Annotated in this window: 50 protein-coding genes and 1 pseudogene (1 of these 51 cut by a window edge); 30 read left to right on the forward strand and 21 right to left on the reverse strand. The window is 62.1% G+C overall.

Going from position 1 to position 56,597, the window contains the following annotated elements:
- Nucleotides 1-405: the 5' portion of a cytochrome c oxidase subunit 3 gene (locus CFBP4996_RS23225; protein WP_080853637.1), read on the reverse strand. It extends 129 nt beyond the left edge of the window; only the first 405 of its 534 coding nucleotides appear in the window; it begins with the start codon at nt 403-405; the stop codon falls past the left edge of the window.
- A gap of 137 nt (nt 406-542) precedes the next feature.
- Here CFBP4996_RS23225 and CFBP4996_RS23230 point away from each other — a divergent pair, with 137 nt between their 5' ends.
- The gene (locus CFBP4996_RS23230; protein WP_003504656.1) at nt 543-698 is read left to right on the forward strand and encodes a hypothetical protein; all 156 of its coding nucleotides are present in this window, start codon (nt 543-545) and stop codon (nt 696-698) included.
- Nucleotides 699-710: 12 nt separating this feature from the next.
- On the forward strand, nt 711-1,388 hold the full coding sequence (locus CFBP4996_RS23235) for an NnrU family protein (protein WP_080853636.1): 678 nt from the start codon (nt 711-713) through the stop codon (nt 1,386-1,388).
- 4 nt (nt 1,389-1,392) lie between these two features.
- On the opposite strand, the gene CFBP4996_RS23240 is transcribed toward CFBP4996_RS23235, so the two are convergent.
- From CFBP4996_RS23240 to CFBP4996_RS23250, 3 genes are read right to left on the reverse strand one after another with little or no spacing between them, the layout of a single operon-like run.
- Complete coding sequence (locus CFBP4996_RS23240; RefSeq protein ID WP_080853635.1) at nt 1,393-1,983, reverse strand: UbiX family flavin prenyltransferase; 591 nt, start codon at nt 1,981-1,983, stop codon at nt 1,393-1,395.
- Nucleotides 1,980-3,494 carry a UbiD family decarboxylase gene (locus CFBP4996_RS23245; protein WP_162936030.1) on the reverse strand — a complete coding sequence of 505 codons (1,515 nt, stop codon included), beginning with the start codon at nt 3,492-3,494 and terminating at the stop codon, nt 1,980-1,982. The genes CFBP4996_RS23240 and CFBP4996_RS23245 overlap by 4 nt, the downstream gene beginning before the upstream one ends.
- Nucleotides 3,495-3,549: 55 nt before the next feature.
- Complete coding sequence (locus CFBP4996_RS23250) at nt 3,550-3,900, reverse strand: DUF488 domain-containing protein (protein ID WP_003520958.1); 351 nt, start codon at nt 3,898-3,900, stop codon at nt 3,550-3,552.
- 149 nt (nt 3,901-4,049) lie between these two features.
- On the opposite strand from CFBP4996_RS23250, the gene ubiT reads away from it, so the two are divergent.
- From ubiT to CFBP4996_RS23320, 14 genes and pseudogenes are all read left to right on the forward strand, one after another.
- Complete coding sequence (ubiT, locus tag CFBP4996_RS23255; RefSeq protein WP_031234044.1) at nt 4,050-4,565, forward strand: ubiquinone anaerobic biosynthesis accessory factor UbiT; 516 nt, start codon at nt 4,050-4,052, stop codon at nt 4,563-4,565.
- Nucleotides 4,556-5,532 (forward strand): annotated as a pseudogene (ubiU, locus tag CFBP4996_RS23260) (ubiquinone anaerobic biosynthesis protein UbiU). The gene ubiT and the pseudogene ubiU overlap by 10 nt, the downstream one beginning before the upstream one ends.
- 5 nt (nt 5,533-5,537) lie before the next feature.
- The gene (gene ubiV / locus CFBP4996_RS23265) at nt 5,538-6,476 is read left to right on the forward strand and encodes a ubiquinone anaerobic biosynthesis protein UbiV (RefSeq protein ID WP_080854800.1); all 939 of its coding nucleotides are present in this window, start codon (nt 5,538-5,540) and stop codon (nt 6,474-6,476) included.
- A complete protein-coding gene (locus CFBP4996_RS23270; protein WP_080853633.1) occupies nt 6,473-6,856 on the forward strand; it encodes a hypothetical protein in 384 nt (127 codons plus the stop codon). The genes ubiV and CFBP4996_RS23270 overlap by 4 nt, the downstream gene beginning before the upstream one ends.
- A 147-nt stretch (nt 6,857-7,003) precedes the next feature.
- Nucleotides 7,004-7,987 carry an ABC transporter substrate-binding protein gene (locus CFBP4996_RS23275; protein WP_080853632.1) on the forward strand — a complete coding sequence of 328 codons (984 nt, stop codon included), beginning with the start codon at nt 7,004-7,006 and terminating at the stop codon, nt 7,985-7,987.
- Between the two features lie 5 nt (nt 7,988-7,992).
- Nucleotides 7,993-8,802 (forward strand): ABC transporter permease, encoded by an 810-nt coding sequence (locus CFBP4996_RS23280; RefSeq protein WP_078053275.1) that lies wholly within the window; start codon nt 7,993-7,995, stop codon nt 8,800-8,802.
- On the forward strand, nt 8,799-9,551 hold the full coding sequence (locus CFBP4996_RS23285) for an ATP-binding cassette domain-containing protein (RefSeq protein ID WP_080853631.1): 753 nt from the start codon (nt 8,799-8,801) through the stop codon (nt 9,549-9,551). The genes CFBP4996_RS23280 and CFBP4996_RS23285 overlap by 4 nt, the downstream gene beginning before the upstream one ends.
- Nucleotides 9,548-10,735 (forward strand): NnrS family protein, encoded by a 1,188-nt coding sequence (locus CFBP4996_RS23290; protein WP_137396294.1) that lies wholly within the window; start codon nt 9,548-9,550, stop codon nt 10,733-10,735. Before CFBP4996_RS23285 ends, CFBP4996_RS23290 begins: the two co-directional genes overlap by 4 nt.
- Before the next feature lie 201 nt (nt 10,736-10,936).
- Nucleotides 10,937-11,122 (forward strand): periplasmic nitrate reductase, NapE protein, encoded by a 186-nt coding sequence (napE, locus tag CFBP4996_RS23295; protein ID WP_031234042.1) that lies wholly within the window; start codon nt 10,937-10,939, stop codon nt 11,120-11,122.
- Between the two features lie 7 nt (nt 11,123-11,129).
- Nucleotides 11,130-11,630 (forward strand): ferredoxin-type protein NapF, encoded by a 501-nt coding sequence (locus CFBP4996_RS23300; protein WP_080853629.1) that lies wholly within the window; start codon nt 11,130-11,132, stop codon nt 11,628-11,630.
- On the forward strand, nt 11,623-11,910 hold the full coding sequence (locus tag CFBP4996_RS23305) for a chaperone NapD (protein ID WP_003520944.1): 288 nt from the start codon (nt 11,623-11,625) through the stop codon (nt 11,908-11,910). The genes CFBP4996_RS23300 and CFBP4996_RS23305 overlap by 8 nt, the downstream gene beginning before the upstream one ends.
- Complete coding sequence (gene napA, locus CFBP4996_RS23310) at nt 11,885-14,389, forward strand: periplasmic nitrate reductase subunit alpha (RefSeq protein ID WP_080853628.1); 2,505 nt, start codon at nt 11,885-11,887, stop codon at nt 14,387-14,389. The genes CFBP4996_RS23305 and napA overlap by 26 nt, the downstream gene beginning before the upstream one ends.
- Nucleotides 14,359-14,850, forward strand: coding sequence for a nitrate reductase cytochrome c-type subunit (locus CFBP4996_RS23315; protein ID WP_065655264.1), 492 nt, complete (start codon nt 14,359-14,361; stop codon nt 14,848-14,850). The genes napA and CFBP4996_RS23315 overlap by 31 nt, the downstream gene beginning before the upstream one ends.
- 2 nt (nt 14,851-14,852) lie before the next feature.
- The gene (locus CFBP4996_RS23320; RefSeq protein WP_031234041.1) at nt 14,853-15,548 is read left to right on the forward strand and encodes a cytochrome c3 family protein; all 696 of its coding nucleotides are present in this window, start codon (nt 14,853-14,855) and stop codon (nt 15,546-15,548) included.
- A gap of 108 nt (nt 15,549-15,656) precedes the next feature.
- Here the strand turns inward: CFBP4996_RS23320 and CFBP4996_RS23325 are convergent, their stop codons facing one another.
- From CFBP4996_RS23325 to CFBP4996_RS23350, 6 genes are all read right to left on the reverse strand, one after another.
- Nucleotides 15,657-17,570: a PhoX family protein gene (locus tag CFBP4996_RS23325; RefSeq protein ID WP_080853627.1), complete on the reverse strand. Its 1,914-nt coding sequence runs from the start codon at nt 17,568-17,570 to the stop codon at nt 15,657-15,659.
- Between the two features lie 127 nt (nt 17,571-17,697).
- Nucleotides 17,698-18,411 carry a 4'-phosphopantetheinyl transferase family protein gene (locus tag CFBP4996_RS23330; RefSeq protein ID WP_080854799.1) on the reverse strand — a complete coding sequence of 238 codons (714 nt, stop codon included), beginning with the start codon at nt 18,409-18,411 and terminating at the stop codon, nt 17,698-17,700.
- A 63-nt stretch (nt 18,412-18,474) separates the two neighbouring features.
- Nucleotides 18,475-19,230 carry a 2,3-dihydro-2,3-dihydroxybenzoate dehydrogenase gene (gene dhbA, locus CFBP4996_RS23335; protein WP_080853626.1) on the reverse strand — a complete coding sequence of 252 codons (756 nt, stop codon included), beginning with the start codon at nt 19,228-19,230 and terminating at the stop codon, nt 18,475-18,477.
- A gap of 13 nt (nt 19,231-19,243) precedes the next feature.
- Nucleotides 19,244-20,113 (reverse strand): isochorismatase, encoded by an 870-nt coding sequence (locus tag CFBP4996_RS23340; protein ID WP_080853625.1) that lies wholly within the window; start codon nt 20,111-20,113, stop codon nt 19,244-19,246.
- 95 nt (nt 20,114-20,208) lie between these two features.
- Nucleotides 20,209-21,834 (reverse strand): (2,3-dihydroxybenzoyl)adenylate synthase, encoded by a 1,626-nt coding sequence (locus CFBP4996_RS23345; protein ID WP_080853624.1) that lies wholly within the window; start codon nt 21,832-21,834, stop codon nt 20,209-20,211.
- A gap of 18 nt (nt 21,835-21,852) precedes the next feature.
- Nucleotides 21,853-23,028, reverse strand: a complete 1,176-nt coding sequence (locus CFBP4996_RS23350; RefSeq protein WP_080853623.1) for an isochorismate synthase — start codon at nt 23,026-23,028, stop codon at nt 21,853-21,855.
- Between the two features lie 81 nt (nt 23,029-23,109).
- Here CFBP4996_RS23350 and CFBP4996_RS23355 point away from each other — a divergent pair, with 81 nt between their 5' ends.
- Nucleotides 23,110-27,558, forward strand: coding sequence for a non-ribosomal peptide synthetase (locus CFBP4996_RS23355; protein ID WP_080853622.1), 4,449 nt, complete (start codon nt 23,110-23,112; stop codon nt 27,556-27,558).
- A gap of 60 nt (nt 27,559-27,618) precedes the next feature.
- The gene (locus tag CFBP4996_RS23360; protein ID WP_080853621.1) at nt 27,619-28,965 is read left to right on the forward strand and encodes a condensation domain-containing protein; all 1,347 of its coding nucleotides are present in this window, start codon (nt 27,619-27,621) and stop codon (nt 28,963-28,965) included.
- 202 nt (nt 28,966-29,167) lie between these two features.
- On the opposite strand, the gene CFBP4996_RS23365 is transcribed toward CFBP4996_RS23360, so the two are convergent.
- From CFBP4996_RS23365 to CFBP4996_RS23395, 7 genes are all read right to left on the reverse strand, one after another.
- Nucleotides 29,168-32,005, reverse strand: coding sequence for a condensation domain-containing protein (locus CFBP4996_RS23365; RefSeq protein WP_080853620.1), 2,838 nt, complete (start codon nt 32,003-32,005; stop codon nt 29,168-29,170).
- Between the two features lie 62 nt (nt 32,006-32,067).
- Nucleotides 32,068-32,346, reverse strand: a complete 279-nt coding sequence (locus tag CFBP4996_RS23370; protein ID WP_080853619.1) for a phosphopantetheine-binding protein — start codon at nt 32,344-32,346, stop codon at nt 32,068-32,070.
- Nucleotides 32,339-33,178 carry a siderophore-interacting protein gene (locus tag CFBP4996_RS23375; protein WP_080853618.1) on the reverse strand — a complete coding sequence of 280 codons (840 nt, stop codon included), beginning with the start codon at nt 33,176-33,178 and terminating at the stop codon, nt 32,339-32,341. The genes CFBP4996_RS23370 and CFBP4996_RS23375 overlap by 8 nt, the downstream gene beginning before the upstream one ends.
- A 234-nt stretch (nt 33,179-33,412) precedes the next feature.
- Nucleotides 33,413-34,366, reverse strand: a complete 954-nt coding sequence (locus CFBP4996_RS23380) for an ABC transporter substrate-binding protein (RefSeq protein ID WP_080853617.1) — start codon at nt 34,364-34,366, stop codon at nt 33,413-33,415.
- Between the two features lie 23 nt (nt 34,367-34,389).
- On the reverse strand, nt 34,390-35,454 hold the full coding sequence (locus CFBP4996_RS23385; RefSeq protein ID WP_080854798.1) for a FecCD family ABC transporter permease: 1,065 nt from the start codon (nt 35,452-35,454) through the stop codon (nt 34,390-34,392).
- An 11-nt stretch (nt 35,455-35,465) separates the two neighbouring features.
- Nucleotides 35,466-36,479: a FecCD family ABC transporter permease gene (locus tag CFBP4996_RS23390; protein WP_080853616.1), complete on the reverse strand. Its 1,014-nt coding sequence runs from the start codon at nt 36,477-36,479 to the stop codon at nt 35,466-35,468.
- Nucleotides 36,476-37,276 (reverse strand): ABC transporter ATP-binding protein, encoded by an 801-nt coding sequence (locus CFBP4996_RS23395; protein ID WP_080853615.1) that lies wholly within the window; start codon nt 37,274-37,276, stop codon nt 36,476-36,478. The genes CFBP4996_RS23390 and CFBP4996_RS23395 overlap by 4 nt, the downstream gene beginning before the upstream one ends.
- A 214-nt stretch (nt 37,277-37,490) precedes the next feature.
- Here CFBP4996_RS23395 and CFBP4996_RS23400 point away from each other — a divergent pair, with 214 nt between their 5' ends.
- Nucleotides 37,491-38,792, forward strand: a complete 1,302-nt coding sequence (locus CFBP4996_RS23400; RefSeq protein ID WP_080853614.1) for an NtaA/DmoA family FMN-dependent monooxygenase — start codon at nt 37,491-37,493, stop codon at nt 38,790-38,792.
- Nucleotides 38,793-38,794: 2 nt separating this feature from the next.
- On the opposite strand, the gene CFBP4996_RS23405 is transcribed toward CFBP4996_RS23400, so the two are convergent.
- The gene (locus tag CFBP4996_RS23405; RefSeq protein ID WP_080854797.1) at nt 38,795-39,571 is read right to left on the reverse strand and encodes an IclR family transcriptional regulator; all 777 of its coding nucleotides are present in this window, start codon (nt 39,569-39,571) and stop codon (nt 38,795-38,797) included.
- A 298-nt stretch (nt 39,572-39,869) separates the two neighbouring features.
- Between CFBP4996_RS23405 and CFBP4996_RS23410 the strand changes: the two genes are divergently transcribed.
- A complete protein-coding gene (locus CFBP4996_RS23410; RefSeq protein ID WP_080853613.1) occupies nt 39,870-41,936 on the forward strand; it encodes a TonB-dependent receptor in 2,067 nt (688 codons plus the stop codon).
- Nucleotides 41,937-42,253: 317 nt separating this feature from the next.
- On the opposite strand, the gene CFBP4996_RS23415 is transcribed toward CFBP4996_RS23410, so the two are convergent.
- Complete coding sequence (locus tag CFBP4996_RS23415; protein ID WP_233283621.1) at nt 42,254-43,369, reverse strand: acyl-CoA dehydrogenase; 1,116 nt, start codon at nt 43,367-43,369, stop codon at nt 42,254-42,256.
- Nucleotides 43,370-43,537: 168 nt separating this feature from the next.
- Between CFBP4996_RS23415 and CFBP4996_RS23420 the strand changes: the two genes are divergently transcribed.
- From CFBP4996_RS23420 to CFBP4996_RS23460, 9 genes are all read left to right on the forward strand, one after another.
- Complete coding sequence (locus CFBP4996_RS23420; protein ID WP_080853611.1) at nt 43,538-44,461, forward strand: LysR family transcriptional regulator; 924 nt, start codon at nt 43,538-43,540, stop codon at nt 44,459-44,461.
- Nucleotides 44,462-44,559: 98 nt separating this feature from the next.
- Nucleotides 44,560-45,192, forward strand: coding sequence for a VOC family protein (locus CFBP4996_RS23425; protein WP_162936029.1), 633 nt, complete (start codon nt 44,560-44,562; stop codon nt 45,190-45,192).
- Nucleotides 45,193-45,339: 147 nt separating this feature from the next.
- Nucleotides 45,340-46,401 carry a LacI family DNA-binding transcriptional regulator gene (locus tag CFBP4996_RS23430; protein WP_080853609.1) on the forward strand — a complete coding sequence of 354 codons (1,062 nt, stop codon included), beginning with the start codon at nt 45,340-45,342 and terminating at the stop codon, nt 46,399-46,401.
- Entirely contained in the window at nt 46,398-47,420 is a 1,023-nt protein-coding gene (locus tag CFBP4996_RS23435; RefSeq protein WP_080853608.1) for an ABC transporter substrate-binding protein, read from the forward strand. The genes CFBP4996_RS23430 and CFBP4996_RS23435 overlap by 4 nt, the downstream gene beginning before the upstream one ends.
- A 166-nt stretch (nt 47,421-47,586) precedes the next feature.
- A complete protein-coding gene (locus CFBP4996_RS23440; protein WP_080853607.1) occupies nt 47,587-48,414 on the forward strand; it encodes an ABC transporter permease in 828 nt (275 codons plus the stop codon).
- Nucleotides 48,411-49,190 (forward strand): ABC transporter permease, encoded by a 780-nt coding sequence (locus tag CFBP4996_RS23445; RefSeq protein ID WP_065655279.1) that lies wholly within the window; start codon nt 48,411-48,413, stop codon nt 49,188-49,190. Before CFBP4996_RS23440 ends, CFBP4996_RS23445 begins: the two co-directional genes overlap by 4 nt.
- The gene (locus CFBP4996_RS23450) at nt 49,183-50,208 is read left to right on the forward strand and encodes an ABC transporter ATP-binding protein (protein WP_080853606.1); all 1,026 of its coding nucleotides are present in this window, start codon (nt 49,183-49,185) and stop codon (nt 50,206-50,208) included. The genes CFBP4996_RS23445 and CFBP4996_RS23450 overlap by 8 nt, the downstream gene beginning before the upstream one ends.
- 2 nt (nt 50,209-50,210) lie before the next feature.
- Nucleotides 50,211-51,131 (forward strand): nucleoside hydrolase, encoded by a 921-nt coding sequence (locus CFBP4996_RS23455; RefSeq protein WP_080853605.1) that lies wholly within the window; start codon nt 50,211-50,213, stop codon nt 51,129-51,131.
- Nucleotides 51,128-52,921, forward strand: a complete 1,794-nt coding sequence (locus tag CFBP4996_RS23460) for an adenine deaminase (RefSeq protein ID WP_080853604.1) — start codon at nt 51,128-51,130, stop codon at nt 52,919-52,921. The genes CFBP4996_RS23455 and CFBP4996_RS23460 overlap by 4 nt, the downstream gene beginning before the upstream one ends.
- Nucleotides 52,922-52,948: 27 nt before the next feature.
- On the opposite strand, the gene CFBP4996_RS23465 is transcribed toward CFBP4996_RS23460, so the two are convergent.
- A complete protein-coding gene (locus tag CFBP4996_RS23465; RefSeq protein ID WP_080853603.1) occupies nt 52,949-53,872 on the reverse strand; it encodes a LysR family transcriptional regulator in 924 nt (307 codons plus the stop codon).
- A gap of 92 nt (nt 53,873-53,964) precedes the next feature.
- On the opposite strand from CFBP4996_RS23465, the gene CFBP4996_RS23470 reads away from it, so the two are divergent.
- Nucleotides 53,965-55,212 carry an MFS transporter gene (locus CFBP4996_RS23470; RefSeq protein ID WP_003520902.1) on the forward strand — a complete coding sequence of 416 codons (1,248 nt, stop codon included), beginning with the start codon at nt 53,965-53,967 and terminating at the stop codon, nt 55,210-55,212.
- A 24-nt stretch (nt 55,213-55,236) separates the two neighbouring features.
- Here CFBP4996_RS23470 and CFBP4996_RS23475 read toward each other — a convergent pair whose 3' ends face one another.
- Entirely contained in the window at nt 55,237-56,409 is a 1,173-nt protein-coding gene (locus tag CFBP4996_RS23475; RefSeq protein WP_162936028.1) for a M20 aminoacylase family protein, read from the reverse strand.
- Nucleotides 56,410-56,597: the final 188 nt, after the last annotated feature.

Below are 56,597 nucleotides of genomic sequence, written 5' to 3' on the forward strand. Positions count from 1 at the left end.
GACGACATGCAGCAGGTGGAAGCCGGTGAGCAGGAAATAAAGCTCGAAGAAAGCGCCATAGGCTGGATCGGACGCGAAGGCGATTTCGGTGGAATATTCATGGAGCTTCACACCGGCGAAAGCGAAACCCAGCAGGCCGGCAAGGACAAGCGCCCGCTTTTTGCCCGCCAGCGCCGTGTAGCGGCTGGCTGCGACGGCCGCCTGCCAGCCGCTTGCCAGCAAAATCAGGGTGTTGAAGCCGGCAAGCTGCGGCTGCAGATGCTGGCGGGCGGCGGCGAAGGCCTCGGGATTGAGGGCGAAGGCGATGATGAAGGCGCCGGTCAAAGCACCGAAGGCGGCAAGTTCGCTCCAGACCAGAATCCACAGGAGCAGATTTCCGCTTTCCTCTTCCGTATTTGTCGCCATGGCCTTGTCCGTAATTGTAAAACAGCAAGCCACGCTTAGGCGTCCTCAAACCCCGCTTCTTTGCGGTCGGTCAAAGAAGGGAGCGCGCAAAGTCCTATTGTCATGACAAAGCGCAACTCTGGAAAATGGAGCTCCCCATGAACGACGCACAGGTCGGGCTGATTGTCGCAACCCCTGTTATCATTGGCTTTGCGGTGCTGTTGTACCGTATGGGAGTGTTGCAGCGCATGGGCGCGGTTTCCGCTGTGCTTGCCTCCGTGGCCATTGCTTCGGTGCTGTTCCTGAACCAGTGAGAAGACAGTCGCATGCTTGAACTTGTCGCCGCTCTTTCGCTTTTCGTGGCGCTGCATTCCATTCCCGCCGTACCTGCCGTGCGCGGCCGGCTGATCGCGGCCATCGGCAGGCCTGCCTATTTCGGGGCTTATTCCGTCGTCTCGCTTCTGACGCTGGGCTGGGTATTTTATGCCGCGCTGTCGGTCGATTATATTCCGCTCTGGGATGTCGCGCCCTGGCAGGCGCATGTCACGTTTCTCGCTGCCCCAATTGGCCTGTTTTTCGTGCTGGCAGGCCTCTTCAGCGTCAATCCGCTCTCCATTTCCGTGCGGCAGGGGCAGGAGCCCGGGGCAATCGTGCGCATTACCCGCCATCCTGTCCTTGTCGGTTTCCTGTTCTGGTCGCTTGGCCATGTCGTGCCGAATGGCGACCTGCGCTCCGTCATCCTGTTCGGCGGCTTTGCACTGTTTTCGATGGGCGGAATGGCCATGACCGAAAAACGTGCGCGGAAAAGACTGGGTAATGCGTGGAACTTGGCGGCTGCCGGAAGCGCTGTGGTTCCCTTCGCAGCGATCCTTTCCGGCAAAACCCGCATCGCCGTGGATGGGCCGATGCTGCTTGCCGCGGCGCTGACGGGGTTGACGGTGTGGTGGCTGCTGGCCGGCGGCCATGCCATGCTTTTCGGCGCGGACCCCATGGCCTATCTCTGATCGCTTAGCGCGCCTTCACCATATGCGGCTGCCATATCGGCGCCTGTGGCGCGGAAGCGATGCCGAGCTGATCGATGGCGCGGGCGGCGAATTGGTCGACAATATCGTCGACGCTTTGCGGCCTGTTGTAAAAGGCCGGCACTGGCGGCATGACGATGGCGCCAGCCTCCGCCACCGTGCACATGTTGCGCAGATGGATGAGATGCAGCGGCGTCTCGCGCGTCATCAGCACAAGTTTCCGGCGCTCCTTCAGATGCACATCGGCGGCGCGGGTGAGGAGATTGTCCGAAAGCCCGGTTGCAATGGCCGCGAGCGTCCGCATGGAGCAGGGGGCGACGATCATGCCGGCCGTCGGGAAAGAGCCGCTGGCAATCGCCGCGCCGATATCGTCGATGGCATGATTGACGCTGGCGAGCGAAAACATCCGCCCTATGGCTTGCGCCCCTTCCTCATGCAACACGGTGCGTCTGGCGGATTGCGACAGGACGAGATGGATTTCGACGCTTTTCATCCCGGCAAGGCGTTCGATGATACGCAGGGCGATGCCGGCACCCGAGGCGCCGGTGACGCCGACCACGACGCGGCACGGTGTCATGGCCGTTCTCCAAGGCCGAGATCGCGCCACATCAGATCCACTTTTGCGATCACGTCAGGCGTCATGGATAGCACGCGGCCCCATTCGCGCTCCGTCTCCGGCGGTAGCTTGCGGGTGGCGTCCAGCCCCATCTTGCCGCCGAGACCGGCTTTAGGAGAGGCGAAGTCGAGATAATCGATGGGCGTATCGTTTATGATCATCGTATCGCGCGAGGCGTCGAAGCGGGTGGAGAGCGCCCAGATGACATCCGCCCAGTTGCGCACATCAATGTCGGGATCGACCAGAATGATGAGCTTCACATAGCTGAACTGCGGCAGCATCGACCAGAGGCCCATCATCACCCGCTTTGCCTGTCCCGGGTAACGCTTGTCGATGGATGCGACCATGACGCGGTAGGAACAGGCCTCCGGCGGCATCCACAGATCGACGATTTCCGCAAACTGCTTTTTCACGAGCGGCAGAAAAATCTCAAGCATGGCTTCGCCCAGAACCGAAGGCTCATCCGGCGGCCGGCCGGTATAGGTGGAAAGATAGATCGGATCGCGACGCATGGTGATTGCCGAGAGCGTCATGATCGGGAAGGATTCGACCGAATTATAATAGCCGGTGTGGTCGCCATAGGGGCCTTCGAGTGCCGTTTCCGTTGCAGATATGGTACCTTCCAGCACGATTTCGGCATTGGCTGGCACCGGCATCGGCACGGTCAAGGCTCTGGCAATGCGGCTTTTCAAGCCGCGCAGCAGGCCGGAGAAGCCAAGCTCGCTGATATGGTCGGGAAGCGGCATCACGGCGGCGAGAATGGTGGCAGGATCGGCCCCAATGGCGACGGTAACGGGCATATCCAGCCCGCGCGCCCGCCACAACCGGTGGTGATGCGCGCCGCCGCGATGCGCCAGCCAGCGCATGATCACCCTGTCCGGGCCAAGCACCTGCATGCGGTAGATGCCGACATTGATATCGTCGGGATCGTCAGGCGAACGGGTGATGACCAGCGGCCAGGTGATGAGCGGGGCCGGCTCGCCCGGCCAGCACCATTGCACCGGCAGGCAGGCAAGATCGACCGCATCACCCGTCAGTACCTTTTCCTGCACCTGCGCGCGCGAGACGTTGCGTGGCCGCATGGATAGTGCGGCCTTCAGCAAAGGCAGCTTACCCCATGCCTCTGCCATGGATTTCGGCGGCTGCGGCTCGCGCAATTCGGCGAGCTTTTGTCCAAGTGCAGGCAGGCCGCCGGTTTCCAGCCTGAGCCCCCATTCGATGCGCTGCCGCGCGCCGAACAGATTGGCAAGTAGCGGTATCTCCCGCACCTTGCCCTCATGGTCGACAGGTCGCTCGAACAGCAGCGCCGGCCCGCCATCGGCGAGCACGCGGCGGTGGATTTCAGTGATTTCGTGCACCAGCGATACCGGCTGGCGGATTCGCCGCAGCTGCCCGCGCTCTTCCAGCAGCCGGATGAAACCGCGCAGATCGGCGATGCGGATGGGTCTCGTTTCTGTTACTTCGTTTCTCATGCCGCCTGTTTGCAGGCGCCAGTGCGGCATGTCCTTGCGCTGCCGCAAATGCGGCTCAGTGCGAACGAAGATAGTCGGCGAGAACCAGGGCGTGGTTGTGTTCGGTATCGTGGGCGGCATAAAGCAGCGTGACCCGGCCCTTCGCCATCAGCTCCTTCATGTGCGCCACGGCATCGGGATTGGCGGAAAGCTCCTCATGATAATGCCGGGTGAATTCCTCAAAGCGAGACGGCATATGGGAGAAGTTCTTGCGCAATTCGTTGCTGGGCGCGATTTCCTTCATCCACAGGGAAAGCTTTGCGTTTTCCTTGCTCATGCCGCGCGGCCACAGCCTGTCCACCAGAATGCGCGCGCCGTCATCGTCGCTGGCGGGTTCGTAAATCCGTTTGACCCTTAAATCGGACACGGGTGACCTCCTTCGCTTGGCAAGTGAATGATTTATAGCGGCTTTTGTGAAGGTGCACCCGAAAATTTCTCTGTCTTTGCGTTCGCTCAAACCGCCATCCTCGCGCTGCGGTTAGGTTGCCGCCCGCAACTGAGCCGACAGGACCTTTCATGAGACCTTTTCCCGCCGCCATCGCCCGCCCCATGAATTTTCTGCCCATTGCCGTGGTGCAGCGAGCGACGGCGGCGATGCTGGCGCAGATCATGAAGCGGCATCCGGATATGTTCGTCCGGCTCGGCGAACATCGTGGCAAGCGCTACGCCTTTCTGCCCGTCGATCTCCCCTTCGCCTTCATGGTCGAGCCGGCAGGTCCCGCCATCACCGTCAGCCGCAAGGCCCGCTTGCCGAAGGCGGACGCGGCGGTCGAGGGACCGCTTTTCATGCTGCTTGCGCTGATGGAGGGGCGGCAGGATGCCGATGCGCTGTTTTTTTCGCGTGACCTGAGCGTGACGGGTGACATGGAGGCGATGCTGGCACTGCGCAATGCGGTTGACGATAGCGGCATCGACCTGCCGCGTGATCTCGGTGCATTTGCCGGGCCTTTCGCGCCAGTGGTAACGAGTCTCGCGAACCGCCTGCGCGGCCATGTTCTATCCGAAACGCGGGGAGGTGAGGCATGGAACTGATCTGTCCTGCGGGAACGCCTGCCGCCTTCCGCGAGGCCGTGGATGCCGGGGCGGATGCGGTCTATTGCGGGTTTCGGGATGAAACCAATGCCCGCAATTTCCCCGGCCTTAATTTTTCCCGCGAGGAACTTGCCGAGGCCATCGTTTACGCGAAAAGGCGCGGCGTGCAGACCTTCGTGGCGCTCAATACCTTCATGCGCGCCGGCATGAGGATATCTGGTATCGCGGCGCGGCCGATGCCGTGAAGGCGGGGGCGGACGCGCTTATCCTTGCCGATTTCGGCCTGATGGCGCATGTGGCGGAACATCATCCGCAGCAGCGCATCCACGTCTCCGTGCAGGCCTCCGCCTCCAATGCGGACGCGGTGAATTTCCTCGTCGATGCCTTCGGCGCGAAACGCGTGGTGCTGCCGCGCACCCTGACTATCCCCGACATCGCCCGGCTGGCGCGGCAAATCCGCTGCGAGATCGAAATCTTCGTGTTCGGCGGTCTCTGCGTCATGGCGGAGGGGCGCTGCTCGCTATCCTCCTACGCCACAGGCAAGTCACCCAACATGAACGGCGTCTGCTCGCCGGCAAGCCACGTCCGCTACCGGCAGGACGGGCAGGCGCTGGTGTCGGAACTTGGCGATTATACCATCAACCGTTTTCCGGCCGGCGAGGCGGCGGGTTACCCGACGCTGTGCAAGGGCCGTTTCGAGATTGCCGATGACAGGTCCTATGCATTCGAAGATCCGGTGTCGCTTGACGTGATGGACCAGATCGATGCCTTGCGCGAGGCGGGGGTCAGCGCGCTGAAGATCGAGGGCCGCCAGCGCGGCAAGGCCTATGTGGCGGAAGTGGTTTCCACCCTGCACCGGGCGCTTGCCGCCGGTGCTGAGGAGCGCGGCAGACTGCTTTCCCGCCTCCGGCTCCTGAGCGAAGGCCAGCGCACCACCGTCGGTGCTTATGAGAAACGCTGGAGATGACGGCGATGGCAAAACCCGCAAAAGCCACATTGGCGCTCGGCCCGGTCCTCTATCTCTGGCAGGGCGAGAAATGGCGCGATTTCTATTTCCGTATCGCCGATGAAGCGCCCGTCAGCCATGTCTATCTCGGTGAAACCGTCTGCTCCAAACGGTTTCATTTCACCGAGCCGCATCTGGCAGAGGTGATCGAGCGGCTGGAGAGTGCGGGGAAACAGGTGATCCTCTCGACGCTTTCACTGGTGACGCTGGAGCGGGAAAGCCGCCACCTGCGCGGCCTGATCGCCGATAGTCCCTATCCGGTCGAGGCGAACGATCTTTCCGCGCTCGGCATGTTGCACGGCACGCCGCATGTCGTCGGCCCGATGGTGAATGTCTATAATGCCGCGACCGCGCGGTTGCTGTCGTCTCGCGGCGCGAGCGCCATATGCCTGCCGCCGGAACTGCCGATGACCTCGGTGGAGCGCATCGTGGCGGAGACGCCTGATGTGGACTTCGAAATCTTCGCCTTCGGCCGCCTGCCGCTCGCCATTTCGGCGCGCTGCGCCCATGCCCGCGCCAAGGGCAATATCAAGGATAATTGCCAGTTCGTCTGCGGCGACGATCCGGATGGATTGCCGGTACGCACGCTCGACCGGCAGTCGTTTCTGGCGCTGAACGGCGTACAGACGGTGTCGCATACCTGCCAGTCGCTGCTTGGCGAATTGCAGGATCTGGCCGCCGCCGGCATTTCCCGCTTTCGGCTGTCGCCGCAGGACTGCGACATGGTTGCGGTGGCGCAAATCCATGACGATGTTCTGGCCGGCAGGCGGGAGGCGGAGGACGGTCTTGCACGTCTCGGGCAAATCTATCCGGACGTGCCCTTTTCCAATGGTTTTCACCACGGGCAGGAAGGGGCGGTCTGGATCGCCCGCGCCCGCAACACGGCGCATGGGGTGAATGCATGACGACGAACGGGCAAAGTGAGCAAATGCTGCCCGCAGCGACGCCGGGCGGAGCGGATATCGCGGCGGCAATCCATCTGGTGCGCGACATTGTCTTGCAGAGCGCGCTTGATTGCGGCTGCCGCGACAGGGTGCACGAGGCGCTGCGCGAACTCGAGGATTTTGAGCGCCAGCGCAATATCGTCAAGCTTCTGGCCGCCGCCCGCGAGGAGCGTCGCAAGATCGCGCTCCTGACCGAGATGCTCTGCGATTTTGCCGAAGACGACACGGTGGATCAAGGCGTGGTTGAAACCGCAAGCCTGATGTTTCTCGATATCGCCGCCGCCGCTCAGGAGGGCTCGCGGCTCCTGCGGGACGCGCTCTCACTCAAGAAGGGCGAATAATCCCTGTTTTCGGCTCTGTTTGATCCTGCGCAAAGAGCGGGCGCTTGCAAAATGTCATTTCCGGGTTGGTGACGCGCCGGGACCGAAAAACGGTCTGAGCGGGCGTCACGCGCATCAGGGCGCTTCCGGCGCGAAAGGATCAGGACCATGGCCCATCTCACCCGTCGTCAGGCTCTTTCTGCCCTTTCGGGATTGACGGTCGCGACACTTGCCGCACCGCATGTTGCGAAGGCGGAAACGCCGCTCACCTTTTATGGCCCTCCGGCCGCGCCCTCCGCCGTGCTGGCCCATGCGGTAAAGGGCGGGTTCCTGAAGGATGTCGCACCCGGAGCAGTCTTCAAAGCCTGGAAAACGCCGGATGAAATGCGCGCCGCCGTCGCCTCCGGCTCCATGGGGGCGGTGGTGATGCCGAGCTACGGCGTCGCCAATCTCCATAATCGCGGTCTCGGCCTCGGGCTGTTGAACGTATTGACCACGGGCCTGCTCTATATCGTTTCGAAAGACGGGACGTTGAACTCCCTGCAGAGCCTTTCCGGCAAGACCCTCGCTTTGCCGTTCAAGAACGACATGCCCGATTTTGTGCTGCGCCGCCTAGTTGCCGAAAACGGCCTGAAGCCCGGCGACATCAAGCTGGAATATGCCGCTTCGCCGCCGGAAGCCGTGCAATTGCTGCTGACGGGACGGGTGGATGCCGCCCTGTTGAGCGAGCCGGCCGCGACCGCCGTGCTCATCAAGGCGAAGTCGTTTTTCATGACCGTCCATCGCACCATCGATATTCAGCGGGAATGGGCGAAGGTGGCCGGCAAGGCTGAAATTCCGCAGGCTGGCCTCGCCTTGACATCGCCGGTCCAGCAAAAACTCGGCAGGGCCGGCATCGAGGCTTTGCAGGACGCCATGGAGACGGCGCTTGCCAGCGCCATGGCCGATCCGAAGACGGCGGCTGATGCGGCCGCTGATGCCTTGGGTTTCCCGCCGGAAATCATCGCCGCTTCCTTTCCGACAAGTCATCTGTGCGCCCTTAAGGCGAGCGCTGCGCGCGCCGATCTCGAGGCGTTTTACGATGAGCTTGCCAGGGCCGACCCGGCAATTATCGGCGGCCGGCGGCCGGATGACGGGTTTTATCTGGTGTAGCAGGCATGAACCGCATTCTCGAAAGTCTTGGCTGGATGGGCCGCTATCTCTGGGCGGGCTGGGCCGGGCTTTCAGGCATTTTCTGTTTTCTCGCCGCCTGGCAGGCCGGGCATGAGATTTATGGCTCCTTCATCCTGCCTTCGCCGGGAGAGACCTTCGCGGCAATGGGGCTTCTGGCGGCGCGGCCGGATTTCTTCGCCATCCTGTCGCAGAGCGCCGTCAGGGCCCTGACCGGTTTCGCCATCGCCGCCGGCATCGGCACGGTGGCGGGCGTGCTGGCGGGTTATTCGTTCGCGGCCATGCGGTTGATGAAGCCTGTCGTCACCGTTCTGCTCGGCGTGCCGCCCATCGGCTGGATCGTCCTTGCGCTCATCTGGTTCGGCTCGTCGGGGGGCACGGCTGTCATGACCGTCATCATCGCCTCGGCTCCCGTGTCTTTCGCCGGTGCGCTGGAAGGTGTCGCCAAGCGGGACCGTCAGCTGGAGGTGATGGCGCAGGCCTTCGGCGCTCCGTGGTTTTACCGGCTGCGCACTGTCACCATGCCGCATGTGCTCTCCTACCTTTTCCCGGCCTGGACGACGACGGCGGGAAGCGCGTGGAAAGTAACCGTCATGGCCGAGCTCCTTTCGAATTCCGGCGGCATTGGCGGCGAACTGGCCACCGCACGCGCGCTGTTCGACATCGCACAGGTCAGCGCCTGGCTCACCATCACCGTCGCGCTGGCGCTGCTGACCGATTACGGCCTGCTGCATCTGCTGCGCGAGGCGCTGGAACGCTGGCGCGCCGCCGGGTTGCCATGGGGTGTCAAACGATGAGCGACCGTTCCATCCTGCGCTTCGAACATGTCGGCCATGCCTTTCTCGGTCGCAGCCTGTTCGAGAATTTCGATCTCGGCATAGCGTCGGGGGAAACCGTGGCGCTGCTTGGCCCCTCCGGCAGCGGCAAGACGACGATTTTGCAGATCGCGGCTGGTATCATCGATCCTGTTCGCGGCCGCGTGCACCGCCATTATCGCCGGCAGGGGCTGGTGTTTCAGGAGCCGAGGCTGCTGCCGTGGATGACGCTTATCGACAACATCGCCTACGGCCTTGCGGCGGCAGGCATGCCGAAACGGGAGCGGCGCGAAAGGGCGGGCCTTTTTGCGCTGGAGGTCGGTCTGGAGACGGCGGATTTTGGCAAATATCCGGTGGAACTCTCTGGCGGCATGCGCCAGCGCGCCGGCGTGGCGCGGGCGCTCGCCGTGGAACCGGACATGCTGTTTCTGGATGAGCCCTTCAGCGCCGTCGATGTCGGCCTGCGCCGTCATTTGCAGGAGCTTCTGGTGGGCGCCGCTCGTCGGCGCGGTTTTTCCACCCTTCTCGTCACCCATGATCTTCATGAGGCGTTGCTGGTTGCCGACAGGCTGATCGTGCTCTCCGGCGTCGATGGCCGAGTCATTGCCGCGCATAAGCCCGCAGGTTCGCCGGGCCGGCGCATGGCGCGTGCGGTTTTCGACGAAGCGGAACGCCTGTCCGGGAGCCCGGCCTTCGCCGAACTGTTTTCAGCAAAGGAGCGGGTGCGATGAGGCAACTCCCCATCCTTTCCGAAGCCCTGCGGCTGTTTTTCCCTCTGGCCGCCCTGCATGGCGCAGGCTGGCCCTTCCTGTGGATCGTCATCGGTGGTTATGCCCTGCCTTTCGCCGATGCAGTGCCTGCATCGCAATGGCACGCCCATGAAATGATCTTCGGCACCTATGGCATGGCGCTTGCCGGTTTTCTTGGCTCGGCGGTGCCGGAATGGACGGATACGAAGCCGGTGCAGGGACGAACGCTGCTTCATCTCGCCGGTCTCTGGCTGCCGGGCCGCCTTATCGGCTTTCTCGGGATGGAGGCAGGGAGCCTGTTTGCCGGGTTTTTCGATCTCGCCTTTCTGCTCGCGCTCTCGATTCTCATCGGCAGGGCGATGCTGGCGCGGCGCACGATGATACACCTGGCGTTCCTTATCTGGCTTCTTCTGTTTACGGCGGCTGAAGCGGGTGTGCGTTATGCCTGGTGGAGCGGCGATCTCGAACTTGCATCCCGCTTTCTGGAAGCGGCGCTGTGCATTTTCACCGTGCTGTTTTCACTTTCCGCCGCGCGTATCAATGTGGTCGTCATCAATCTGGCGCTCGATCCGGGCGGCGAGACCACACGTTACCGGCCGCATCCCGGCCGCCAGCATATGGCAGGCGCCATGGTGACGCTTTACATGGCGGCGAAACTTTTCTTTCCGCAAAGCGATGTCTGCGCCTGGCTTTCGCTTGCGGCCGGTGCCGCCTTTTTCGACCGGCTGGCGGAATGGTTCATCGGGCGCGCCGTCTTCAAGACCGAGGTGCTGTTGCTTGGCCTCGGCAACGCCTTTGCAGGCGCGGGTTTTCTGGCGCTCGGCGCGACACGGCTCGGTTTTCCCGTCACGCCCGCCGCAGGGCTGCATCTGCTGTCGGTCGGGGCGCTGGGATGCGCCATCATGGCCGTCTTCATCATTGCCGGGCTGCGACATACGGGCCGCAATCTGACGCATCTGCCACGGCAGGCGCATGCGGCCGCCCTTCTGATGGTGATGGCCGGTCTGGTCCGCATCCTGCCGGAATTCGATTTTGCCGCAACATTATCACCCTATCACCATGGCCTCAGCGCCGTTTTGTGGGCGGCGAGCTTCGGGGTCTGGTTGCAGGGCTTCCTGCCTTTCATGCGCGCGCCTGGCATCGATGAGGCGGGGGCATGCGGATGAGCGAGACCTTGTCCAGCCGCGGCGACATCACTGTTCCGGCGAATTTGTTTATTTTTTCAGCAAAAGCACAATGTGAAATCAGTGACTTAGAAGAGGGATATTGATGAATGTTAGTTTTGATAAATAATCAATAAAATCAAATGGTTGAACATATTTTCTTTTTGGTCGATTATCACTCCAACCGAATAGGGAAACGCGAATATGCCTAAAATAGTCGCGCCTCAACACGCAGATGAAAAGCCGAGCCGGACAAAGGAACTTGTGACCTTCGCCGTTCTGGCCTTTGGAATCTGGCCCATTCTGGCGGTCGGATTTGTCGGAGCCTATGGCTTTATCGTCTGGATGTTCCAGATCATTTACGGCCCGCCGGGGCCGCCGGGCCATTGAGGGCGAGATGATGATGGAAGTCTCTCTCAGCCGGCGCGATTTTTTGCGCGGCGGACAAAAAAATAGACCGCGCATCTGTCCCCCCGGGGTCGCGTTGAGCGACCTCGCCGCGTGCAGCGGTTGCGCAAAATGCGTCGAGGTCTGTCCCACCGGCATCATTGCCATGGCGGACGGTCTGCCTTCCGTGGATTTCTCCGCCGGGGGATGCACCTTCTGCGGCAAATGTGCGGAGGCCTGTCCCGAGCCTGTCTTTACCGCCCCCGCGGCACAGCGCTTCGATCATGTCATGGCGATCGGTGAGGGGTGTCTCGCCTTCGGCAATATCGATTGTCAGGCCTGCCGCGATGCCTGTCCGACCGAGGCCATCCGGTTTCGGCCCCGCCGTGGCGGCCCCTTCGTTCCGGAACTGCTGGAAGATGCCTGCACCGGTTGCGGGGCCTGCGTGTCCGTCTGTCCCGCCAGTGTGATCGAGATCAAAGAGAGAGCCACGGAGATGCAATATGCCTGAAAATACAGGCCGGTATCATGTTTCAAGTGCCGTGGTGGCGGTGATGCCGCAGATGCGGGACGCCGTGCTGGCAACGCTTTCAACGCTCGACAATGTCGAGGTTCATGGCGAGGGCAACGGCAAGATCGTCATCGTCATAGACGGCACGAGCACCGGCATGCTGGGCGATACGCTCACTTATATTTCGACACTCGACGGTGTGATTGCCGCCAACATGGTTTTCGAACACGTCGATACAGAGGAGACAAGCGGCGATGAGCAGCGAACTGACGCGGCGTGATCTATTGAAGGCCCATGCCGCCGGCATTGCGGCGGCAACGGCGGGCATTGCGCTGCCGGCCGCCGCCCAGCCGGTGCCGGGCGGGGTTTCCGCATTGCAGATCAAGTGGTCCAAGGCGCCCTGTCGTTTCTGCGGTACGGGCTGCGGCGTCATGGTCGGCGTCAAGGAAGGCAAGGTCGTCGCCACCCATGGCGACATGCAGGCGGAGGTCAATCGCGGCCTCAACTGCATCAAAGGCTATTTCCTGTCCAAGATCATGTATGGCAAGGACCGCCTGCAAACCCCGCTTCTGCGCAAAAAAGGCGGCGTCTACGCCAAGGACGGCGAGTTCGAGCCGGTGAGCTGGGATGAGGCCTTCGACATGATGGCGCAGCAGTGCAAGCGGGTGCTGAAGGAGAAGGGACCGACCGCCGTCGGCATGTTCGGCTCCGGCCAATGGACGATCTTCGAGGGCTATGCGGCGACCAAGCTGATGCGCGCCGGCTTCCGCTCCAACAATCTCGATCCCAATGCCCGCCACTGCATGGCGTCCGCCGCTTACGCCTTCATGCGCACCTTCGGCATGGACGAGCCGATGGGCTGTTACGATGATTTCGAACATGCCGATGCCTTCGTGCTCTGGGGTTCGAACATGGCGGAGATGCATCCCATTCTGTGGACGCGCATTGCCGACCGGCGTCTGGGCTTCGATCATGTGAAGGTGGCGGTGCTTTCGACCTTCACCCATCGCAGCATGGACCTTGCCGATATTCCGATGGTCTTTAAGCCGGGCACGGATCTCGTCATCCTCAATTACATTGCCAACCACATCATCAAGACCGGGCGCGTCAACGAAGACTTCGTGAAGAACCACACGAAATTCGTGCGCGGTGTCACCGATATCGGTTATGGCCTGCGGCCCGACAATCCGGCGGAGGTGAATGCCGCCAATTCCGCCGATCCGACCAAGACCGAAGCGATCGATTTCGAGACCTTCAAGGAATTCGTCTCCGAATACACGCTGGAAAAGACCGCCGCCATGACCGGTGTGGAAGCCGGCTTCCTGGAGGAGCTGGCTGAGCTTTATGCGGACCCGAACCGCAAGGTAATGTCGCTCTGGACCATGGGTTTCAACCAGCATGTGCGCGGCGTTTGGGCCAACCAAATGGTCTACAACATCCATCTTTTGACCGGAAAGATTTCCGAGCCGGGCAACAGCCCGTTCTCGCTTACCGGCCAGCCATCGGCCTGCGGCACGGCGCGCGAGGTGGGCACCTTCGCCCATCGCCTGCCGGCCGACATGACGGTGACCAACCCGGAACACCGTAAACATGCCGAGGAAATCTGGCGCATCCCGCACGGCATCATCCCGGAAAAGCCGGGTTACCACGCCGTGCAGCAGGACCGCATGCTGCATGACGGCAAGCTGAATTTCTATTGGGTGCAGGTCAACAACAACGTTCAAGCCGGTCCCAACACCAAGAACGAGACCTATCAGGGCTATCGCAACCCGGAAAACTTCATTGTTGTTTCGGATGCCTATCCAACCATCACGGCCATGAGCGCCGACCTCATCCTGCCCGCCGCCATGTGGGTGGAGAAGGAAGGCGCCTATGGCAATGCCGAGCGGCGCACCCATGTCTGGCACCAGCTTGTCGAAGCCGCGGGTGAGGCGCGTTCCGACCTCTGGCAGCTGGTGGAGTTCTCCAAGCGCTTCACCACGGATGAGGTGTGGCCGGCGGAGATACTGGATGCCAATCCCGCCTATCGCGGCAAGACGCTGTATGAGGTGCTCTTCAAGGACAGCGATGTCGGCAAGTTCCCGTTAAGCGAGATCAACGGCGAATACGAGAACCAGGAAGCAAAACACTTCGGTTTCTATCTGCAAAAGGGTCTCTTCGAGGAATATGCCGCTTTCGGGCGCGGCCACGGCCATGATCTGGCGCCTTACGATGCCTATCACGAGGTGCGCGGCATGCGCTGGCCGGTGGTGGATGGCAAGGAAACGCTGTGGCGTTACCGCGAAGGTTACGACCCCTATGTCAAACCGGGCGAGGGCGTGAAGTTCTACGGCAACAAGGACGGCAAGGCGGTCATCATCGCCGTGCCCTACGAGCCGCCGGCGGAATCCCCGGATGCGGAATTCGATACCTGGCTGGTGACGGGCCGTGTGCTGGAGCACTGGCATTCCGGTTCCATGACCATGCGCGTGCCGGAACTCTACAAGGCTTTCCCGGGCGCCCGCTGTTTCATGAATGCCGACGATGCGCGCAAGCGCGGGCTCAATCAGGGCGCGGAAATCCGCATCGTTTCGCGCCGTGGCGAAATACGCTCCCGCGTGGAAACACGCGGCCGCAACCGCATGCCGCCCGGCGTCATCTTCGTTCCCTGGTTCGATGCCAGTCAGCTCATCAACAAGGTGACGCTCGACGCAACCGATCCCATCTCCAAGCAGACGGATTTCAAGAAATGCGCAGTCAAGATAGAGCCGGTCGCATGATCAGGAAACACGGATGGATGATCGCCGCTTTCGTTGTTGCGACGGTGGCGACGGGGGCCGTTGCGCAGATGGTGCCGGAATTGTCCGGCCCGCGCGGTGACGCCATGCAGACCGAGCCCGCCAAACCCCTGCCGAAATGGGTGATCGACGATTTCAGGCGCATGCGCGCTTATCCCGAACAGCCGCCGGTCATCCCGCATTCGATCGACGGTTACCAGCTTTCGGTCAACGCCAACCGCTGTCTCTCCTGTCACAAGCGCGAATTCACGCAGGATTCCGGCGCGCCGATGATCAGCGTCACCCATTACATGACGCGCGAAGGCCAGATGCTGGCGGATGTTTCACCGCGCCGCTATTTCTGCACCGCCTGCCATGTGCCGCAGGCCGACACTCGGCCGCTCGTGCCCAACACCTTTCAGGACATGAGCGAAATGGGCGTCAAACCGGCGGGTAGCGAATGATGATCGCCCGTGTGAAAAAACTTCTCGTCTGGCTCTGGGCGGTGCTGACGACGCCGGCAGGCACGCTCAGCCTTGCTTTCCTCACACTCGGCGGCTTTGTCGGCGGAGTGATGTTCTGGGGCGCTTTCAACACCGCGCTCGAAATGACCAACAAGGAAGCCTTCTGCATTTCCTGCCACGAGATGCGCGCCAATGTTTATGAGGAACTGACGCGGACGGTGCATTTCTCCAACCGTTCCGGCGTGCGCGCCTCCTGCCCGGATTGCCATGTGCCGCATGAGTGGACGGACAAGATCGCCCGCAAGATGCAGGCCTCGAAGGAGGTCTGGGGCAAGATTTTCGGCACCATCGATACGCGCAAGAAGTTCCTCGACAAGCGGCTGGAGCTTGCCCAGCACGAATGGTCCCGCCTGAAGGCCAATGACAGCCTGGAATGCCGTAACTGCCATTCCTCCGCCGCCATGGACTTTACCAAACAGACGCAGCGCGCCGCCGATATCCATTCCAAATATCTGCTGACGGGCAAGGCCACCTGCATCGATTGCCATAAAGGCATCGCCCATGAATTGCCGAATATGGAAGGCATAGACCCCGGCTGGAAAATGCCGCCTGCGCTCAACGACCAGCCGGGGCCGACGGCCTCTGCCGTCGATGACCTGCGGCGCGCGATGACGGATGTGCACCGGAACGTGTTCTGATCCGCCTGAAAAACCAAACGCCGTGCATCCCTTCGGGCGAACGGCGTTTTCGTCAGTACAACCGGATCGCAGCTGTCGCGGCGATCCGGTTGCCAATATGTCTGTGGCTTAGCCGATCTTCACATTGTCATCGCGCTTGATGGCGATGAGGGCCGAGCGCGGGAGCTTGCCTTCGCCATCCGGGAAGGGGGCATCGGGGTGCTGGATGCCGACGAAGTGGGTGCGCTTGTCGCCGGACCATGTCTGGCCGGTGACTTCGGAACCCTTAGGCGCGGTGAGGAAGCGCTCGATACGGCCGGTGGCCGGGTCGCCAGCCAGCATCTGGTTGTTGCCCTGGCCGGCGAAGTTGCCTTCATTGGTGTCCTCGCCATCGGTCTGGATCCAGAGCAGGCCGGTGCTATCGAACATCATGCCGTCAGGCGAATTGAACATGTTGCCTTCGTTGATGTTCGAAGAACCCGCATAGGCGTCCTTGTGAACGGAAGGGTTGCCGGCCATGCAGAACAGGTCCCACTTGAACTTGCCGTCCGCATGGTCGTCATTTTCCGGATACCAGCGCACGATCTGGCCGTATTCGTTCTTTTCGCGCGGGTTGGCGGCATTGATGGCCATGGCGTCGCCGCCGGCATTGGCGCGCAGCTTGCCGTCCTTCATTTCGCCGCGGCGGCTGTTGTTGGTCAGCGCGCAATAGGCTTCGATGGCGACCGGGTTGATGGCGACCCATTCCGGGCGGTCCATGGTCGTTGCACCGACCTTGGAAGCGGCCTGACGGGTGAAGACGCAGATTTCGTCGATCTTCATGCCGGTGGTTTCAGGCGTCAGGGCGAGCCATTCGCCGGCGCCGTCATCGGAGAATTTCGCGACGTAGAGCGTGCCTTCGTCGAGCAGCTTCGAGGTGTCGCCGCCCGGCACGTAGATGCCGTTGGAGACGAATTTGTAGAGGAATTCGCCACGCTCGTCGTCACCCATGTAAACGACGACACGGCCGTCACGGGCGATCACCACGGCGGCGTTTTCGTGCTTGATGCGGCCAAGCGCGGTGCGCTTGATCGGGGTGGAGGAGGCGTCCGAAGGGTCGATCTCGACCACGTAACCGGCGCGGCGCGGTTCGTTGGGGTTCTTGGCGACGTCGAAACGCGCGTCGAATTTCTCATAGGCGTAGCGGGTTTCGGCGACGATGCCGTAGCGCTTGTAATCGTCAGGCAGCTTGAAGGCGGCATCGGTGGTGCCGAAATAGCCGTTGAAGTTTTCTTCGCAGGTGAGGTAGGTGCCCCAGGGCGTGCGGCCGGCGCCGCAATTGTTGAAGGTCCCGAGACAGTCGACACCCTTCGGGTCGGCGGCGGTCTTGACGAGATCGGAGCCTGCGGCCGGGCCGGAAAGCTTCATCGGCGTATTGTGGTGGATACGGCGGTTGAAGGGGCTGTCGAGAACGATCTTCCAGCCATCCTTGTCTTCCGCGACTTCCATGACGGTGACGCCCTGCATGTTCTGCAGGATCTTCACGTCGTCGGCCGTCTTCGGGTTGCCTTTCTCAGCGTGCGGAAGGTTGATTTCGGGGTTCACATATTCATGGTTGACGGCGATCAGCTGGTGGCTGCCGACCACGAAGAGTTCCATGCCGTCGGTGTTCTCGCCGAAGACCTTGTCGGAGTTTTCAACGCTGACGCCCTTGGCGGGGTCGAGATCGGGAACGTTGGAGAACAGCGGCTGGCCCCATTTCGCCAGCGGCTTCCAGTTATAACCTTCCGGAACATGGATGGTGTTGTCGGTGGCGGCGGCAACCGGCTTGAAGGGGAAACGGCCGACGGCGGCTTCCTGCGCTTCGGCCGAGGTGCTGCTCATCAGGTTGCCGAGCGTGCCCATGGCGGCCGCGGCCGAACCGAAGGCAAGCACGCCGCCGAGAAAGCCGCGGCGGGAAATCGCGGTTTCGACGACGCGGTCGAAATCGGTTTCGGCCGGCGGCGGGTTCTGCAGTTCGTCCCACTCGTCCCAGGACAATTTGCTCGTATCGATGTCGGTCATAGTCTGTCTCCACCGTTGCTTGTTTGGAATCATTCCAGCAAGGTGCCTACCGTCCCAATATTTCATGCGGATGACGGAAAGGGCGGTATCGACGGTCATTTTCCCTGCGCCGGGGCCGCTTTTTTCGTCAGCGCCGGATCAGGATGCGGGTGACGAGAAAGCCGTCGAGGCGGCAGAAACGGAAGGGAATCTCCGTTCCCCTGCGCCATTCGCCGCCTATGTCGGCGGTCAGCCGCAGCGAGGCCGAGCCGTTGTCGTCGAAGCCGGATAATTCCGCCGCCTCGAAAAAGAAAAACCGTTTCACTGTCGGATAAAGCGCCTTGAACAGGCTTTCCTTGGCCGAAAAAATCAGACCGGTCATGAAGGGGTCTATGGCGTTGCCGAGGCTGTGGCGTTCATTCGCCGTCAGGGCCTGCGTGGCGATATCACAGGCCTCCTCTTCATTCAGAAGCCTTTCAATATCGATGCCGATACCGCGGAACCGCTCCGAAGAGCCGGCAATGGCAATCGCCCGCTCATGGCTGTGGGAAATCGCGCCGATCACATCTTCGGGCCAGAGGGGTGCGCGGTCCTCACCCATGCCTGGAAAGGTGGTGCGGCCGGTGAGGCGGCGGATGGCTTCTGCCGCGCATCTGCGCCCGGCGATGAATTCCGCCTTGCGTCTGGGCAGGGCGTGTAAAAGCTGCGGCGGCAAGGGAGGGACCTCGCCGCCGCAACCCTCATCGGCGCTGTAACGAAGGGTGAGGCAATGGCAATCGCAGCTGTCGTCCGGCCAAGGCCAGATGGCCTCCGGTGGATCGCCGGAGACGGCTTCGCGATGAAACGCCGTTGCAATGGCCATTTCCGTCACCTTCATCCAGCGGCCTAGATCATGCGCTCACGCTTTTCGCCCTCCCGCTCCCGTTCAGGCCGCAAGCGTTGCGCCGCCATCGACGACGATCTGCTGCATCGTCACATGGCCGGCCTGATCGGAAGCGAGGAACAGCACCGTATCGGCGATATCGTCCGGCCTCGCGATCTTGCCGAGCGGAATGCCGAGCTTGAACTGCTCGGGCAGGCCGGCGACCAGCCGGTCCTTGCCGGAAGGATCGCTCAACATGCCGGCAAGCATCGGCGTATCGGTGGAGCCAGGTGAAACGACATTGCAGCGCACGCCATAAGGCGCAAGCTCGAGGGCGGCGCAATGGCTGAGGCTGACCAGCGCCGCCTTGGAAGCGCAATAGGCCATCATGCCGATGCGCGGCACGACGGCTGCATTGGAGCCGACATTGACGATGGCGCCTCGCCTCTGCCGCTTGAAGGTGCTGCTCCATTGCCGCAGCATATAGAACGGCCCGGCAGCGTTGACATCCATGCAGGCTTTCCAGTCCGCCGGCGTCAGGCTTTCGCTGTCGCCGAGCCGCAATATGCCGGCGGCATTGACCAGAATATCGAGCCCACCCCATTCGCTCTCGATCGCCTTGCAGGTCGTCTCCACCGCCGCCGCATCGGTGATGTCGAGCGCGATCTGGCGGAAGGGGGCCTCCGCCATGTCGGCCAGAAGGTCGAGGCCGATGACCTCGGCCCCTTCCTCGATGAAACGTTCGGCGATGCGGCGGCCGATGCCCTGGGCCGTGCCCGTTACCAGCACGCGCCGTCCGGTAAATCTCTGTTGCGTCATCTTGTCCGTCCGCTCAGGCTGCGAGCCGCTTTTCGTCGATCAGCGCCCACCAGGCGGAGAGTGTCGGCACACGGGCAAGCTCATCGAAGCCGACGGTGACACCGCGCTCCTTCAGTTCGCCGGCAAGCTTCATCACCTGCAGCGAATCCAGCCCGTAGAAGATCAGGTTTTCATCGGGGTCGATATCGCTTTCATCCTCCACCATCTGCAGGACGCGGGCTTTCAGCCATTCGCGGGTGCCGGTGGCCTCGCCTGCACCGACAAGGCTTGCGGTGTCGATCACCACGCCGCAGCGCGTCGCCACATATTGCAGCGCCATGCGGTGTTCGGCCTCGGAAAAATCGGCGACGCCGTCACCGATCATGAAGGGCTGAATATCCTTCATGAAGGCTTCCACCGCCGTCATCATGCAGCCGATATGAGCGTAAACGCCACCGACGATGATCTGGTCGCGGCCCCAGCCTTTCATGCGCTCAGCTAGGTCGGAACGCTGGAAGGCGCTGTAACGCCATTTGGTCAACACCACGTCGTCGGGCGTCGGCGCGAGCTTGTCGACCACCTTCTGCAATTCCGGATCGACGACGGTGAGACCCGGTCCCCACATGTCGTTCAGGAGCGCGCGGTCGCCCGGCGGCTGGTTATGCGGCTGGGCGGTATAGATGACCGGCACGCCGTTCTGAACGGCCCATGCCTTCACCTTGGCGAGATTGTCGATGAGGGTGGTCATCAGCTTGCCGTCGGCCTCGTAGAACCGCAGGAAATAACGCTGCATGTCGTGAATGAGCAGTACGGCGCGTTTCGCATCGGGCTGCCATTTTGTCTTGTTGGCCGGAAAGCTTGCGGCGACCGGCATCGGATAGTCGGAAATGGTGGGGATCGTCATGATGACCTCGGTTTTTTGCTGCGCCGGCTCGGGCGGCGCGTAATCTTTGGAATGGGGACGCCCTTTCGAGCGTCCCTTTCGGTTGGCGCTGCTTGTCAGGCGCTGATGGCGACGGGGGCTGTCAGCAGGTCGCGAAGGCGCTTCTTGTCGATCTTGCCGACGGCGGTGAGCGGCATGGCCTCGATAAAGCGCACACGGTCCGGCAGCTTGTAATCCGCGACGCCGAGACCGGCGAGATGCTGGCGGATGGCCGGCGCCTTGAGCGCGGGATTGCGGGATACGACGAAGACGCAGCTTTTTTCGCCGAGAAGCTCGTCCTGCATCGCCACCAGCGCCGCGTGCGTCACATCTGGATGCCGAAGGATCAGGTTTTCCACCTCTTCCGAAGCGACCTTTTCGCCGCCACGATTGATCTGGTCCTTCACCCGGCCAACGACCCGCAGATAACCTTCGGGCGTGCGCTGCACAACGTCGCCGGAATAATAGAAGCCGTCCTTGTCGAAGACCCGGGCGCTGTGTTCGGGCGCGCGGTAGTAGCCCCGGAACGTGTAGGGGCCACGGGTCGCCAGCATGCCGGCTTCGCCCTCGGGCACGTCATTGCCGTCCTCATCGACGATGCGGATTTCGTCATCCGGGCTGATCGGCCTGCCTTGCGTGGTGAAGACAATATGGTCGGGGTCACCGAAGCGGGTGTAGTTCACCAGACCTTCCGCCATGCCGAACACCTGCTGCAGGTCGCAGCCCAGCACCTCCGGCACCTGGCGGGCAAGCGCTTCGGCGAAGCTTGCGCCCCCGACTTGCAGGAGCTTGAGGGATTTCAGCCGTTCGCGATGGGCGGGAGCCGCCTGCAGCCACAGCGCCACCGCCGGCGGCACCAGCGGCACAATGTCGACGCCGTGTTTTTCGATCAGATCGAAGCAGGCAAGCGGCTCCGGATTGGCGGCCATGACCACCGCACCGCCGGCGTGGAACACACCGAGCGCGCCGGGCGAACTCATCGGGTAGTTATGCGCCACCGGAATGGCGCATAGGAAGCGGGTCTGCGGCGAAAGTTCGCAAATCTCCGCGCTGGCCCGGGCGCTGTAGTCGTAGTCGTTATGCGTCCGGGGGATCAGTTTCGGCGTTCCGGTGCTGCCGCCGGAAAGCTGGAACAGCGCCACCTCATCGGCGGCGGAAGGGGCGTAAGCCGGTGGATTTTCGGCCGGGGCGGCCAGCTTCTGCTCCAGGCTGCGCTGCGGATCGGTTTCGCCGAGCAGCAGGGTCACGGCAAACTTTGGAGAGGCCGCCTTCAGCGCCCCCACAAATGTGTCATCGGCGAAAAGCTCGTGGCTGCGCGAGGCGATCACCAGCTTCGGCGCGATCTGCTCCGCATAGGAGGTCATTTCCAGCCGGCGATGGCTGAAAAGCGCATTGACGGGGGCGGCGCCGATTTTGATGAGCGCGAAAAAGACGAGATAGAACTCGGCTATGTTCGGCAACTGCACCAGCGCCGTATCACCCCGGCCGATGCCTGCGGCGGAGAGATGTCCGGCCAGATTGGAGGATTGCCGGTCGAGATCGGCATAGCTGAAACGACGGTCGCCGCAGATCAGCGCAGTCGCATCCGGCCGGCGCTCCACCTGTTCGGCGAGAATGCCGCTCAGCGGCCGGTCGATCCAGTAGCCGCGTTCGCGGTATCGGCGAACGAAATCCTCGGGCCAGCGTTGGAATTCGATTGTCATGGTTTGTCCCTGGAAAAATTAGGCCGCAAGACCGCAGGCGTTCAGCATGGTCTTGAGCTTGGTCTGCACCTCGGCCCATTCGGATTCGGGCTCCGAGGCCTCCACGATGCCCGCGCCGGCGAAGAGCCGCACGGTTTCCCGCTGCACGGTGCCGCAACGGATCGTCACCACCCATTCGCCATTCCCTTGCGAATCCGTCCAGCCGACCATGCCGGTGAAGAGGCCGCGCTCGAAAGGTTCGACGAAGCGGATGAGGCGATGGGCGCGCTCGGTCGGGAAGCCGCAGACGGCTGGCGTCGGGTGCAGCAGGCAGGCAAGCTGCAGGGCATTGGTTTCCGGATCGGCGAGACGGCCTTCGATGCGGGTCGAAAGATGCCAGAGTGCCGCCGTGTTGATGAGGGAGGGTTTTTCGGGAACATCGAGTTCCGCGCAGACCGGCGAAAGCAGCGAGCGGATATCCTCGATGACGAGGCTATGCTCGTAATGATCCTTTTCCGAGGCCGAGAGCCGATCCGCATTGGCCTTGTCCGCCGCCGGATCGACCATGCGTTTTGCCGATCCCGCCAGTGGGTTCGAGATGATTTTCTCGCCCTGCTTGCGAATCAGAAGTTCCGGGCTGACGCCGATCAGGTCGCCGCCATCGGGCAGCGGAATGCGGAACTGGTAACCTTCGCGGTTCTGTTTGGCGAGGCTCGCCAGCAATCTTTCGACATTGACCTCGGAGGCGAAAGTCAGTTCACGCATGACGGAAAGCACCGCCTTGCGGACTTCGGAATGGCGGAAATTGACGATGGCATGTTCGACGGCGTGCTTGAAACCGCTCTCGTCCGGCAGGCTGTTCTGGCCGACAAGTGCGGGCATGGCCGAATCGGCGACGATCGGTTCCTCATCCTTGGAATTCCATTCATAGTTGTATGGAATATACAGGCATGAAGGTTCGCTGACATCGAAGGGGATCGCGCCGATGGCGATGGGGTTCTCCTGTCCCTCCCGCTGCGCACGCTCGAAGGCGCCGGCCAGTGCCTGCTGCAGCGGGCTGGCAATGTCTTCGCCGCCCCGGGCGGGAATCGCTATCTTTTCGCGAATGCCCTTGGCGCGCAATTGCCCGCTGCCGGAAGTAAACAGAAATTCTCTATTAAATTCAGTAATTTCGTCGGATTCGACGTCATTCGTCCTGAGTGCTCCCGTTTTCATGGGATGCCTCCTGTGCGAGTGGTTGACGATGGCTTATACTTGAGTATGCTAATCATGTTTTGTCAACCGGTTCAAATTCACATGCTAAATTTAACCCCCATGCAGGTGGCCTATTGGGTCGGCCGCGAGGCGGATGGAATACTCGGGAAAGTTACGCCGCATCTCTACCTCGAATTCGACGGGCAGGCGGTGGATGCGGAAAAACTCGCCGTTGCCGTGGAAAGGCTCTGCCGGCGTCACCCCATGCTGAGCCTCAGGATCGATGCTGAAGGCGATCAGTCCGTCGATCCTGCCGGCCGGCCGCTCCGCCTCGATGTGGAGGACATGGCCGCGCTTGATTCGGAGGCGCTTGCACGCCGTCTTGAGGCGAAGCGTGAGGAATGGAGCCATCGCCGGGCCGATCTACGCATTGCCGCACCGGCGGCGATCTCGCTCAGCCTGTTGCCGGAGGGACGTTGCCGTCTGCATGTGGACACAGACATGCTGGCCGTCGATCCGGCCAGCGTGCGGATCGTGATGGAAGACCTTGCCCGCTTTTACGAGACGGCGTCAGGCGCAGCCGAAACCCAGACTTTCGAACCGGTAACTCCGTCGTTTTTCGACTGGGCGGAACGTCTCATGTCCGATCCGGACTTGAGGGGCTTGCGCGAAAGGGACCGCCTGTGGTGGCGGCAACGGCTTGCCGATGTTCCGGACGCTCCGCCGCTGCCGTTTCTGTCCGATGACCCTTCGCGCGCCGTTCACACGGACCGGCTCGCCACGCTGCTTTCAGCGGCCGAGCGCAGCAGCCTGGAGCAGACAGCGCGGCGTTTTTCCGTGACGACATCGACCCTTCTGCTCGGTGTTTTCGCACTGGCGCTGTCGCAGGCGGCAGGTGTGGAAAAATTCCGGCTTTCCGTGCCGGGTTTCTGGCGCGCGCCGCTGGTGCAAGGGGTCGATGAGATCGTCGGCGAGTTTTCCAACGTGCTCGTGCTCGGCGTCGATATCAGGCCTGAAGAAACGCTTGAAGCGCTGCTCGGCAGGCTATTCGATGAGATGAACGGGCTTCTCGCACACCAGTCCTATCCGGGCGTCAGCGTCATGCGCGATCTCTCCCGCCAGCGCGGTGGATTGCAGACCTCACCGGTGGTTTTCACCGCAGGAGTCGATCTTCCGGGTGGGGAGCTGTTTTCGGAACGGGTGGGGCGAGTGTTCGGTCCGATGGTCCACACCGTCTCGCAGGGGCCGGGGGTGGCGCTGGATGCGCAGGTGGCGGCGGTGGATGGCGGTCTGCTGATCAACTGGGATGTGCGGCTCGATGCGCTGCCGGAACGCTGGCTGCGCGCCTTGTTCGAAACCTACGTCGCTCTTCTTCGCCGGCTTGCCGAAAGCCCCGATCTCGCTTGCGAAAGCGTGGAGCGATTGGTCGCGCAGCGGCCGGAAACGGCAGCCGAGGCAAAAGGAAAACCCATGGAACGTCCTCTCTCACCCCTGCAACAGGCCTATCTGCTCGGGCGCGGCACCCATCTGCCGCTGAGCGGCGTGGCCATGCAGGAGTTCCGCGAATATCGCGGCGATATCGACCCGGAACTGCTGCGGTCGCGGCTTGCCGCGATGGTCGCGAGACATGAAAGCCTGCGCACCCGCATCGATGAGCGACGGCTGGTGCAGATGGTCTCCGATGAGCCGAAGATCAATCTCGATCTCGTCGATCTTTCGGCCCTGTCTCTTCCGCAAGCCGAGGCAAGGATCGACACAGTGCGACGGGATTTTTCCCATGCACATTTCGATCTCGCAGCCTCGCCATGGCAGGTCACGGTGTTTCTTACGCCGGATGCAGGGCCGACGGGGCATAAGGTCGTGGTCTTCCTGCGTTTCGACGCGCTTATCCTTGATGGGCGGGCCATTGCCAGCCTCGCGGCGGAACTCTTCGATGGCGTCGTGCCGCCGGAAGCCGCCGCAACGGTCGAAACGCCGAAGGAGGATATCTCGGCGGCCCGTGCCGGGGATGCCGCCTATTGGGCTGAAAAGTTGAAAGATGCCGAGGTGCCCTCGCAACTGCCGTGGAAAGCACCGCTCGAAACCATTCCCACCTCGCGTTACAGTCGCCAGAGCCTGACTGTCGAAAAACAGCGTTTCACCGCCTTTTCGCGCATCGGTGCGAAAGAGCGGCTGTTCAAGAATTCGGCGCTGACGGCCGTTATCCTCGATGTGCTCTCGCTCTGGCTTAACGAAGGCGCGCTCGTCGTCGGCATTCCCGTCGCGCCGCAGGTGGAAGGCGCCTTCGCCAACCGCTCCAGCTTCATCGCCGTCCAATGGGATGCGGCCAAGAATAGCTTTGCGGAGCGGGCGGCAGGCCTCCAGACGGATGTGCTGGAAGGGCTGAACCATCTCGCCTTTTCGGGTATCGATCTCAATCGTGTGCTTCTCAATGCCAATCCGGGCGGGCTGGCCTTGCCGGTGGTGATCACCAACGGTCTGACCTGGCCGACGCTTTCATCCGAATCGACGATGCAATGGACCGGCGGGCTTACCCAGACGCCGCAGGTGGCGCTGGATTTCCGCTTTTCGCAGAATCCGCAGGGCGATCTCGTGCTCGATATCGATTATGCCGAGCAGGCGATCGATGCGGCGACGGTGGCGGATATTCTCGCCGCCATCGAACGCGCGATTGCCGGGATCGCCAATAGCGGCGCTTTCTCCTTCAACACACGCGATATTGTCGACCTGTCCCATTACCGGCTGAACGGCGACGAAGGAAACTTCGTCTGCCCGCCATTTCTGGAGCGGATCGCCGGCCATCTTTTCGAGGGCGACCCATCGCGCACGGCGCTCGTCAGCGGCAAGCGGCGCATCGCCTATGGCGAACTCGGTCAGATGGTGGCAGGAGCGATGGCGGGCCTTAAGGCGCGCGGCATCGGCCGCGGCGATGTCGTGGCCGTGTGCCTGCCACGCAGCCCGGAACATACGGCCATCACGCTCGCCGCAGCGCTGATGGGTGCGGTCTGGGTGCCGGTCGATGCCGGATCGCCGGAAGATCGCCTGCGCTACCTGCTGACCAACTGCCGCCCGGCCGTCATCGTCGCCCGCAGCGTTCCGCAGGGTTTCGACGCTGTCGATCCGGCAGAGCTTCTGTCCGCGCCCGCACCGGCTGGCGCACCCGTTACCATGGCGGAGGTGGCGGCGCTTTCCCAAAGCGAAGAGCCTGCCTATTATCTCTATACCTCCGGCACGACGGGCAAACCGAAATGCGTCGTGCTTTCCAACCGCGCCACGGCCAATGTCGTTGGCAGCACGCTTGCGGAATGGGCGGTGACGGATAGCGACGTGTTCATCTCCGTCACGCCGCTGCATCACGACATGTCCGTCTTCGATGTTTTCGGCGCGCTCGTCGCGGGAGCGACCCTGGTGTTGCCGGAACCGGGCGAGGAAAAGGATGCGGTGCGCTGGAACGAGCTGGTGGCCGAACATGGCGTCACGCTCTGGTGCTCGGTGCCGGCCATCCTCGAAATGCTTCTCTCCTGCCGCCGTGGCGACCAGCTTGCTTCGCTGCGGCTCGTCGCGCAGGGCGGCGATTACATCAAGCCGATGATCGTCGAAGAGCTTCGCAGATTGAAGCCCGGCCTGCGGCTGATATCGCTCGGCGGGCCGACGGAAACCACGATCTGGAGCATCTGGCACGAGATCGTTGCCGAAGATGTGGCGGCCGTGCCCTATGGCCACCCGCTGCCCGCCAATCGTTATTTCGTCCTCAACGATCAGGGCGGCCATTGCCCGGCCGGTGTCGTTGGCCGCATCCATACGGCCGGCGTGAATGTGGCCATCGGTTATCTCGAAGATGGCGCGATTACCCAGACGGATTTCGTGACAGTTGCCGATCCGGAAGGAAAGCCGGTGCGCGCCTTCCGCACCGGAGACCGGGGCCGTTACCGGCCGGATGGCAAGATCATGTTTGCCAGCCGTGTCAATGGTTACGTCAAGGTGCGCGGCGTGCGCGTTTCGCTGCCGGATGTGGAAAACGAGCTTATCCGCCATCCTTCCATCCAGCGCGTTCTGGTGGTGGACTACGGCATCGAACAAAAGGGCGAGGCGGCCATCGGCGTGCTGTACGTCGTTGCGTCGGGCCTTGAACTCTCGACCGCCGATCTACGCAATTTTGCCCGCCAGCATCTGCCGGAATCGCATGTGCCCGGCCGGTTTCTCAAGGTCGACGATCTGCCGCTCTCGGCCAATGGCAAGCCGGATCGCCGTCGCGCCCGCGAATTGCTGACCGGTGCTACGGAACCGGCAAAAATCTCCGCCCCTGCGGCTCCCGCCGTCGATCAGGGCGACCGCCGGGTGCTGGATATCTATCTCGGCGTGCTGGGTAAAAAACCGGCGAATGTGGATGCGAACAGCGACCTGCTGGCGCTCGGTCTTCTGCCTTCGCATCTGAAAACCGTCTCGGCTGAAATCCGCACCGCCTTCGGCGTGGAGCTCACACCGCAGCAGCTTTTGCGGTGCCGCAACGCCAGACAGGTGACTTCGCTCCTGGCCGCCCGGGCGGCGTGAACCCAATCATTTCGGGCGGCACTTCGCGCCCGATAACGGAAATTGTGCAAGGAAAAACAGATGGCGCATATCGATCCTGCCGGCGGCTGGCTTCCACTGACGCAGCCGCAACTCGATTTCTGGGAGGAGTTTTCCTTCCATCCCGACGAGCCGGTTTCCACCGTCGCCCATTATATCGATCTTTCCGGCGCGGTGAATGAAAGCGCGCTCATCGAGGCGATCAAACGGACCGTGCGCGAATCCGAAGTCCTGTCGATCCGTTTCCGTATCGGCGACGACGGCGAGACGCCGCAGCAACGCTGCGACCCGAGCCATGCCCCGGTGGTGGAGCTTGTCGATCTCCGTGGCGATGCCGCTCCTCTGGAAGAGGCGCTGCGGCGCATGAACGCGGATGTGGAAGCAAGGCTCGATCTCAGAACCGACAGGCTTTCTGCGCAGCTGCTCTACCGTATCGCCGACGATCGTTACCTCTGGTACATCCGCGCCCATCATATCGTCGTGGATGGTTATGGCCTGACGCTGGTTGAGCAGCGCTGCGGCCAGCTTTACGGGCACTATTGCGGCAAGGGCGAAGCGGGTCCGGATTTCCATCCCTTCGGCGATTTTCTTGCCGAAGAGGATGCCTACAAACAAAGCCGGCGTTTTGAGAAGGACCGCGATTTCTGGGAGGCCTATCTTGCCGCACCCGCCGATCTGCCGGTGCTGGACAAGGATTGCGAGGATTATGGCGGCGGCGGCCTGCATACGGACGCGGCCTTGCCGCAGGGTTTCAGCACGCGGTTGCAACAGGTGGCGGGCGCAATGGAGATCGGCTGGCCGGACCTTCTGGTGCTGCTTTCCGGCCTTTATCTCCACCGTGTCCTGCCGCGGCCGGATCGCGATGCGCTGACCTTGTGGCTGCCTTTCATGAGCCGCTGGGGCAGCGTCGGCGCGCATATGCCGGCCATGCTCGTCAATATTTTGCCCTTCCATCTCACCATCGAGCCGGGCGAGAGCCTCGGCGCATTTCTGACGCGCAACGCCGCCAATCTGCGAAAGCAGCGCCTGCATGGCCGCTACCGCATCGAGCAGATCGCCGCCGACCGCGAAATCCCGAAGGGCCGGCGCTTCTTCTTCTCGCCGCTCATCAATGTCCTGCCCTTCAGCGCGCCGGTCTTTGCCGGGCTCACCGTTATCAGGCACATCCTCGCCAACGGTCCCGGCGACGGGTTCAACTTGACCTTCCGTGGCGAAGATGACGGCAGCGAGCTGAACCTGCATATCGATGCGGACTCAGCACTGACGCAGGCGGAGGATTTCGCCCGTTACCGCGAGGAGCTGCCATTGTTCCTCGATGCCATGCTGCGCGAGGAGGCGCTGACGCTTGCGGCGGCGGAGGCGTCCACGGCGTTCCGTCTGGCGGTTTGAGGGGAAGGCCGATAACCGCTTCCCCTATACTCCACGTCATCCTCGGCCTTGTGCCGAGGATCTAATCACGTCCAATAAGTCGAGGCGCTGCAGATGCTCGGGACAGGCCCGAACATGACGGAGGTGGGCTTTCAGGATTTTGCCAACAAATTGAACCCGGCTCCGCTAAGGCGAAGCCGGGTTTTCCTTGCCCAATTCCAGCTCAGGCGAGTGTCGTCAGCACGCGGCTCGAAGCGCCGGCTTCGGCAAAGCGGCTGAAGACGCCGCTGGTGGTGTTGCGCAGCCGTTCGACGTCCTGCGGGCCGTAGCGGTCCGAACGGTAGCTCATCAGCACGCGAATGGAGCGCTCGCCGCCGATCGTCTCTTCCATCACCTCGAATTGCAGCCCCAGCATGGATTCATGCTTGTCGGGGTCGATCTGGCGGAACTCCACCGGCTTGCCCTCCGGCCCGGCAAGGGTGCCGTTCAGCTTGTTCTTGGCGTGGATCTGGATGAAGACCTCGAACAGATGGTCGCGGCCGGGCGTCATGCCCAGCGCTTCCTCGACGAGATCGATCGGGATTTCGCTATGTTCCAGCGAGCCGTTGATGGTGTTCTTCACCGAGGAAATCAGGTCGCCGACGGTCATGGTCTCGCCGAAACGCACGCGATGGGCGACGACCGTGGTGAAATAACCGATCGTATCGAAATAACCGCTATCGGTGCGGCCCGAAGCCGAGGTGCCGACCACGAGATCGCTCAGCCGGCCGAGATGGCGCAGCGATGCGGCGATGGCGGCATAGACCACGTTGAACAGCGATGCGCTGTTCTGCTTGGCAATGGCGTAAAGCCCGTCGCTGACATGTTTTTCCAGCTTGAACTCGATCCAGCCGCCTGCCGGTGCTTCGTCCTGCGATGCCTCGTGCGGCGTGCCGTCCTGTCCGTTGAGGGTAAGGCCTTTCGGCGCATCCCGCAGCATATCGGTCCAATAGGCAAGGTGACCGGCATTGACGCCTGACGCGACCTGTTTTCTCGCAAATTCATGGAAGGGCGCCGGCTTGGTGGCAAAGACCGGAGCCTTGCCCGCCGCCCTTGCCCGGTAGGCTTCGGTCAGCTCGTCCATCATCAGGTTCACCGACCATTCGTCGAGTACGATGTGATGGAAGAGGAAGGAAAGCACCTGGCGGCCGGTCTGCGCATCCTTAAGGAAGCGCAGCCGCATCGGCAGTTCATGCGCAAGATCGAACCGCCAGCCGGCCTCCGCGTGCCGGTCCACACCTTCGCTTTCTTCGCTGGTCCAGAACCATTTGTAACCGGGCAGGTCGTGCATCGGCACGATCTTCTGCAGAACCGTATCGTCTTCGACGTAAAAATGGGTCCGCAGGCCGGGATGGCGCTCGATGATATCGAGGAAGGCGCATTCGAAGGCATTCTCATCCACGGGATCGAGGAAATCGAGCGCGAAGGGAATGTTGAAGATTTCGCCGAAACCGAAGGCGGCATAGGCCTTCCAGAGCGACATCTGCGCCAGCGAAAGCGGTGCGGTGAGCGAGCCGCTCGCCGTCGCCTCGGCCTGCGCGGGTGCTGCGGTTTCGAGCCGGGTCGCCTGTTTTGCGAGCGAGGCGGCGGTCGGGTAGCTGAACAGGTCGTTGAAGCGCAGCTCAATGCCGTGATTGCTGAGAAGGCGTCCGATGATACGCGTCGCAATCAGCGAATGGCCGCCGAAATCGAAGAAATCGTCATCCGGCCCCATGTCGGGCGAGACGAGCGCTTCACGGAATTCCGCAAGGATCGTTGCGACGGTGTCGTCGTCGTTCTCACCGGAAGCAGCGGGCGAAAGGGCCGCCTGCTGCGGTGCTGTCGCGGCGTTTTGAGGGGCGATGCCGGAAAAATCCGCGCCGCCTTCGAGATGGCTGACGAAACGCTCCAGCAGGAAGGCCGTCGCATGCGGCGATGTCTCCCTGCCGCCCGTTAATTCGAGGCGGATGTCTCCGGCGGCTGTCGGACCGGCGGCAAGCGTCAGGCCGAGACCGGATTGCAGGGAGGGCAGGGGCAGGTGCTCAAACTGGAGCCCATGCTCCGATATGGCCTGAACGGGTGTTGCAAGCGCCTGCAGCGTGAAGGTGGCGGTTCCGCCCTCATTGTCGTTTCGCTGCTCCAGACCGGACAGCACGGCTTTTTCAGCCTGTTCGGGCGTTTGGTCGCGGGAGATCGCTACCCGTGCCGCAGCCTCGACTGACATCGGCATCGAAGCGCCGACGCAGGGCTCCAAGCGCAGGGTTACGGTCTCGGGACCGCCGTTTTTTGCCAGGAAAAGGGCAAAACGCGATCCGGCGCGGGCCAGAAGCGCATTCGTCGCCGTGGAGCTGTTGAGGCCGAGCAGGGTGGCGGGAAGATCGACGCCGTGGCTGTGGCTCGCCGGCCTGTCGATCCCGTTTTGCCGCAGCGCCACGACGGTCGAGCCGGAGGCCGGACGTTGCAGCCAGCCGAGCGGAAGCGGGTCGACACTGTTACTTTCGACCACGCGCGGCGAAAGCGGTTTCGGTGTCTCTCCGGCATAGGCCGCCGTAATGCCTTCCAGCAGGATTTGCGGCGAGAGGACTTCGCCAAGCAGGCCGTGGACCAGAAATGCCAGCAGGATTTCTCCTTCGCTTAAGAGCACGACGGCCTGAAACGGCGGGTCGGTCTCGGCATCGAAGGGCCGTGCCTGCAGGTCGTGCAGCAAGGTCAGGGTCTCGCCCGCCGATGGAACATGTAGCAGCTGCACGATCGATGCGGACGGGGCCTCGATGCTCTTGGCAAGCGTGCCGTCCTCGCCGAAGGCAAAGCGTGCACGAAGTTCGGGCCAGACCTCGCAAACCGTCTTCAGCGCCGAGGTCAGACGCAGCAGATCGCACTCTTCACCGATGCGATAGGCGAGAAGGGCCCGGAAGACCTGATCGGGATCCTGAAACTGCTCGAACCAGACCCGTTCTTCGTATTGGCTCGGCGGGGCTGCATCCCCCCTGTCGAAAGTTTCTTCGATGCGACGTGCGAGCATACGCGTATTGTCTGCTGCCATGGTCCTCTCCTTGGAAATATTCGGGAATCGCGCTCCGGCGCGAAAAGTGCTGTGTCGTGGGATCAATGTCCCGCGCGCGACCGTTCGATGAGCGCCTGCCAGGCGGCAAGCGTGGGCTGCCGGGCCAGATCGTCATAATCGAGCCGTGTCCCGGCAAGCTGTGAAAGCGGCGGCATCAGCCGCATGAGGGCAAGCGAATGAAGCCCGCGACCGAACAGGTTGTCCCCCGGTTCGATGGCGCGCACTTCATCGTCGAGAACCCTGGCGATAAGGGCCTTGAGTTCCGTCATCATCGTTTCCGCCTCCGGCATGGCGTCCGCCGCGATTGCCGGTTCATTCATCGAAATGATCGTGAACGCCGCTGGCGCCGCGCCGCCAGTAACCGGAAGCGCGAGTCCATTTGGGGTTGGCGCCGAATTCTTCGACCAGAAGGGCGCGAACCTCCTTTGCGGCCTTCGATTCGCAGGCGACCCAACTGAAGAAATCGCCCTTCGGCAGGTCGAGCTTGCGCAGAGCGTCCGCCAGCGCGTCGTGGTCGGTTCCATTCTCCGTCTTCTGCGTCACCCAGACGATAGACGCATCCGCCTTCGTCGTGAGCTCCAGCCGGTCGGCATCCGTCTCGACCTCGATCAGCGCCACGACGCGGGTGCCCTCAGGCATTTCCTCCAGACGCCGCGCCAGCGCGGGAAGGCCGGTATCGTCGGCAATCAGCAGGTGCCAGTCGTAGGTGAAGGGAACGGTGAAGGAGCCGCGCGGACCGGCGATCCACGCTTTGTCACCCGCTTTGGCGGCTTTCGCCCAGTTGCTGGCGGGGCCATCGTGATGGGTGGCGAAATCGATGGCGAGTTCGCCCTTTTCGGCGTCGAAGCTGCGCGGCGTGTAGTCACGCGCCAGCGGGCGCGGCGCGCCTTCCGGGAATTCAATGCCGTTCGGGCCGATCACCGGCAGGCTCGGTTCGGTTTCGCCGGGCTGGGCAAAGAACATCTTGACGTGGTCGTCGAAACCGAGGCTCGCAAAGCCCTCCAGTTCCGGCCCGGTCAGGACGATGCGGACCATGGACCGGCTGAGCTTTTCGACACGCGCGACATTGAGCGCGCGCAGCGCGACGGCGTGGCGATGGCGTTTGGGAGTGCGGTCCGGAATGGGGGAATCCATGGTTTCTGGCATGCTCATGCTGTTGTCTTTCCTGGGATATCGCCGGCGGGTTCGGCGGTCTCGCTGTCCCGGGTCGGCGTGCCGGACGATCGCGCGTTGGGAATCTCATCCGGCGCGATATTCCGGCGTCGTTGCGTCAAGATGCGCGAACCATAACAGGCGGTTTCGGCCCCGGCAATATAACTTTCTCCAAAAACTCAAGTTTATACCCGGCACATAAATCGTGCCGGGATTGGCTTTGGATAACGCCGTTCAGCGGCGGCCTGCCCAGCTTTCCACCTCATTCAATGTGTGCAGGGCGCTCGGAATGGAAGGCGTCGTGACCCTGGTGGAATCGAGGAAAACGATCCTTTTCTCGCGCGCCGGTTTTACGAAACGCTCCCAGCCGGGAATGATCTTTTCAAGGGCGGCGCGCGTTCCGGCCTCGCCGCGGGCGGGGCTGGTATAGCTGTTCATCACCACCAGCAGATCGGGATTGAGCTTGCCGAAGGCATCGGCGCTCAGCGGCATCATCAGGGTCGAGCCCATTCCGCCCGAAGAGGCGGCGTTGTCGATCTTCAGGCGGGTATAACCCAGATCCTCCAATGCCTGCACCGCGCCGGACATGTCGCCCACCGCATTGATCTGGTCGGTCAGCAGGATCGCGAGATAGGTCTTGCCCTTGATATCGTCGCCCAGCGTCTTTTTGACGGCGGCGAGCTTCGTGTCATAGGTCTTCCGGCGCTCGGCAAAGACATCGCTTCGCCCGACCAGGGCGGCAAGGTTTTCTTCGACGCTGAAACCGTAGGCATGGCCGGTGCTGACCTTTTGCAGATAGACGGGGGCGACGGTGGAGAGCTGTTCGGCCTTGCCGCCATCCATTTCCGTGGCGACGATCAGGTCCGGTTGCAGCGCCCGCAGTTTTTCAAGGTCGATCTGGCCGACCGCGCCGAAACCCTTCGGTTTCGTGCGGCCCTCACCGAGAACGGTGTCGACGAAATCGACGGCGGTGGCGAATTTGCCGTCGCTGTTGCGGCCATAGGCGCCGACCACATTGGCGTCGAGATCCATCAGCGGCACGCCGAGCAGCGGCTCGTGCATGACGACGATGCGCTGCGGCTTTGCCGGAACGGAGACGGTGCGGCCGGCGGCATCGGTCACGCTGCGCTCGGCGGCGAGGCTGGTTCCGGCGGCCAGAAGTGCGGCGATGAGGATGGCAATTCGCATGGCATTCCCTTTATTCGATGTCTTCAGTGGCTATTGGTTCTGCGCAACGCCTGAAGGCGCAGCGTGAGGATGAAAAGCGGCACGCCGATCAGCGTCAGCGCAAGGCCGATCGGCATCGGCGTATCGGCCACCAGCCCGCGCGACAGCGTATCGGCGGTGACGACCAGAATGCCGCCGGTAAGCCCCGACAGGAAAAGCCTGGCGCGGCCGACGGCGGGCGAAACGAAGGTGGCCAGATGCGGGGCGATAACGCCGAGAAAGGTCAGCGGGCCGACGGCGGTAACCGAGGAGGCGCTGAGGATGACCGCAAAAACAATGACGAGCGGGCGCGAATGCCTGACGGTTTCACCGAGCGCCATGGCCATTTCATTGCCGAGATCGAAGACCGCGAGCGCCCGGCCGATGAGAAAAATACCCACGAGGCTTGCGCCAAAGAGGGGCGAGAAAACGAGGATGGTCGACCAGCTTGCCTGAAACAGCGAACCCGCCATCCAGTCGGCCAGCGACAGCGAGGTTTCGGCCGGCGTGTAGAGCAAAAGGACGGAGGAGACGGAGGAAAGCGCCGATTCAATTGCGATGCCCATCAGCAATATAGCAAGGCCGCTCGAGCGTTCCCGTCCGACGAGGGCGATGAGAAGGAAGGCGACGGCCAGACCGCCGCCGACGGCCGCAAGCGCCACCAGCGTCTTGGGTGCGGCCGGCACCAGCACCAGAAGCAGCATGATGGTGGTCATCGACCCCTGGCTCAGACCGAACAGGCCGGGATCGGCGAGCGGATTGCGGGCGACGGATTGCAGCATGGCGCCTGCCAGCGCCACGCTCCAGCCAGCCATGAAACCGAGCAGGATACGCGGCAGCCGCACCGTCCACAGCGCATAGGCCTGATCGTCGCCGAGGTGCCCGCCCACCAATCCGCGCAGGAGATCGGCGAGGCCCGTTTCGGTATTGCCGAGGCTGACGGACAGGGCAGCGAGCGCCAGCGCCAGCACCATCAGCGCAAGGCCGGCCTTCAGATTGCCGATGCCGATCTGCAGGCCACTCGGCAGCCGCAGCACCGCTTTGCCGTCGGTGGCGAAATGCCGTTTCATGAAAGCCCCCTTCATGACAGCCCCCTCGCCGAAGGCGACAGATAGAAGCGCTTGACGATGACGATGAAGACGAGGCCGCCGAGCAGGTCCATGAACAGCCCGGTATTGACCACATAGGGCGCAAACAGGGTTTGCGCGCCAAGATCGGCCAGCACGCAGAGGCCCGCGCCGACAAGCGCGGAGGCCGGCAGGGCAAGCGTGAAGTTCACGCCGACCAGCGGCCGGATCATATGCGGCACGATGAGGCCGACGAAGCCGATGGGGCCGCAGATCGCCACCGCCGAACCCGAGGCCAGCATGGTGGCGAAGAGCGCGACCCGGGAAATGCGTGTGACATTCACACCGGCGGAGGCGGCCTTTTCCGCGCCCAGCAGAACCAGCGTCAGCGGCCGGGCGACCGCCCACAACATGACGAGTGCAATTGCGCCGATCCACCAGAAATCGAACAGGCGCTCGGCATAGACGTGATTGATATTGCCGCCCACCCAGCTGAGGAACTCGGCGCGGCGTGTGGGGTTGGAGAGAAGCAGGGCGTTGGTCACGCCGATCAGCAGCATGGAAACCAGCGCGCCGGAAAGGATGAGCGACAGGCCGCGCGGATCGTTCGCCCGCCCGGCGAGGCGCGCGACGATGAAGCAGGCGGCAAAACCGAAGCCGGCGCCTGCGAGCGCGGCAAGGCCCTGTATTTCCGGAGAGAAATCGAACACCAGCGCGCCGGCAATCACAAAAAGCGTCGCGCCGGCATTCAGTCCCAGGGTGGAGGGCGAGGCGAGGGGATTGCGCGCAAGCCCCTGCAGCACACAACCGCTGACGGCCGTCGTCGCCCCCACATAGATGGCAATCAGCGCGCGTGGGATTTGCTGATAGAGAAGCACCGACTGCTCATAGCTGTCGGCCTCGCCGCGCCAGAGCGTCGCCAGTATTTCGGCAGGCGGCATGTCGCCGGACATTACCAGCAGATTGATGGCGAGGATGGCGGCCAGCAGCAGCGCGGCGACGAAAATCAGCGTTATTTTCGGGGTCATGCCGGAATGGCCTGTTCCTGCCGCTCCAGCCGGGGCACGCAGATGAGCCGCCCCTGCCGGGAGAAGATATCGGCTTCGAGATCGAAGACCTCGGCGACATTTTCGGGTGTGACCGTTTTGGCAACTGGCCCGGATGCCAGAACCCGCCCGGCTTTCAGCATAATGACATCATCGGCGAAGGTGGAGGCAAGGTTGAGATCGTGCAGCACGACGATGACGGTCTTGCCATGCCTGTCCGTCAGTTCGCGCACGAGGCCGAGAACGGCATATTGATATTTCATGTCGAGATGATTGACCGGCTCGTCCATCAGGATCACGTCTGTATCCTGCGCCAGCACCATGGCGATGAAGGCGCGCTGGCGCTGGCCGCCGGAAAGCGTGTTGACCTGCGCTTTCGCCTTGTCTTCCAGCCCGACGGTCTTCAGCGCCTCGGCAAAAAGCGCGCGGTCGCGTTCGGTCGGGCCGCCCGCAAGGCCGTAACGGGCGTAACCGGCAAGCTCGATCAGCTCACCGAGCGTCATATAGTCAGGGCAATGGCACTCCTGCGGCAGATAGGCGATGCGCCGCGCCAGTTCGCGGCGTCCGATCTCGCCGATCGAACGCTCACCGAGCCTTATTGCCCCCGATGACAAAGGCACGAAACCCATGATGGTCTTCAACAGCGTCGACTTGCCGCAGCCATTGGGGCCGACCAGCGCGGTGACGCGGCCGTTCTGGAAGCGGGCGGAAAGCCCCCACAAGACGGGAACATGTCCATAGCTGGCGTGAAGGTCCGTGGCGTCAAGCACCGGATACAACTCCTGTTATTCATGCGCCCATGCGTCGAGACGCCGTACGGTCGTTATAAGTATTTGAATTTAAACATCGAACCCGTGGAAAAAGCATTTCTTTCCGGCAGGCGCGACGGTGTGGTCTTGAAGCGACACTAAACTATAGTAAAACTCTCCACAAATCGAAATTTGCCGATTCAACGTGCGGATTTCTTGCCGGTTATTTCAGTCGAGGTGCATCATGTCAGTCGCAGCCAAGCTTCATGTCGGCATGTCGTTGGCCCCAACCTGGCTCAGCGGCGAGGCATGGCGGCGCGCGGACAGCGATATAAGCGGGGTGTTTTCCAGCGATTATTTCGTCGATCTGGCGCAGCGCGCGGAGGCCGCGCATGTGGATTTCGTGTTTCGGCCGGATACGCTTTTTCTGCGCACCGAGGGGCTGGAGACCGGCGGCGGATTTGCCAGCATGGACCCGACCATGCTTCTTGCGGCCATTGCACGGGAAACCAGCCATGTCGGGCTGTTATCCACCGTTTCGACCACATTTCTGCCGCCCTATGTGGTGGCCCGCCAGATCCAGTCGCTGAACTGGCTGAGCAATGGCAGGGCGGGGTGGAATATCGTCACGGCGCTTGAGGGGCACGAAAATTTCGGTCTGAAAGAGATGCCTTCGCCGCAGGAACGCTACGAGCGCGCCGCCGAATTCACGCAGGTAGTGCAGCAACTCTGGGCGAGTTTTCCGAACGAAGCTCTCAAACTCGACCGGGAAAGCGGGCGGTTCGCCGATTCTTCGCTGGTGCATCCGGTGGCGCATGAGGGCAGGCACTTCAGCGTTAAAGGCCCGCTCAACCTGCCGTCCCATGCCAGCCGCATTCCGCTGGTGCAGGCGGGGGCCTCTCCAGAGGGGCGTGATTTCGCTTCGTCGGTGGCCGATGCTGTCTTTGCCTCGACGCCGGACATGCAGGCGGCAATCGAACTCAGGGCGGATTTGCGGCGGCGTGCCGAGGGGCATGGCCGAGACCCCGACGGCGTGAAGCTGATGCCGGGCCTCAGCCTCTACCTCGCGGAGACCGGCAGGGAGGCGCTGGAACTCTTCGCGGAGACCCATGCCCGCGCCAACCGCGCCCGCGCCTTTGCCGCCATCCGCGATATGACGGGTCTTGATCTCACGGACTGGCCGCTCACGCGGATCGTTACCGCCTCAGACCTGCCGCCGCCGCCGGAGACACCGAGAAGCCGCACCCATGCCGGCCTGCTACGCCGGCTGATCGAGCGGGAGACGCTGAGTGTTGCGGAATTATTGCGGCGTCCGGAAGTAATGGGGTCGGGCCATTGGCAGATCATCGGCACCGTTGAAGATGCCCTTGAGGCCATCCGTGAATGGGCGGTTGCCGGTGCGATCGACGGTTTCGTCGCGGTGCCCGGCGGTTCGGTGGCGTCCATGCGGCTGGTGCTGGAGCGGCTGTTGCCGAAGCTCGCCGATGCCGGGCTTTTCCGCACGGCCTATTCCGGCCGCACCTTTGCGGAGCATCTGGCCGAATAGGCTTACGCGCCGCCGGATTCGGCCGTCGCCTGTCCGGCTGCTTCGATCAGTCGGGAAAAATGCCGTTCGGTCTCGGCGGTGGCCACGAAGGATACGGTGGTGACGACACAACAGAGTTCGCCCTGGGCGTCGAAAACCGGCGCCGCCTTGCCCGTTAGGGCGGAGAACAGATGTTCATTGAGTTCCGCGCCACCCGCTTCGCGGATGGTTTCCAGAATGCCGGCATCGGGACGGGAGCCGCGAAAGGCAGCCGGTTGCAGCCTGCGCACGGCGGTTATCCTGTCCGGCGGCAGGTAGGCCTGAAAAACCAGCCCGCAGGCGCTGTTGTCCAGCGGCAGAACATCGCCGAGCGCCACGGTGCTGATGGAAAAGCTGGCGCTTCTCGCCCATCGCACCACGGTCGGGCCGCGCTCGGTCCAGATCGCCACGCCGCAGCTGGCGCCGATCTCGGAGGCAAGCGCATTCATCTGGCGGCCGGCGGTTTCGACCGGATTGATTCGCCTGAGCGCGCTGATGCCTATTCCGAGCGCCGCGGGTCCGAGATCGTAACTGCCGCTTGCGGGGTCCTGTATCACCAGCCCCTCCCGCACGAGGCTTTGCATGTAGCGATGCGCGGTGGAGCGGCCGGTGCCGGCGCGTTTGGCCAGTTCGCCAAGTGCCAGCGCCCTGTCCGATCTGGCGAGAAGATTGAGGAAACGCGCCGCGATCGACACCGACTGAATGAGGGCAGAGCGCTTTTCGCCCTCGTTTTCCGGCAGATTGTCCGAATCGTCATCCATGGCGTTCAAGCGCGTGCCCCCCGTTTTGTTGAGCATGCCTAACGCATCGGGCCGGAAATCGGAATCGATTTCTGCGGACGGAACCATGCTGTTCCCTTTCGAAACGCTGCGGGTGAGCAAGCGGCGGTCGGTAAACTTTGTTGTAAATATGGCACATCCCGTTACGGAAGCCTTTTTGTCCGCAATACAGAACGCATTCTCTATTGCGAAACGGATAACGCTTCCGTTACTTGAATATGACTTTAATACTCATGTTTATTAGGGGTGTGTGATGGGGTTTAGCTCTAACGGTCGTTTGATGAGCGGGGTCAGCGCTCTGACGCTGGCGACATTGTTTGTGACGCCGGTTCTCGGTCAGGATCAGCAGGCGACGACGGCGGGCACCACCGTCCTGAAGCCGATCGTCGTGACCGGTGAAAAAGTGGCGCGCGACATGAAGAACACGGCGTCGTCCGTTTCGGTCATATCCGGGGATAAAATCAAGAAGGAAAAGACCGGTGACCCGACCGTATCGGAAGCGATCAAGGATATTCCGAACGTCGTTTACACCGACAATGTCAGCGCCCCGATCATTCGCGGACAGGATACGCAGGGACCGAATACCGGCTCCATCGCCTTCTTCACCGGCACGGTGCCGCGCGCGACGATCAATGTCGACGGCCATTATCTCGGTTATAACGAGTTCATCTATGGCGCGAGCTCCATCTGGGATGTCGAAAGCATCGAGGTGTTCCGCGGCCCGCAGACCACCTCGCAGGGCGCCAACGCCATTGCCGGCGCGATCCTCGTCAACACCAAGGACCCGACCTTTACGCCCGAAGCCAGCTATCAGGCGGAAATCGGCAATTATCACCAGAAGCGCGGTTCCTTCGCCTTTTCCGGTCCGCTGATCGAGGATGAGCTGGCGGCGCGCATGGCGATCGATTATTCCGGCCGCGACACCTTCATCGACTACATCAATTCCGCCTTCGCCCATGAGGGAACGGACCAGAACTTCAAGGAATTCAACGGTCGCTTCAAGCTTCTGTGGGAACCGTCGGAAATTCCCGGCCTCTCGACGAAGCTCACCTATTCCTACAACGCCTCCAACCGGCCGAGCCAGGAAGCGGCGTCGCGCCCCTTCGAGGATCTCAACCACGTCACCACGACGATGCCGAATTTCAGCCAGTACACCAATACCGGCATTCTCGACATCAATTACGATTTCGAAAACGGCGTGAAACTGTTCAACCAGACGCAGTTCTCCTCGTCCATTGCCAAGCGCCGGGTCGGCATTGCGAATACGGGTGATGCCGATATCGACCTGAAGAACACGTCCCATGAAACACGTGTGACCTTCGGTGATCAGGAAGACGTGCTGAGCGGTGTCGCGGGTATTTATTACGCACATACGAAAGCCGACGAGGTGCTTTATCTGCGTGGAACCTCGCGCTTCAACGATACCAAGGACAATCTCGGCCTCTTCAGTGAGTTGAGCTATCGCCTGACCGATCAATGGACCCTGACCGGCGGCCTGCGCTACCAGCAGGACCAGATTCAGCGCAACGGTTATCGCACATTGAGCGCGACCTCCAGAAGCTCGGTCAATTATGACGAAACCTTCTCGGAAATTCTGCCAAAGGCCTCGCTTGCTTACGCCATCAATGACGACTGGACAGTCGGCGGCCTGATCAGCCGCGGTTACAATCCCGGCGGCGTCGCATTCGACCTGACGACCAGCAAATGGCGCACCTTCGACAAGGAAACCATCTGGAACTACGAGCTGTTCACCCGCGCCAGCCTGCTGGACGATACGCTGACGGTAAACGGCAACCTGTTCTACATGGACATGAAGAACGCCCAGTTTAACGTGCCGGTGGTTGTCTCCACGGGCATCAGCGAATCCTACACCGTCAATGCCGAGGAGGCCCATGCCTACGGTCTGGAAATCGGCGTGGATTATCAGGTCCTCGACAATCTGACGCTGAAGGCCAGCGCCGGTCTGCTGAAGACGAAAATCGACGAGATTTCCAGCAATGCCGCCTATGTCGGCAAGGAATTCGCCAAGTCGCCGGGCTACAGCTTCACCGTCGGCGCTAGCTGGGACGTGACGGATAAATTCACCGTTTCGGGGCAGGTGCGCCATCTCGACGGCTATTATTCCGACACGGATAACAAGGCCGTTTATGCAATCGATCCCTATACGATTGCGGATGTGCGGGCGAGCTACAAGTTCCAGGAGGAGCTTGAATTCTACGCTTACGTCAAGAACGTCTTCGATGAGCGCGCACCGACGCTGATGAAGGAAAACCGTGGCATTGGCGGCATCGAGGCGAGCATGACCGAACCGCGCATGTTTGGCGTCGGTATTCGCGGCACGTTCTGAGCGATTGCCGGATTTGAAAAGCAAAAGGCCTTCGAAGCGATCTTCGAAGGCCTTTCTGTTTCAGGGGACTGTTCCCGATGATACGATTTGAGCTTGCCGCAGAGGGCCGGCTCACATTTGCCGGGGCGTTATGCACTCTCCCTCCGTCATTCCGGCCTTGAGCCGGAATCCAGCCAGCCCAAGTCCTTGGGCTGAAAGGAGTCTTCCCGCCACGCGGACGCGCGTCGGCTGGATTCCGGCTCAAGGCCGGAATGACGGTGAGAAGAAATGTCGCCGTTTACTATGACCGACGCCGTCCCCGCTCCGGTCCATAAGCCTCAGAAAAATGCCTGAATGCCCGTCTGCGCCCGGCCGAGGATCAGCGCGTGGACGTCGTGCGTGCCCTCATAGGTGTTGACCGTCTCGAGGTTCTGGGCGTGGCGCATGACGTGATATTCGATCTGGATGCCGTTGCCGCCATGCATGTCGCGGGCCTGGCGGGCGATATCCAGCGCCTTGCCGCAATTGTTGCGCTTGATGATGGAGATCATTTCCGGCGCCATCTTATGCTCGTCCATCAGTTGGCCGACGCGGAGCGATGCCTGAAGGCCGAGCGCGATTTCGGTCTGCATGTCGGCGAGCTTCTTCTGGTAAAGCTGCATGCCGGCGAGCGGCTTGCCGAACTGCTTGCGGTCGAGACCATATTGCCGGGCGCGGAACCAGCAATCTTCCGCAGCCCCGATGACCCCCCAGGAAATGCCGTAACGGGCGCGGTTGAGGCAGCCGAACGGGCCTTTCAGGCCGGAAACATTGGGCAGCAGCGCGTCTTCGCCCACTTCCACGCCGTCCAGAACGATCTCGCCGGTGATGGAGGCGCGCAGCGACAGCTTGCCGCCGATTTTGGGAGCGGAGAGGCCCTTCATGCCCTTTTCCAGCACGAAGCCCCTGATCTGGTTGTCATGGGCTTCCGATTTCGCCCAGACGACGAAGACATCGGCGATTGGCGCATTGGAAATCCACATTTTCGAACCGCGAAGGCGATAGCCGCCGGCGATTTTTTCAGCGCGGGTCTTCATGCCGCCGGGATCGGAACCGGCATCCGGCTCGGTGAGGCCGAAACAGCCGATCAGCTCGCCGGAAACGAGGCCGGGCAGGTATTTCTTCTTCTGCTCGTCCGAGCCATAGGCGAAGATCGGATGGATGACGAGCGAGGACTGCACGCTCATCATCGAGCGGTAACCGCTGTCGATCCGCTCTACCTCGCGGGCGACGAGGCCGTAAGCCACATAGCTGGCATTGGCCGCGCCATATTCTTCCGGCAGGGTGACGCCGAGCAGGCCGGTGCGGCCCATCAAGCGGAACAGTTCCGGTTCGGTGGTCTCGGAAAGATAGGCCTCGGAGACACGCGGCAAGAGTTCCGATTTGCCGAAGGCGGCGGCGGCGTCGCGGATCATCCGCTCGTCGTCGTTCAGTTGGTCTTCGAGCAGAAAAGGGTCCTGCCAATTGAATGCTGCGTGTTCGCTCACGTGATGCCTCCGGATTTGCTGGTCGGATTATTGGTATTCGGACCAGTCGGCACAAGCCATGTTTACTCATTTTTGCATTACATATAGTAATGGCTCATGACGTCTCTCAGTCGCAAACTCCTGCCCTCCACCAGCGCGCTCGCCGCCTTCGATTCCGTGGCCCGGCTCGGCAGCTTTTCCGCGGCCGCCGATGAGCTTGCCCTGACGCAGGGGGCGATCAGCCGGCAGGTTATGTCACTGGAAGAACAGCTTGGCGTGCGCCTGTTCGAGCGCGGCGCACGCGGCGTGGCGCTGACGACCGAGGGCCGCGCCTATGCAAAATCGATTGCCTCCGCCCTTGGCGAGATACGCTCCGCGTCGCTGCAGATCATGACCAAAACGCATGGCAATACGCTGAACCTCGCCATGCTGCCCACCTTCGGCACCCGCTGGCTTCTGCCGCGTATCCCGGATTTCGTGGCGAACCACCCCGAAATCACCATCAATTTCGCCACCCGTATCGGGCAATTCGACTTTGAGCGCGAGCAGCTCGATATGGCGATCCATATCGGCCAGGCCGACTGGCCGGGGGCGGAAAGCACCTTTCTGATGCATGAAATGGTTGCGCCGGTGTGCAGCCCGCAATTCCTCAGCGCCCATCCCGTGGAAAGGGGAGAGGATATCGCCGCCCTGCCGCTGCTGCACATGGCCTCGCGGCCGGGCGCATGGGGTCACTGGTTCGAAAGCCTCGGCCTGTCGCTCGCTTTGCCGCAGGGCATGCGCTTCGAACAGTTTTCCAGCGTGGCGCAGGCCTGCATCGCCGGGCTCGGCGTGGCGCTCATGCCGCTTTTCCTGATCGATAACGAGCTGAAATCGAAGCAACTGGTAAAAGCCTTCGATCATCAGGCCAGAAGCCCCAGCTCCTATTATGCCGTGGCGCCGCTTTCGCGCGCCAATCACGTTCCGGTTGTGCTGTTTCGTGACTGGCTGGTGCGGCAGGTTGAGGCCTATCATGCCGCCCGCAATGCGCCCCTTTCATAAAGCCGTGGCAGAGACGGTTTAACGGATGCTGATCCTCGCGGCGATAAATGCCGGCAGGGGGAGGGAAAATCGCGGCAAGTCGGGCTATGAAATCGGTCATGAAACCAAAAAGGAAGCGCGGCCGGCCTGCGCATGAGGATATTCTGACGCCCGCCGAATGGCGGACCGTTCATGCCGCCCAGCACGGCATGACGAACCGAAAGATAGCCAGCCGCCGTGGCATCAGCCTCGATGCCGTCAAGTTTCACATCGCCAATGCGCTCGGGAAGCTTGGTCTCGAGAACAGGAAAATGCTTTTGCGCTGGTTCGCCGTGCCGGTCGACAGCGCCTTGGGAAAACAGGGGAACCCGATGAATAAAAATATCGCGCTCGGCGCCATTGGCCAGATCTCCCGTTCCGTCAGCGATCTGCCTGCGGCAGAGGCATGGTATCGGGATGTGCTCGGGCTAACCCATCTCTATACATTCGGCGATCTGGCGTTTTTCGATTGTGGCGGCACGCGCCTCTTCCTTTCGGTCGATGGGCGAGGGCCGACAAATGCGGTCATCTATTTCAGGGTGGATGATATCGGCGCCGCTTATGAAGGGCTGTTGTCACGCAACGTCGAATTTAAAAGTCCTCCGCATCTCATTCATCGTCATGGCGATGGAACCGAGGAGTGGATGGCCTTTTTCAGGGACCCGGATGGTGGCATTTTGGCAATCATGTCGCAGGTCAGGCCGCAGCAATGATCCCATCCGGCCGGTAGCCGCTGACACGCCCGGCTACAATCTTTCCCGTTTCCGGGGATAGCCCTGATTTTTGTCACCGCCGGACTCGACAGGGCGGCCTTGCTCGATTATCGTGATTAAACGTTTAATCAGCCCTTCCGGACCATCATGGCGTCGTCACGGCCTGCCACCAATCTGAGCGCGATAGCAGCGGCACTCGGCGTGTCGGCGGCAACCGTGTCCAATGCGCTGTCGGGCAAGGGCCGCGTTTCGCCGGAGCTGGTGGAGCGCATTCGCAAGACGGCAAGCGAGCTGGGCTATGTGCCGAGTTCGGCGGGCAGGGCGCTGCGCACCGGCAGAAGCGGTGTTCTGGGGCTGGTTCTGCCGGATATTGCCAATCCTCTCTTTCCTCAGATCGCGCAGGCCATCGAAAAGGCGGCCGTCACTGCCGGTTACGGCGTGCTGATCGCCGACTCGCGCGGCGAGATCGCCATGCAGACGGATGCGATCAACCGGCTGATCGAGCGCGGTGTGGATGGCATGGTCATCGTTCCCCGTCGTGGCACGCGCATTGCGGATGTCGATTGTCCCGTTGCGGTGATCGACAGCCCCTCGACGCCCGGCAACACGGTCGCTGCCGACCATTGGGATGGCGGCCGGCAGGTGGGCGAATATCTGGCGGGGCTTGGCCACCGCAAGGTGGTGCTGGTGGGCAAGAACCGCGATTCCAACGTGCAGAACGACCGTCTTGGCGGCATTCGCGATGGTCTTGGCAAGGCGTGCGTGACGCAGACGCTCTGGGTGGACGCCATTGAACAGGCGGGCGGCGCGGGTTGCCGGCTTGGTCTTGCAGAGAAGGTTGCCGAAGGTTTCACCGCCTTTGCCGCCGTATCCGATCTGCATGCGCTGCGCGTGCTCACCGAATTGCAGCGCGAGGGCATCGAGGTGCCGGAAGAGGCCAGTGTCACCGGCTTCGACGATCTCATCTTTTCCGCCGTGGTCACCCCGCCCTTGACGACCATGCGCATGGATATGGGCCGCATCGCCGATCTCGCCGTCGGCGCGCTGCTGCGCGCGATAGACGGCGCGGGCGAAAACGGCGTCGCCGTCGATGTGACGGCGGACATCTCGAAAGTACCGATGGCGCTGATCATGCGCGGCTCCACCGGCAAGGCAAAGCATGATGCGATTGAAGCCAAAAAAACGACAGCAGGAGAACTCACACCATGAAAAAAATCATTCTTGCATCGGGCGCCGCCCTGATGCTGACGATGGGCGCCGCGCAGGCGCAGGACAAGACGCTGACGATTTCCGTCTACGCCTTCGCGCAGGACGAATTCAAGGAACTGGTCTATACGCCGTTCGAAAAGCAATGCGGCTGCAAGCTGGTCGTCGAGACCGGCAACAGCGTCGAGCGTCTGGCCAAGATGGAGGCCAACAAGGCCAATCCGGTGGTCGATCTCGCCATCGTTTCCATGGCGGATGCGCTTTCCGCCACCCGCAAGGACCTGATCCAGAAGATCGATGCTTCCAAGGTTCCGAATATCGAAAAGCTCTATGACATCGCCAAGGATCCGAATGGCGACGGCATGAGCGTCGGCGTCAATTTCTACGCCACCTCCATCGTTTACCGCACCGACAAGATTAAGATCGACAGCTGGGCCGATCTTTTGAAGGACGGCATTGTCGACCACGTCGCCTTCCCGAATGTCACCACCAATCAGGGCCCGCCGGCGCTTTATATGCTCGGCAAGGCCATCGGCAAGGACACGCCCGACCTTTCCGGCGCCATCGAGGCCGTGGGCGAAAAGAAGGATGACATCGTCACTTTCTACGTCAAATCCTCGCAGCTGGTGCAGTTGATGCAGCAGGAAGAAATCTGGGCAGCCCCCATCGGCCGCTTCTCCTGGGCGCCTTTCACCAAGCTCGACCTGCCACTCGCCTGGGCAACGCCCAAGGAAGGCCAGACCGGCGGCATGAATGTGCTCGTGGTGCCGAAGGGTACGAAGAACGAAGATCTGGCGTTGCAGTTCATGGATTTCTGGCTCTCGACCGACGTTCAGAAGGCGCTGGCCGAAAAGCTGGTGGACAGCCCGACCAACAGGGAAGTCAAGGTTTCCGACGAGGTGGCGAACAACATCACCTATGGCGACGAAACCGCAAAAAGCCTGCAGCTCATTCCTTCCGACGTGACGCTCGATAACCGCGACAAGTGGCTGTCGGAGTGGAATTCCAAGGTCGGCCAGTAAGTCTTTCACCGTTTGGAATGGGGCACCTAAACGTCCGTCAGGGCGGCTCCATTCCCGGAAAAGCGGTTCGGTCGTCCCCTGACCGCTTTTCCACCTTCCAATTTCGCAGGCCGGTGCGTCCGGCTGCCGTAACAACCGGCCCTCAGGCCGTTCAGGGAATAAACCCATGTTTCAGAACCGGGCCGAAGCGCTGGCGCTTGCCTTGCCCGCCGCAATTTTCGCGGCGGCGGTCTTTCTTGTGCCGGTCTTCATCCTGCTGTCGGAGGGCTTTCGCACCGCCGATGGCTGGACATTGGCGGCTTACGCCGATTTCTTCACCGATCCGCTGAACCAGACGGTTTTCCTGCGCACCCTGAAGCTCGGCGCGCTTGTCACCATCGTCTCGGCGGTGGTGGGTTATGCGGCGGCCTTCGCCATCATCAACCTGTCGCAGGGCGCGAAGGGACACGTCGTCAATCTGGTCGTGCTGCCGCTTATGATTTCGCCGGTTGCCCGCACCTATGCCTGGATCGTCATTCTGGGGCGAACCGGCATCGTCAATCAGGCGCTGCAGGCCGTCGGCCTCAGCGACGGGCCGATCCGTATCCTGTTTTCCGAAACGGCCGTCTTCATCGGTCTTCTGCAATTGTTCCTGCCGCTGATGATCATCTCGCTCATCAGCGCGCTGGAGAATATGCCGAAGGATACGATTGCGGCTGCCCGCGTTCTCGGCGCAAGCTGGCTGCAGGTGTTCTGGAAGGTTATCCTGCCGCTCACCAAGGAAGGGCTGGTCGTCGGCGGCACGCTGGTCTTCACCGGTTCGCTCACGGCCTATATCACGCCCGCCATTCTCGGCGGCTCCAAGGTGCTGATGCTGGAAACCCTGCTTTACCAGCAGGTGACGGTTTCCAACAATTTCGTCTCCGCCAGCGTCATCGCCTTTATCCTGATCGTCATGAGCTTTGCCGCCAATATCCTGCTGAAGCGCATCGCCACCGCAAGGAACAAGAAATGACCCGGCAGCTCTTCATTCCGCTCACGCTTCTACTTGTCGTCGGTTTCCTGATCGGGCCGTTCCTCATCATCGTCGCGGCCTCGTTTTCGGCCGGCGATACGCTCGCCTTTCCGCCGCAGGGCTTTTCGCTGAAATGGATCGCCAAGGTCTTTACCGTTGAGAGCTTCCGCGAAAGCTTTGCGATGTCGATGTTCCTCGCCATCGGCGGCACGTTTGCGGCGCTCATCCTCGGCATTCCGGCCTCCTACGCCATGTCGCGCTACAAGCTGCCTTTTGCCGAGACGGTGCGCACCATCGTTTCCGCGCCGATCATCGTGCCCGGCATCATCGTGGGTCTCGCGCTGCTGCGTTATTTCGTCGTCCCCTTCGGCATCGGCATCACGCTTGCGTTGTTTCTCGCCCACACCGCGCTCATCCTGCCCTATGCGGTGCGGGTGGTGTCGGCCAGCCTCAACAATCTGCGTTCCGATATCGAGGAGGCGGCGGTGCTGCTCGGCTCGTCGCGGGTCGGGGCGTTTTTCCGCGTGGTGCTGCCGAATATTCGCGGCGGCATTCTCTCAGCCTTCATTCTCGGTTTCGTGACGAGTTTCAACCAGGTGCCGGTATCGCTGTTCCTGTCGGGTCCGGGCGTGCGCACGCTGCCCATCGACATGCTGGGTTACATGGAAATCGTCTTCGATCCCTCCGTTGCAGCCCTTTCTTCGCTGCTTGCCTTCCTTTCCATCGGCATCGTCTTCATGGCCGAACGTTTTCTGGGGTTCTCCCGTTATGTCTGACGCAAATTACCTTTCGCTCAAAAAAGTCTCGCTCGCCTATGGTGGCAATGTCGCCGTCAAGGACCTCGATCTCGATATCCGCAAGGGCGAGCTGCTCGCGCTTCTCGGGCCTTCCGGCTGCGGCAAGACCACGACGATGCGCGCCATTGCCGGGCTGATGCCGGTGGCCGGCGGACGCATCGATCTCGATGGCGCAGACATTACCCGGGTGGCCGCGAACAAGCGTGCCGTCGGGCTGGTGTTCCAGTCCTATGCGCTCTTCCCGCATCTGACGGTTTACGAAAACGTCGCTTTCGGCCTGAAGCTCAAGGGCATGAACGGCAAGGCGCTGGAAGACAAGGTCGCCTCCGGCCTGAAATCGGTGGGCTTGTCCAGCTTCGCCTCGCGAAAGCCTGCGGAGCTTTCCGGCGGCCAGCAGCAGCGCGTGGCGCTGGCGCGCTCCATGGTCATGGAGCCGAAGGTACTGCTGCTCGATGAGCCGCTCTCGAACCTCGATGCGCGTCTCAGGCTCGAAATGCGCACCGAATTGCAGCGCGTACAGAAGGAGACCGGCGTGACGATGATCTTCGTCACCCATGACCAGATCGAGGCTTTGGCGCTCGCCGACCGCATTGTCGTCATGAAGGGCGGCAAGATTGAGCAGATCGGCACGCCGGAAGAGATCTACAACGCGCCGGTTTCGTCCTTCGTGGCGGATTTCGTCGGCTTTGAAAACATCTTCGCGCTGGAAGGCGGCGCGCTCAAAACCGCAAACGGCACAACACCGCTTCCCGGACCAGTCCTTTCAGCATCCGGACTGGCCTGGCGGCCGCGCATGGTCACCCTCGGTTCAGGTCCTTTCCAGGGAACCGTGCGCGGCACCTCCTTTGCCGGCAACAGCCGCGAATATCTGCTCGATACGCCGCTCGGCCCCATCAAGGCGGAAACGGACGCCGCCCTGACCTCCCACGCAATCGGCGATACGCTCGCCTTCGACCTGCCGGTCGAAAAGGCGGCAAGCCTCAAGGTGTTCAACTGACCATGGGTGTGTGGATCGATACCGATATGGGCTTCGACGATATCGCCGCCATCATGGTGGTGCAATCGTCAGGCCTTGCCATCGACGGCATTTCGCTGGTCTTCGGCAACACAACGCTTCAGGCGGTCTGCCGCAATGCCGCAGGCGCCGTCTCAGCCTTCGGCTGGTCGATGCCGATTCATCAGGGCCGCGCCATGCCGGTGCTGGGTGCGCTCGAAACCGCGCAATGCATTCTGGGCGACAACGGCATTCCGACCGTCGGCCAAAGCCTGCCGGATGCGCCTGCCGTGCCGAACAGCGATGCCTTTGCCGCGCTCTGCGGCTGGCTGGAGGGGGAAGGCGAAAAGCGCATTCTCGCACTCGGACCGCTCACCAATATCGCCGCCCTGTGCCTTGCCCGGCCCGATCTTGCCGCAAAAATTTCCGATCTCACCTGGATGGGTGGCGGCGTGACCAGCGGCAACCACACGGCCTCGGCCGAATTCAACGCCTTTGCCGATCCGGAAGCGCTGGCCATCGTGCTCTCCCACGGCCTGCCGTTGCGCATGGTCGATCTGGACGCCTGCCGCAAAGTCACCGCCTCGCCGGCCGATGTGCTGCCGATCCGTAATGCCGGCGGCAAGAATGCCGGGCTGATCGCCGATCTTCTGGAAGGTTTCATCGGCATCGCCACCAGCCGTGGCAGAGCCGCCATGGCGCTTTACGATCCCGTGGCCGCCGTCGCCTTTACCTCCGGTCTCATCGGTTGGTGTCATGCGCGGATCGATGTCGAGCTTCAGGCGACGCTGACGCGCGGGCGAACCGTGGTCGAGACGCGCGCTCAGAAAGCGAAAGCCTTCAACGCGCATTTCGCCGAAACGGTGGATGCCGAAGGTGCGAAGACGGCGATTCTCGAGGCGTTGCGCCGGGAGGCCGCCCGATGAACGCGAACTCTCCGACACGCGAGCCTGCCGATCTCACCGATGATGCGCTGCGCAGCCGCGCGGTCGCCGCCGCACGCGGCGATGCCCCTTTCGATGTCCTCATCACCGGTGGAACATTGGTGGATGTGGTGACGGGAGAGCTTCGCGCCGCCGATATCGGCATCGTCGGCGCTCTGATCGCCAGCGTGCACGAGCGGGCAAGCCGCAGCGACGCTGCACGGATCATCGATGCGGCAGGCGCCTATGTCTCGCCCGGCCTCATCGACACACATATGCATATCGAAAGCTCGATGGTCACACCGGCCGCCTATACGGCGGCTGTGGTTGCCCGTGGCGTCACGACCATCGTCTGGGACCCGCATGAATTTGGTAATGTGCACGGTGTGGAAGGGGTGCGCTGGGCGGCGAAATCCATCGAAAACCTGCCCCTGCGCGCCATTCTGCTCGCGCCCTCCTGCGTGCCTTCCGCACCGGGGCTGGAGCGCGGCGGGGCGGATTTCGACGCCGCCATTCTCGCCGATATGCTGTCGTGGCCTGAGGTCGGCGGTGTCGCGGAAATCATGAACATGCGCGGCGTCATCGAGCGCGATCCGCGCATGAGCGGCATCGTGCAGGCCGGGCTTGTCTCGGAAAAGCTGGTCTGCGGCCATGCACGCGGCCTGAAGGGCGCCGATCTCAACGCGTTCATGGCGGCGGGCGTTTCTTCCGATCACGAACTGGTCTCGGGCGAAGACCTGATGGGGAAACTGCGGGCAGGAATGACCATCGAGCTGCGCGGCTCGCACGATCACCTGCTGCCGGAATTCGTGGAAGCGCTGAATGCGCTCGGCCACCTGCCGCAGACGGTGACGCTCTGCACCGACGACGTCTTCCCGGATGACCTGCTGCGGGGCGGTGGGCTTGACGATGTGGTGCGCCGCCTTGTCCGTTATGGCCTGAAGCCCGAATGGGCGCTGCGCGCCGCAACGCTCAATGCCGCGCAAAGGCTCAGCCGTGCCGATCTCGGCCTCATCGCCGCCGGCCGTCGCGCCGATATCGTCGTCTTCGAGGATTTGAGCGGTTTTGCCGCCCGCCACGTTCTGGCCTCGGGCAGGACGGTTGCGGAAGGCGGGCATATGCTCGTCGACATTCCGGCCTGCGATGCGGCGGCGCTCGAAGGCTCGATGAAGCTGCCGCTGCGCGCAGCCGATGATTTCCGGGTTGCCTGCGAAGGCGCGAAGGTGCGCCTCGCCACCATCGACCGCCCGCGCTTCACGCAATGGGGCGAGGCGGAAGCCGAGGTGAAGGATGGTTTCGTCGTTCCGCCCGAAGGCGCGACGATGATTTCCGTCACCCATCGCCACGGCATGGCCGAGCCGATCACCAGAACCGGCTTTCTCACCGGCTGGGGAAATTGGAACGGCGCCTTCGCCACCACCGTTTCGCATGACAGCCACAATCTCACCGTTTTCGGCGGCAATGCGGGGGACATGGCGCTCGCCGCCAATGCGGTGATAAAGGCAGGCGGCGGCATGGCTGTCGCTTCCGAAGGCAAGGTGACCGCACTTCTCCCGTTGCCGCTTTCCGGCCTCGTTTCCGATGCCTCGCTTGAAGACGTGGCAAAGGCTTTCGAAGAATTGCGCGAAGCCGTCGGCAGGGTGGTGGAATGGCAGCCGCCCTATCTCGTCTTCAAGGCCTGCTTCGGTGCCACGCTCGCCTGCAATATCGGCCCGCACCAGACAGATATGGGCATTGCCGATGTGTTGACGGGCAGGGTGATGGAAAGCCCGGTGATTGCCGTTCTCGAGTAGCGGCGGCCCGCATCCGCGGGCTGCGGTTTATTCGACCGCGGGCACATCAGGCGTCTGTGTTTCGCGCGCGGCAATGCGCGCCGCCAACACGAAATTTTTCACCACCGGCGATGTCGTTCCGCGCCGATAGGCGAGCGATATGGAAAGCCGCGGTGGCGGGCCGCTGGAGGGTAATAGGACGATGTTCTGCATTTTGACCTGCGCGACGGATTCCGGAAGGAGAGAAACCCCAAGTTCGGCCGCGACCAGCGACAATATCGAGGCGATTTGCGGTGCCGCCGGCCCGAGGCGCGGCGTGAAACCGGCCTCCTGGCAGGCTTTTATCGATGCATCGTGAAGGCTGGTGCCGACGCTGCGTGGCGTCAGAATGAACGGGTCGTCGCGCAATTCCATCAGGTCTATGGCGGTGCCGCGCCGCGCGAGCGGATGGGATGCCGGCAGGGCGACGAGAAGCGGTTCGTCGGTGAGCACTTCCTCGAGCAATGTATCGGGATCGGATTGAGAAGGGCGCAAAAGCGCCACGTCCAGCCGATCTTCGAGCAGGGCCGGCGTCAACGCCAGGGCGGCTGCCTCCATCACCTGAAGTTCCACGTCGGGATATTGGCGTCTATAGGTGCGGATGCAGGCCGGAACCAGAGGGTTGAGCGCCGCCGTGCCGGTAACGCCTATTCTCAGAATGCCGGTTTCGCCGGCCGCCGCCCTGCGTGCGAGCCGGACACCTTCGCCCACCTGATGCGGAATATGGGCCACCGCAGCACGAAAAGCATGGCCCGCCGGTGTCAGTTCCGCGCCATGCGCGAGACGCCGGAACAGCCGCACGCCGATTTCCTGTTCCAGAACCTTTATCTGCTGGCTGAGCGGCGGCTGCGCGATTCCCAGATGTTCTGCCGCCCGCGTAAAACTGCCTTCATTGGCGATGGCCAGAAAATAGCGGATGTGCCTGAGTTCCATGATATTAGATCCAGATATGATAGGAACGCCTTCCATATATTAGAATGAAAGATGGAGCTGCGCTATAGCTGGGAGCGAAAAGGACAAACCCGATGCGCCAGCTCAAAAAACAGGATTTCACCCCGCCGATCGTTATGACGGAGGAGCCGCCGGATGTGCTCTGGATACGGCAGGGAAGCCGCCAGTTTCGCCGGGCGAGCTGGGCGCTTTTCCTCGCGGGCTTTGCCAGCTTTTCGCTGATCTATTGCGTACAGCCGCTCCTGCCGGAATTTCCGGCGGAATTCGGCATCAACCCTGCAACCGCATCGCTCGCTTTGTCGCTGACGACGGGAACGCTTGCCTTCGCCATTCTTCTCAGCGGCGCCTTTGCCCAGCTCTTCACCCGCCGAAATCTGATGTTCGTTTCGATGATGCTGGCCGCCATCGCCAATATCATCGCAGCAAGCACGCAAGGCTGGGCATGGCTGCTTGCTGCCCGCGCGCTGGAAGGCTTCGTGCTCGGCGGCGTTCCGGCTGTCGCCATGGCCTATCTTGCCGAGGAGATCGAACCTTCCAGCCTCGGCAAGGCGATGGGGCTTTATGTCGGCGGCACGGCCTTCGGCTCCATGGCGGGACGTGTCGGCATGGGGCTGGTGTCCGCCTATACCTCCTGGCAGGTGGCAATGTATGCGCTGGGTGCGGTCTGCATCCTTGCGGCCATCGGCTTCCTGCTGCTGCTTCCGCCCTCGCGGAATTTCCGGCCGCAGCACATGCCGCTTAAAAATCATCTGAGAATATGGGCGCAACATCTTGGAAACCCGGAACTTCGGCGGTTCTATTTCCTCGGCGCGATGCTGACGAGCGTGTTCACCACCGTTTTCAACTATTGCGCCTTTCGCCTCGTCGCGCCGCCTTACGAATTGGGCCGCACGGCCGTCAGCATGATTTTCCTGACCTTTGCCCTGGGTATCGTCGCGTCCTCCTATGGCGGGGCGCTGGTCGACCGGTTCAGCCGGCGGATCATGCTGGTGGTTGCCTTTTCCACCATTCTTGCCGGTATCCTGCTCACATTCGCCTCGAGCATCATCCTCATCGTGGCGGGGATTGCGGCGATAACCATCGGATTTTTCATCGGGCATTCGGCTGCCAGCAGCGGAGTGGGCGCGAATGCGGGCGCCGCCAAAAGCCATGCTTCCGCGCTTTATCTGCTGTTTTATTATTGCGGAGCGAGCATCACCGGCTGGGTCGGCGGCTGGTTCTGGATCCATGCCGGCTGGCCCGGCATCATGGCGATTACCGCCGGCTGCGCGCTTGCCGGAATTTTAGCCAGCCTCGCTCGTCCGGGCGCGCGGCGCGCCTGAGCGGCCATCGCGCCGGCCGGGGCGTCACTCCGCCGCCAGTTCCTGCTCCACCAGCGTTGCCCAGAACGCCACGCCCGGCACGATGGCCGCATCGTTGAAGTCGTAGGAGGTGTTGTGGTGCAGCGCGCCATCCACCGCCGGGCCGTTGCCCAGCCAGACATAGCAGCCGGGTGCTTCGCCCGCGAAGAAGGCGAAATCGTCGCCGGCGGTCGAGGGCGGGAAGGCGTTGCGGGTCTTGTTACCGAAGACGGTTCTTGCGGCCCGTAGCGCCCGTTTCGTCGCATCCGCCTCGTTGATGACGGGCGGAATGCGGCGGATGAATTCGTAATGCGCCTCGATGCCGAACATCGCCGCCGTGCCCTTCGCCAGCCTGCCGATTTCCGCTTCGAGCTGGTCGCGCACGTCAGCCGCATAAGCGCGCGCCGTGCCGCCGATTTCGACGAGATCGGGAATGACGTTGAGCGCCTTCGGGTCGCCCGCCTGCACCGAACAGGCGCTGACCACGGCGGGTTGCAGCGGATCGACGACGCGGCCGACGATGGTTTGCAGCGAGGCGAGGAAGGTGCCCGCCGCCGTCACCGGATCGCGGCCGAGATGCGGCTTGGCACCGTGCGTGCCGATGCCTTTGAACGTGACGCGCCAGCTGTCGGAAGAGGCGAGCTGCGGGCCTTCCACCACCGCCATTTCGTCGATCCCGAGCCCCGGCATATTATGCAGGCCATAGACCGCATCGCAGGGGAACAGGGTGAAAAGCCCGTCCTCCACCATTTTTTTCGCGCCGCCACGGCCTTCTTCGGCGGGCTGGAAAATGAAATGCACGGTGCCGGAAAAATCGCGGGTCTTTGCAAGGTAACGCGCAGCACCCAGCAGCATGGCGGTGTGGCCGTCATGGCCGCAGGCATGCATCTTGCCGGGAAATTTCGACTTATAGGGCCGGTCTGGCACTTCTGGCATGGCAAGCGCATCCATGTCGGCACGCAGGCCGATGCTGCGGGTGCCGTTGCCCACCTGCAGCGTCGCGACCACGCCGGTGCCGCCGAGACCGCGATGCACCTTCAGCCCGGCACGCTCGAGAAGATCGGCGACGATGGCGCTTGTTCTTTCCTCTTCGAAGCCCAGTTCGGGATGCGCGTGCAGGTCGTGGCGAAGCTCCGTCAGGAATGGCAGGTCCTCGCCGATGCGGTCCAGCAGTCTCATGGGCAGCTTGTCCTTGAATATGGGAAAAACCCGCGTCATAGGTGGGTTCATCCGAATGCCTGTTGCTTTTTTCTCTTCTAGAGCATTTCCAGCAAAAGTGTGTAGCGGTTTTGCGTTCGGAAATGCGTACAACAAAGAGCTAGGGTATTTCCGTGTTTCGGAGGAAAACGGAAATACCCTAGCGGAAA

Origin of the sequence: Agrobacterium leguminum (genome assembly GCF_005144435.2) — a bacterium.
Taxonomy (GTDB): Bacteria; Pseudomonadota; Alphaproteobacteria; order Rhizobiales; family Rhizobiaceae; genus Agrobacterium; species Agrobacterium leguminum.

Coding starts and splice junctions, on each gene's coding strand:
- CFBP4996_RS23230 (WP_003504656.1), top strand. CDS start 543: ATGAACGACGCACAGGTCGGGCTGATTGTCGCAACCCCTGTTATCATT.
- CFBP4996_RS23235 (WP_080853636.1), top strand. CDS start 711: ATGCTTGAACTTGTCGCCGCTCTTTCGCTTTTCGTGGCGCTGCATTCC.
- CFBP4996_RS23240 (WP_080853635.1), bottom strand. CDS start 1,983: ATGACACCGTGCCGCGTCGTGGTCGGCGTCACCGGCGCCTCGGGTGCC.
- CFBP4996_RS23245 (WP_162936030.1), bottom strand. CDS start 3,494: ATGAGAAACGAAGTAACAGAAACGAGACCCATCCGCATCGCCGATCTG.
- ubiT (WP_031234044.1), top strand. CDS start 4,050: ATGAGACCTTTTCCCGCCGCCATCGCCCGCCCCATGAATTTTCTGCCC.
- ubiV (WP_080854800.1), top strand. CDS start 5,538: ATGGCAAAACCCGCAAAAGCCACATTGGCGCTCGGCCCGGTCCTCTAT.
- CFBP4996_RS23270 (WP_080853633.1), top strand. CDS start 6,473: ATGACGACGAACGGGCAAAGTGAGCAAATGCTGCCCGCAGCGACGCCG.
- CFBP4996_RS23275 (WP_080853632.1), top strand. CDS start 7,004: ATGGCCCATCTCACCCGTCGTCAGGCTCTTTCTGCCCTTTCGGGATTG.
- CFBP4996_RS23280 (WP_078053275.1), top strand. CDS start 7,993: ATGAACCGCATTCTCGAAAGTCTTGGCTGGATGGGCCGCTATCTCTGG.
- CFBP4996_RS23285 (WP_080853631.1), top strand. CDS start 8,799: ATGAGCGACCGTTCCATCCTGCGCTTCGAACATGTCGGCCATGCCTTT.
- CFBP4996_RS23290 (WP_137396294.1), top strand. CDS start 9,548: ATGAGGCAACTCCCCATCCTTTCCGAAGCCCTGCGGCTGTTTTTCCCT.
- napE (WP_031234042.1), top strand. CDS start 10,937: ATGCCTAAAATAGTCGCGCCTCAACACGCAGATGAAAAGCCGAGCCGG.
- CFBP4996_RS23300 (WP_080853629.1), top strand. CDS start 11,130: ATGATGATGGAAGTCTCTCTCAGCCGGCGCGATTTTTTGCGCGGCGGA.
- CFBP4996_RS23305 (WP_003520944.1), top strand. CDS start 11,623: ATGCCTGAAAATACAGGCCGGTATCATGTTTCAAGTGCCGTGGTGGCG.
- napA (WP_080853628.1), top strand. CDS start 11,885: ATGAGCAGCGAACTGACGCGGCGTGATCTATTGAAGGCCCATGCCGCC.
- CFBP4996_RS23315 (WP_065655264.1), top strand. CDS start 14,359: ATGCGCAGTCAAGATAGAGCCGGTCGCATGATCAGGAAACACGGATGG.
- CFBP4996_RS23325 (WP_080853627.1), bottom strand. CDS start 17,570: ATGACCGACATCGATACGAGCAAATTGTCCTGGGACGAGTGGGACGAA.
- CFBP4996_RS23330 (WP_080854799.1), bottom strand. CDS start 18,411: ATGGCCATTGCAACGGCGTTTCATCGCGAAGCCGTCTCCGGCGATCCA.
- dhbA (WP_080853626.1), bottom strand. CDS start 19,230: ATGACGCAACAGAGATTTACCGGACGGCGCGTGCTGGTAACGGGCACG.
- CFBP4996_RS23340 (WP_080853625.1), bottom strand. CDS start 20,113: ATGACGATCCCCACCATTTCCGACTATCCGATGCCGGTCGCCGCAAGC.
- CFBP4996_RS23345 (WP_080853624.1), bottom strand. CDS start 21,834: ATGACAATCGAATTCCAACGCTGGCCCGAGGATTTCGTTCGCCGATAC.
- CFBP4996_RS23350 (WP_080853623.1), bottom strand. CDS start 23,028: ATGAAAACGGGAGCACTCAGGACGAATGACGTCGAATCCGACGAAATT.
- CFBP4996_RS23355 (WP_080853622.1), top strand. CDS start 23,110: ATGCTAAATTTAACCCCCATGCAGGTGGCCTATTGGGTCGGCCGCGAG.
- CFBP4996_RS23360 (WP_080853621.1), top strand. CDS start 27,619: ATGGCGCATATCGATCCTGCCGGCGGCTGGCTTCCACTGACGCAGCCG.
- CFBP4996_RS23365 (WP_080853620.1), bottom strand. CDS start 32,005: ATGGCAGCAGACAATACGCGTATGCTCGCACGTCGCATCGAAGAAACT.
- CFBP4996_RS23370 (WP_080853619.1), bottom strand. CDS start 32,346: ATGAATGAACCGGCAATCGCGGCGGACGCCATGCCGGAGGCGGAAACG.
- CFBP4996_RS23375 (WP_080853618.1), bottom strand. CDS start 33,178: ATGAGCATGCCAGAAACCATGGATTCCCCCATTCCGGACCGCACTCCC.
- CFBP4996_RS23380 (WP_080853617.1), bottom strand. CDS start 34,366: ATGCGAATTGCCATCCTCATCGCCGCACTTCTGGCCGCCGGAACCAGC.
- CFBP4996_RS23385 (WP_080854798.1), bottom strand. CDS start 35,454: ATGAAACGGCATTTCGCCACCGACGGCAAAGCGGTGCTGCGGCTGCCG.
- CFBP4996_RS23390 (WP_080853616.1), bottom strand. CDS start 36,479: ATGACCCCGAAAATAACGCTGATTTTCGTCGCCGCGCTGCTGCTGGCC.
- CFBP4996_RS23400 (WP_080853614.1), top strand. CDS start 37,491: ATGTCAGTCGCAGCCAAGCTTCATGTCGGCATGTCGTTGGCCCCAACC.
- CFBP4996_RS23405 (WP_080854797.1), bottom strand. CDS start 39,571: ATGGATGACGATTCGGACAATCTGCCGGAAAACGAGGGCGAAAAGCGC.
- CFBP4996_RS23410 (WP_080853613.1), top strand. CDS start 39,870: ATGAGCGGGGTCAGCGCTCTGACGCTGGCGACATTGTTTGTGACGCCG.
- CFBP4996_RS23415 (WP_233283621.1), bottom strand. CDS start 43,369: ATGATCCGCGACGCCGCCGCCGCCTTCGGCAAATCGGAACTCTTGCCG.
- CFBP4996_RS23420 (WP_080853611.1), top strand. CDS start 43,538: ATGACGTCTCTCAGTCGCAAACTCCTGCCCTCCACCAGCGCGCTCGCC.
- CFBP4996_RS23425 (WP_162936029.1), top strand. CDS start 44,560: ATGAAACCAAAAAGGAAGCGCGGCCGGCCTGCGCATGAGGATATTCTG.
- CFBP4996_RS23430 (WP_080853609.1), top strand. CDS start 45,340: ATGGCGTCGTCACGGCCTGCCACCAATCTGAGCGCGATAGCAGCGGCA.
- CFBP4996_RS23435 (WP_080853608.1), top strand. CDS start 46,398: ATGAAAAAAATCATTCTTGCATCGGGCGCCGCCCTGATGCTGACGATG.
- CFBP4996_RS23440 (WP_080853607.1), top strand. CDS start 47,587: ATGTTTCAGAACCGGGCCGAAGCGCTGGCGCTTGCCTTGCCCGCCGCA.
- CFBP4996_RS23445 (WP_065655279.1), top strand. CDS start 48,411: ATGACCCGGCAGCTCTTCATTCCGCTCACGCTTCTACTTGTCGTCGGT.
- CFBP4996_RS23450 (WP_080853606.1), top strand. CDS start 49,183: ATGTCTGACGCAAATTACCTTTCGCTCAAAAAAGTCTCGCTCGCCTAT.
- CFBP4996_RS23455 (WP_080853605.1), top strand. CDS start 50,211: ATGGGTGTGTGGATCGATACCGATATGGGCTTCGACGATATCGCCGCC.
- CFBP4996_RS23460 (WP_080853604.1), top strand. CDS start 51,128: ATGAACGCGAACTCTCCGACACGCGAGCCTGCCGATCTCACCGATGAT.
- CFBP4996_RS23465 (WP_080853603.1), bottom strand. CDS start 53,872: ATGGAACTCAGGCACATCCGCTATTTTCTGGCCATCGCCAATGAAGGC.
- CFBP4996_RS23470 (WP_003520902.1), top strand. CDS start 53,965: ATGCGCCAGCTCAAAAAACAGGATTTCACCCCGCCGATCGTTATGACG.
- CFBP4996_RS23475 (WP_162936028.1), bottom strand. CDS start 56,409: ATGAGACTGCTGGACCGCATCGGCGAGGACCTGCCATTCCTGACGGAG.